46 protein-coding genes and 1 tRNA gene are annotated in these 57,671 nt (G+C 32.2%); 19 read left to right on the forward strand and 28 right to left on the reverse strand.

Annotated elements, in window-relative coordinates; genetic code table 11:
- Window positions 1-3,183 (forward strand): cytochrome c biogenesis protein CcsA (gene ccsA / locus Q4Q47_RS20030; RefSeq protein WP_303308506.1); only part of this gene is annotated, 3,183 nt, incomplete at its 5' end.
- An 8-nt stretch (window positions 3,184-3,191) separates the two neighbouring features.
- Window positions 3,192-3,350 carry a hypothetical protein gene (locus Q4Q47_RS20035; protein ID WP_303308508.1) on the forward strand — a complete coding sequence of 53 codons (159 nt, stop codon included), beginning with the start codon at window positions 3,192-3,194 and terminating at the stop codon, window positions 3,348-3,350.
- On the opposite strand, the gene Q4Q47_RS20040 is transcribed toward Q4Q47_RS20035, so the two are convergent.
- Window positions 3,347-4,012, reverse strand: a complete 666-nt coding sequence (locus tag Q4Q47_RS20040) for an HAD family hydrolase (protein ID WP_303308510.1) — start codon at window positions 4,010-4,012, stop codon at window positions 3,347-3,349. The two genes, Q4Q47_RS20035 and Q4Q47_RS20040, sit on opposite strands and share 4 nt — an antisense overlap.
- Before the next feature lie 198 nt (window positions 4,013-4,210).
- Here Q4Q47_RS20040 and Q4Q47_RS20045 point away from each other — a divergent pair, with 198 nt between their 5' ends.
- The 4 genes from Q4Q47_RS20045 (at window position 4,211) to rlmF (ending at window position 7,577) form a co-directional block, all read left to right on the forward strand.
- Window positions 4,211-5,617: an MATE family efflux transporter gene (locus tag Q4Q47_RS20045; RefSeq protein WP_303308511.1), complete on the forward strand. Its 1,407-nt coding sequence runs from the start codon at window positions 4,211-4,213 to the stop codon at window positions 5,615-5,617.
- A 38-nt stretch (window positions 5,618-5,655) separates the two neighbouring features.
- On the forward strand, window positions 5,656-6,003 hold the full coding sequence (locus tag Q4Q47_RS20050; protein ID WP_303308512.1) for a DUF1801 domain-containing protein: 348 nt from the start codon (window positions 5,656-5,658) through the stop codon (window positions 6,001-6,003).
- A gap of 12 nt (window positions 6,004-6,015) precedes the next feature.
- Window positions 6,016-6,441: a VOC family protein gene (locus Q4Q47_RS20055; protein WP_303308513.1), complete on the forward strand. Its 426-nt coding sequence runs from the start codon at window positions 6,016-6,018 to the stop codon at window positions 6,439-6,441.
- A gap of 200 nt (window positions 6,442-6,641) precedes the next feature.
- Window positions 6,642-7,577 carry a 23S rRNA (adenine(1618)-N(6))-methyltransferase RlmF gene (gene rlmF, locus Q4Q47_RS20060; protein WP_303308514.1) on the forward strand — a complete coding sequence of 312 codons (936 nt, stop codon included), beginning with the start codon at window positions 6,642-6,644 and terminating at the stop codon, window positions 7,575-7,577.
- Between the two features lie 101 nt (window positions 7,578-7,678).
- On the opposite strand, the gene Q4Q47_RS20065 is transcribed toward rlmF, so the two are convergent.
- From Q4Q47_RS20065 to Q4Q47_RS20075, 3 genes are all read right to left on the reverse strand, one after another.
- The gene (locus Q4Q47_RS20065; RefSeq protein ID WP_303308515.1) at window positions 7,679-8,362 is read right to left on the reverse strand and encodes a DUF2490 domain-containing protein; all 684 of its coding nucleotides are present in this window, start codon (window positions 8,360-8,362) and stop codon (window positions 7,679-7,681) included.
- A 219-nt stretch (window positions 8,363-8,581) separates the two neighbouring features.
- Window positions 8,582-10,210 carry a phosphoenolpyruvate carboxykinase (ATP) gene (pckA, locus tag Q4Q47_RS20070; RefSeq protein ID WP_303308516.1) on the reverse strand — a complete coding sequence of 543 codons (1,629 nt, stop codon included), beginning with the start codon at window positions 10,208-10,210 and terminating at the stop codon, window positions 8,582-8,584.
- A 41-nt stretch (window positions 10,211-10,251) separates the two neighbouring features.
- Window positions 10,252-12,093 carry an SLC13 family permease gene (locus Q4Q47_RS20075; RefSeq protein WP_303308517.1) on the reverse strand — a complete coding sequence of 614 codons (1,842 nt, stop codon included), beginning with the start codon at window positions 12,091-12,093 and terminating at the stop codon, window positions 10,252-10,254.
- A 248-nt stretch (window positions 12,094-12,341) separates the two neighbouring features.
- Between Q4Q47_RS20075 and Q4Q47_RS20080 the strand changes: the two genes are divergently transcribed.
- The 3 genes from Q4Q47_RS20080 to Q4Q47_RS20090 all read left to right on the forward strand — a co-directional run bounded on the left by Q4Q47_RS20080 (window position 12,342) and on the right by Q4Q47_RS20090 (window position 14,069).
- Window positions 12,342-13,136, forward strand: coding sequence for a cation transporter (locus tag Q4Q47_RS20080; RefSeq protein ID WP_303308518.1), 795 nt, complete (start codon window positions 12,342-12,344; stop codon window positions 13,134-13,136).
- Window positions 13,137-13,161: 25 nt separating this feature from the next.
- Window positions 13,162-13,878 carry a bacillithiol biosynthesis deacetylase BshB1 gene (gene bshB1, locus Q4Q47_RS20085; RefSeq protein WP_303308519.1) on the forward strand — a complete coding sequence of 239 codons (717 nt, stop codon included), beginning with the start codon at window positions 13,162-13,164 and terminating at the stop codon, window positions 13,876-13,878.
- A gap of 115 nt (window positions 13,879-13,993) precedes the next feature.
- Window positions 13,994-14,069: transfer RNA gene (locus Q4Q47_RS20090), tRNA-His, on the forward strand.
- 202 nt (window positions 14,070-14,271) lie between these two features.
- Here the strand turns inward: Q4Q47_RS20090 and Q4Q47_RS20095 are convergent.
- The 5 genes from Q4Q47_RS20095 to Q4Q47_RS20115 all read right to left on the reverse strand — a co-directional run bounded on the left by Q4Q47_RS20095 (window position 14,272) and on the right by Q4Q47_RS20115 (window position 20,750).
- Window positions 14,272-15,549 (reverse strand): glycosyl hydrolase family 8, encoded by a 1,278-nt coding sequence (locus tag Q4Q47_RS20095; protein WP_303308520.1) that lies wholly within the window; start codon window positions 15,547-15,549, stop codon window positions 14,272-14,274.
- Between the two features lie 365 nt (window positions 15,550-15,914).
- Entirely contained in the window at window positions 15,915-17,702 is a 1,788-nt protein-coding gene (locus Q4Q47_RS20100; protein WP_303308521.1) for a glycoside hydrolase family 9 protein, read from the reverse strand.
- A gap of 18 nt (window positions 17,703-17,720) precedes the next feature.
- Complete coding sequence (locus Q4Q47_RS20105; RefSeq protein ID WP_303308522.1) at window positions 17,721-18,584, reverse strand: ROK family protein; 864 nt, start codon at window positions 18,582-18,584, stop codon at window positions 17,721-17,723.
- 43 nt (window positions 18,585-18,627) lie between these two features.
- Entirely contained in the window at window positions 18,628-19,503 is an 876-nt protein-coding gene (locus Q4Q47_RS20110; protein ID WP_303308523.1) for an ROK family protein, read from the reverse strand.
- A complete protein-coding gene (locus Q4Q47_RS20115) occupies window positions 19,500-20,750 on the reverse strand; it encodes an MFS transporter (protein ID WP_303308524.1) in 1,251 nt (416 codons plus the stop codon). Before Q4Q47_RS20115 ends, Q4Q47_RS20110 begins: the two co-directional genes overlap by 4 nt.
- A 248-nt stretch (window positions 20,751-20,998) precedes the next feature.
- Between Q4Q47_RS20115 and Q4Q47_RS20120 the strand changes: the two genes are divergently transcribed.
- The 3 genes from Q4Q47_RS20120 (at window position 20,999) to Q4Q47_RS20130 (ending at window position 27,271) form a co-directional block, all read left to right on the forward strand.
- Window positions 20,999-24,190, forward strand: a complete 3,192-nt coding sequence (locus tag Q4Q47_RS20120) for a SusC/RagA family TonB-linked outer membrane protein (protein WP_303308525.1) — start codon at window positions 20,999-21,001, stop codon at window positions 24,188-24,190.
- Window positions 24,191-24,234: 44 nt separating this feature from the next.
- Complete coding sequence (locus Q4Q47_RS20125) at window positions 24,235-25,830, forward strand: SusD/RagB family nutrient-binding outer membrane lipoprotein (RefSeq protein ID WP_303308526.1); 1,596 nt, start codon at window positions 24,235-24,237, stop codon at window positions 25,828-25,830.
- Window positions 25,831-25,930: 100 nt separating this feature from the next.
- Window positions 25,931-27,271 carry an aryl-sulfate sulfotransferase gene (locus tag Q4Q47_RS20130; RefSeq protein WP_303308527.1) on the forward strand — a complete coding sequence of 447 codons (1,341 nt, stop codon included), beginning with the start codon at window positions 25,931-25,933 and terminating at the stop codon, window positions 27,269-27,271.
- A gap of 61 nt (window positions 27,272-27,332) precedes the next feature.
- On the opposite strand, the gene Q4Q47_RS20135 is transcribed toward Q4Q47_RS20130, so the two are convergent.
- The 5 genes from Q4Q47_RS20135 to Q4Q47_RS20155 form a co-directional block, all read right to left on the reverse strand.
- Window positions 27,333-28,352, reverse strand: coding sequence for a LacI family DNA-binding transcriptional regulator (locus Q4Q47_RS20135; protein WP_303309171.1), 1,020 nt, complete (start codon window positions 28,350-28,352; stop codon window positions 27,333-27,335).
- Window positions 28,353-28,594: 242 nt separating this feature from the next.
- On the reverse strand, window positions 28,595-29,572 hold the full coding sequence (locus tag Q4Q47_RS20140) for a permease (protein WP_303308529.1): 978 nt from the start codon (window positions 29,570-29,572) through the stop codon (window positions 28,595-28,597).
- 10 nt (window positions 29,573-29,582) lie between these two features.
- Window positions 29,583-29,873, reverse strand: a complete 291-nt coding sequence (locus tag Q4Q47_RS20145) for a thioredoxin family protein (protein WP_303308530.1) — start codon at window positions 29,871-29,873, stop codon at window positions 29,583-29,585.
- Between the two features lie 46 nt (window positions 29,874-29,919).
- Complete coding sequence (locus tag Q4Q47_RS20150) at window positions 29,920-30,225, reverse strand: ArsR/SmtB family transcription factor (protein ID WP_303308531.1); 306 nt, start codon at window positions 30,223-30,225, stop codon at window positions 29,920-29,922.
- Between the two features lie 125 nt (window positions 30,226-30,350).
- Entirely contained in the window at window positions 30,351-31,208 is an 858-nt protein-coding gene (locus Q4Q47_RS20155; RefSeq protein ID WP_303308532.1) for an alpha/beta fold hydrolase, read from the reverse strand.
- A gap of 54 nt (window positions 31,209-31,262) precedes the next feature.
- On the opposite strand from Q4Q47_RS20155, the gene Q4Q47_RS20160 reads away from it, so the two are divergent.
- Entirely contained in the window at window positions 31,263-31,892 is a 630-nt protein-coding gene (locus tag Q4Q47_RS20160) for a TetR/AcrR family transcriptional regulator (RefSeq protein WP_303308533.1), read from the forward strand.
- 71 nt (window positions 31,893-31,963) lie between these two features.
- Here Q4Q47_RS20160 and Q4Q47_RS20165 read toward each other — a convergent pair whose 3' ends face one another.
- Both Q4Q47_RS20165 and Q4Q47_RS20170 read right to left on the reverse strand, forming a co-directional pair.
- Window positions 31,964-32,971: a M28 family metallopeptidase gene (locus Q4Q47_RS20165; protein WP_303308534.1), complete on the reverse strand. Its 1,008-nt coding sequence runs from the start codon at window positions 32,969-32,971 to the stop codon at window positions 31,964-31,966.
- 63 nt (window positions 32,972-33,034) lie between these two features.
- Window positions 33,035-34,087, reverse strand: coding sequence for a M28 family peptidase (locus Q4Q47_RS20170; protein WP_303308535.1), 1,053 nt, complete (start codon window positions 34,085-34,087; stop codon window positions 33,035-33,037).
- Window positions 34,088-34,856: 769 nt separating this feature from the next.
- Here Q4Q47_RS20170 and Q4Q47_RS20175 point away from each other — a divergent pair.
- From Q4Q47_RS20175 to Q4Q47_RS20185, 3 genes are all read left to right on the forward strand, one after another.
- Window positions 34,857-35,696: a universal stress protein gene (locus tag Q4Q47_RS20175; RefSeq protein ID WP_303308536.1), complete on the forward strand. Its 840-nt coding sequence runs from the start codon at window positions 34,857-34,859 to the stop codon at window positions 35,694-35,696.
- A gap of 14 nt (window positions 35,697-35,710) precedes the next feature.
- On the forward strand, window positions 35,711-36,172 hold the full coding sequence (locus Q4Q47_RS20180; protein WP_303308537.1) for a c-type cytochrome: 462 nt from the start codon (window positions 35,711-35,713) through the stop codon (window positions 36,170-36,172).
- Between the two features lie 217 nt (window positions 36,173-36,389).
- Window positions 36,390-39,764 (forward strand): tetratricopeptide repeat protein, encoded by a 3,375-nt coding sequence (locus tag Q4Q47_RS20185; RefSeq protein WP_303308538.1) that lies wholly within the window; start codon window positions 36,390-36,392, stop codon window positions 39,762-39,764.
- A gap of 33 nt (window positions 39,765-39,797) precedes the next feature.
- On the opposite strand, the gene Q4Q47_RS20190 is transcribed toward Q4Q47_RS20185, so the two are convergent.
- From Q4Q47_RS20190 to Q4Q47_RS20205, 4 genes are all read right to left on the reverse strand, one after another.
- On the reverse strand, window positions 39,798-43,295 hold the full coding sequence (locus Q4Q47_RS20190; protein ID WP_303308539.1) for a 4Fe-4S binding protein: 3,498 nt from the start codon (window positions 43,293-43,295) through the stop codon (window positions 39,798-39,800).
- A gap of 75 nt (window positions 43,296-43,370) precedes the next feature.
- Window positions 43,371-43,922 (reverse strand): OsmC family protein, encoded by a 552-nt coding sequence (locus Q4Q47_RS20195; RefSeq protein ID WP_303308540.1) that lies wholly within the window; start codon window positions 43,920-43,922, stop codon window positions 43,371-43,373.
- Window positions 43,923-44,135: 213 nt separating this feature from the next.
- Window positions 44,136-45,194: a proline iminopeptidase-family hydrolase gene (locus Q4Q47_RS20200; RefSeq protein ID WP_303308541.1), complete on the reverse strand. Its 1,059-nt coding sequence runs from the start codon at window positions 45,192-45,194 to the stop codon at window positions 44,136-44,138.
- A gap of 48 nt (window positions 45,195-45,242) precedes the next feature.
- Window positions 45,243-47,075 carry a sigma 54-interacting transcriptional regulator gene (locus tag Q4Q47_RS20205; RefSeq protein WP_303308542.1) on the reverse strand — a complete coding sequence of 611 codons (1,833 nt, stop codon included), beginning with the start codon at window positions 47,073-47,075 and terminating at the stop codon, window positions 45,243-45,245.
- 442 nt (window positions 47,076-47,517) lie between these two features.
- On the opposite strand from Q4Q47_RS20205, the gene Q4Q47_RS20210 reads away from it, so the two are divergent.
- Window positions 47,518-47,856, forward strand: a complete 339-nt coding sequence (locus Q4Q47_RS20210) for a DUF4870 domain-containing protein (protein WP_303308543.1) — start codon at window positions 47,518-47,520, stop codon at window positions 47,854-47,856.
- A 173-nt stretch (window positions 47,857-48,029) separates the two neighbouring features.
- Here Q4Q47_RS20210 and Q4Q47_RS20215 read toward each other — a convergent pair whose 3' ends face one another.
- Entirely contained in the window at window positions 48,030-49,256 is a 1,227-nt protein-coding gene (locus Q4Q47_RS20215; RefSeq protein WP_303308544.1) for a purple acid phosphatase family protein, read from the reverse strand.
- 103 nt (window positions 49,257-49,359) lie between these two features.
- Between Q4Q47_RS20215 and Q4Q47_RS20220 the strand changes: the two genes are divergently transcribed.
- Window positions 49,360-50,229: a hypothetical protein gene (locus Q4Q47_RS20220; RefSeq protein WP_303308545.1), complete on the forward strand. Its 870-nt coding sequence runs from the start codon at window positions 49,360-49,362 to the stop codon at window positions 50,227-50,229.
- A gap of 36 nt (window positions 50,230-50,265) precedes the next feature.
- Here Q4Q47_RS20220 and dnaN read toward each other — a convergent pair whose 3' ends face one another.
- The 7 genes from dnaN to Q4Q47_RS20255 form a co-directional block, all read right to left on the reverse strand.
- Window positions 50,266-51,384, reverse strand: coding sequence for a DNA polymerase III subunit beta (gene dnaN, locus Q4Q47_RS20225; RefSeq protein ID WP_303308546.1), 1,119 nt, complete (start codon window positions 51,382-51,384; stop codon window positions 50,266-50,268).
- Between the two features lie 84 nt (window positions 51,385-51,468).
- On the reverse strand, window positions 51,469-53,139 hold the full coding sequence (gldG, locus tag Q4Q47_RS20230) for a gliding motility-associated ABC transporter substrate-binding protein GldG (protein ID WP_303308547.1): 1,671 nt from the start codon (window positions 53,137-53,139) through the stop codon (window positions 51,469-51,471).
- A complete protein-coding gene (locus Q4Q47_RS20235; protein WP_303308548.1) occupies window positions 53,132-53,617 on the reverse strand; it encodes a hypothetical protein in 486 nt (161 codons plus the stop codon). The genes gldG and Q4Q47_RS20235 overlap by 8 nt, the downstream gene beginning before the upstream one ends.
- Before the next feature lie 181 nt (window positions 53,618-53,798).
- Complete coding sequence (gene gldF / locus Q4Q47_RS20240; protein WP_303308549.1) at window positions 53,799-54,518, reverse strand: gliding motility-associated ABC transporter permease subunit GldF; 720 nt, start codon at window positions 54,516-54,518, stop codon at window positions 53,799-53,801.
- A 149-nt stretch (window positions 54,519-54,667) separates the two neighbouring features.
- Window positions 54,668-55,213 (reverse strand): isochorismatase family protein, encoded by a 546-nt coding sequence (locus Q4Q47_RS20245; protein ID WP_303308550.1) that lies wholly within the window; start codon window positions 55,211-55,213, stop codon window positions 54,668-54,670.
- A gap of 43 nt (window positions 55,214-55,256) precedes the next feature.
- On the reverse strand, window positions 55,257-55,553 hold the full coding sequence (locus Q4Q47_RS20250; protein WP_303308551.1) for a putative quinol monooxygenase: 297 nt from the start codon (window positions 55,551-55,553) through the stop codon (window positions 55,257-55,259).
- Between the two features lie 2 nt (window positions 55,554-55,555).
- The gene (locus Q4Q47_RS20255) at window positions 55,556-56,392 is read right to left on the reverse strand and encodes an SAM hydrolase/SAM-dependent halogenase family protein (protein ID WP_303308552.1); all 837 of its coding nucleotides are present in this window, start codon (window positions 56,390-56,392) and stop codon (window positions 55,556-55,558) included.
- 145 nt (window positions 56,393-56,537) lie between these two features.
- Here Q4Q47_RS20255 and Q4Q47_RS20260 point away from each other — a divergent pair, with 145 nt between their 5' ends.
- Complete coding sequence (locus Q4Q47_RS20260; RefSeq protein ID WP_303308553.1) at window positions 56,538-57,491, forward strand: PhoH family protein; 954 nt, start codon at window positions 56,538-56,540, stop codon at window positions 57,489-57,491.
- Window positions 57,492-57,671 lie beyond the last annotated feature (180 nt).

Genomic DNA, 57,671 nt, shown 5'->3' on the forward strand with positions numbered 1-57,671 from the left:
ATGCAAAATAAACTCGCCAATATTCTCTTCTCAACACGTCTTACTGCCATTTTATTTATTGCTTTTGCAGCAGCTATGGCTACCGGAACATTTTTAGATGCAGGACAAGAAACATCGCCAACGCCATATACCAGAAATTTGATTTATAATGCATGGTGGTTTGAAGCCATTATGGTATTTTTTGTAATAAATTTTACAGGTAATATTTTTAGATTCCGATTGTATAAAAAGGAAAAGTGGGCAACGTTTATTTTACACTTAGCCTTCATTTTTATTTTACTAGGTGCTTTTATTACAAGATATGCGAGTTTTGAAGGGATGATGGCTATTCGGGAAGGCGCTACAGAAAACACATTCTTATCTAGCGAAACTTATGTCATAGGACAAATTGTAGGTGACTATAAAATTAACGGACAGCTACAACAACGTTATTTGGAAAGCAAGGTTGATTTTTCGGGTCGATTGGATAACGATTTTAAAATAGAAACCGATTATAATAAACAACTCGTTACTATTGAATTAGAAAAATTTATAGTTGGAGCAGAAGAAGATATTGTACCAAATGAGAACGGAGAGGAATATTTAAAAATAGTGGAAGCAGGTGGAAGTGGACCACACAATCACTTTTTAAAAGTAGGGCAGGTACAGAGCATTCATAATATTCTATTTGCGTTAAATAAACCTACAGATGGCGCGATAAACATTACTTACAACAAAGAAGGGCTTACCATTCAATCGCCTTTTGAAGGCGAGTACATGACGATGGCAACCAGAGCGCAAGGTAAATTGGTAAAAGATAGTTTACAACCTTTAGTATTACGTTCAAGGTATGTGATTGGCAATATGCAAATGGTGTTTCCTAAACCAGTAGTTAAGGGCGTTTTTGATGTTGTTCAGAAATCACAACTTTTAAGAAATGATGCAGATGGAGCAGTATTCAAAGTCACTGCCAATGGAAAAACAAAGTCTGTTGGATTATTGGGAGGTAAAGGCATTAATGGAAATTATAAACAAGTTGAGGTTGGTGGTTTGGATTTTGCATTAAAATATGGCTCTAAAGTATTGGAGTTACCCTTTAATATAAAATTAAATGATTTTGAGGCGGAGCGTTATCCTGGAACGGAAAAAGGGTACTCGGCATATTCCAGTCAGGTAACCGTTTTAGATGAAAAGGAAGGCGATTTTGATTATAAAATCTTTATGAATAATATCTTAGATCATCGTGGGTATCGTTTCTTTCAATCGAGTTTCGATCCCGATGAAAAGGGCACTATTTTATCTGTAAACCATGATTACTGGGGGACTTTAATAACTTATATTGGTTATTTTCTGCTTTATTTTGGGATGTTGGCTATTTTGTTTGTTAAAGGATCTCGTTTTGGAGATTTAAAAAGACAACTAAATAAAGTAAAAACAAAGAAAGCTAAATTGCTTACTATATTGTTATTATGTTTTGGTTTGAATATGTTTTCACAAGAACATTCGGCTAACGATGGACACGACCATTCTAAGCCAACAAAAGCTCAAATCGATTCTATTTTAGCGGTAAATATAACGCCTAAAGTACAAGCCGATGAATTTGGACATTTAGTAATTCAAGATCTTAGTGGGCGTATGATGCCTGTAAACACCTATGCGTCTGAGATGCTTCGTAAATTAAGTAAGCATGATACATACGAAGATTTTGATGCTAACCAAGTGTTCTTATCTATACAAGAAAGCCCAACACTCTGGTACAATGTGCCTATCATTTATTTAAAATCGAAGAAGGCAGATTCCATTCGGAAAATAATAGGCGTTTCTAAAGAAGATAAATATGCCACTTTAGCAGACTTTTTTACTTTGCGCGGAGAATATAAATTAGCACCTTATTTAGAAGAAGCTTATAAAGCACAGGTGCCTAACGGGTTTCAAAAAGAGTTTAAAGAAGCTGATCAACGTGTTTCGTTATTATACAATACTGTTGAAGGGATGTCTTTAAAAATATTTCCAATTCCTGATGATGAAAATAATAAATGGATTTCTACTTACGATTACAGACATGAAAACCATAAAATAAAAGATTCACTTTACGGAAATTTTATAAAAAATGGATTTAACGTTTATTTATATACATTAAATCAAGCAAAACGAACGGGTGATTTCTCTGAAGCATCAAAACTTTTAGCCGCTTTCAAAAAAACGCAACGCCAATATGGTGCTGAGGTGATGTTAAGTGATGATAAAGTACATACAGAGATTTTATATAACCAATATGATATTTTTAAGAAGTTATTTAGTTGGTATATGTATGCGGGTAGTTTGCTTTTTATATTACTTATTATTCAAATTTTTAAAGATAAAAGCAAATCGATAAATATTGCTGTCACTGTTTTTAAATTTATTATTCTAGGCTTATTTATTTTACATACAGCAGGATTAATTATGCGCTGGTATATATCGGGGCATGCCCCATGGAGTGATGCTTACGAATCGATGATTTATGTTGCCTGGGCAACCATGTTTTTTGGTTTAGCTTTTGGGCGTAAAAGTGATTTAACAATTGCATCTACAGCATTTGTAACCGCAATGCTTTTAATGATAGCCCATTGGAATTGGATGGATCCAGCAATTGCAAATTTACAGCCCGTATTAAATAGTTACTGGCTCATGATTCATGTAGCGGTTATAGTGGCGAGTTATGGACCATTTACTTTAGGAATGATTTTAGGTGTGGTATCATTATTATTGATGATTTTCACTACTAAAGAAAACAAAGAGAAAATGTTTCTCAATATTAAAGAACTTACCATTATAAATGAAATGGCTTTAACTGTTGGATTAGTCATGCTTACCATTGGTAATTTTCTAGGTGGTATGTGGGCAAATGAAAGTTGGGGACGATACTGGGGATGGGACCCTAAAGAAACATGGGCACTTATTAGTATTATGATCTATGCGTTTGTAATCCACATGCGATTGATTCCTGGACTTCGAGGACGCTGGTTTTTCAACCTCATGTCAATCTTTGCTATTTACTTTATTGTATTCACATATTTTGGTGTAAACTTTTATTTGTCAGGATTACATTCATATCAATCTGGACAGGAAGCAAGTTATAGCATTATTCTAGGGAGTGTGGCTTTAGTTGCTTTACTAGGCTTTTTCGCTTATCGAGGACATGTTAAGCATTATAAGAAATAGTTGATGCTATGGCAAAAACAGGTCGTGATAAAAACACAAAAAATAAGGCAAAGCATACCAGATTAATGACTCAGAAGAAAAATAAAAAGAAATCTGAGGAAGCATTAAGAAAAGAGCGTCTAAAGGCGATTATTCAAAAAGCTAATTCACAAAGTAATAAAGATTAACAGGAATGAACTAATGTGTTTATTTTATTAAACGCAATGTCCTTAAAATCTGTTATTATCATATCCGCTGTACTGTAGTCCTGGTTTTTAGAATGGAAACTATCAAAACCTACACAAAAAATATCAGCAGCTTTTGCAGCTTTAATACCGTTAGTAGAATCTTCAATAACGATACATTCATCATTATTAAATCCCGAAGCTTCAGCAGCTTTAATAAAAATTTCAGGATGGGGTTTAGATGCTTTTAAATCACCACCACTTAGCTTGGCAATAAAATATTGATCTAAATCAAAACGTTCAAAGATTTGATTAATACTCGTCATGGCAGCAGACGATGCTAAAACTAAAGTTAATCCGTTACGATGATAATCTTTTATTAAATCTAAAACACCATCAATTAAAGCTAAATCTGAATTGCTGTCAAAAAAACGTTTGTAATGCTTTCGTTTTAGGGCAACTAAGGTTTCTGGAGTTTCAGTGAGATTAAAATGATCGCATAAGCGTTTACAAATATTAATAGTAGATTGTCCTGTAAACGATTGATAAAGGGCATCTGAAACATCGATACCAATTTCATTAAACATATCATGATACGCTTTGTTATGCATGGGTTCACTATCAATAATAACACCATCCATATCAAAAATAACGGCTTTTAGCATGTTAATTTTTTTTTTGCTAAGATATTAGAATGGAAACTAACAGCCTAAAAAAATCATTTTGTAAATTAAAATTAAATGCACATCTTTGTCTTATGATTGTTTAATTCCACTTCCGCAAATGTGTCGAGGTTCTCTCGAGCAAAAACTACTAAGCGCGCTTTATGTGTTTGGTAATTATTTATATTTAATACAATCAAAATGCAATCAAATAAAATTTCTTTAAAACAATTTATTCAATATTTTAAAATAGCTGTAACAGGTAAAGAACAAAACTTTACTTCTGGCAGTATTCGTCGCGCTGTATTTATGCTATCGATTCCCATGATTTTAGAAATGCTCATGGAATCTATTTTTGCCATTGTAGATATCTTATATGTATCTCAGGTTAGTGTAAATGCTGTAGCAACCATTGGTTTAACAGAATCTGTTATTACTTTGGTATATGCAGTTGCCATTGGTTTAAGTATGGCAGCAACTGCTGTAGTAGCAAGACGTGTAGGCGAAAAAGATTTAAAAGGTGCTTCTAATGCTGCGGTTCAGGTTATTTTTCTAGGTGTCTTTGTAGCTGCTATTATTAGTGTGATAGGCATCTTATATCCTAAAGAAATTTTAGGACTTATGGGAGGTGAACCAGATCTAATTGCTGAAGGTTACGGGTATACTCAAGTACTTTTAGGCGGAAACATAACTATTATGTTATTGTTTTTAATCAATGCCATTTTTCGTGGAGCGGGTAATGCATCAGTTGCTATGTGGACACTAATTTTATCAAATGGACTTAATATTATTTTAGATCCCATGTTTATTTTTGGCTTTGGGCCTATTCCTGCTTATGGAGTAGAAGGAGCAGCCATAGCAACAACCATAGGTCGAGGTACCGCTGTTGTATTTCAATTAGCTATTCTATTCCTTGGGTACAGTAAAATTAAAGTAGGTATAAAGGACTTAGTAATCCGTGTTGGAGTTATGTTTAATTTAATAAAAGTATCGCTTGGAGGTATTGGTCAGTTTTTAATAGGGACTTCTTCATGGGTGTTTTTAATGCGAATTATGAGTGAGTTTGGAAGCGAAGTATTAGCTGGTTATACGATCGCAATTCGTGTGATGATGTTTACCATAATGCCCGCTTGGGGTATGAGTAATGCAGCAGCAACTTTAGTTGGACAAAATTTGGGAGCAAAAGAACCAGAGCGTGCTGAGCTGTCTGTTTGGAAAACAGGTAAGTATAGTGCCATTTTTATGGGCTTAGTTTCTATTGTTTACTTAGTATTTGCCCCACAAATAATAGTGCTGTTTAATGCCACTCCGGATGTTGTTAAATACGGAAGTCTGTGCTTAAGAGTTATAGCGGCTGGTTATATTTTTTATGGTTATGGTATGGTGGTGATTAACTCTTTTAATGGGGCAGGAGATACCAAAACACCTACATATATCAACTTTGTATGTTTTTGGTTATTGCAATTACCTTTTGCGTATATCATGGCAATTACTTTAGATTTTGGACCATCAGGTGTATTTTGGGCCATTACTTTAGCAGAAATATTAATAGCGGTTATTGCTATTATTTGGTTTAAAAAAGGGCATTGGAAAACTGTGAAAGTCTAGAATTTAGCTAGTTTGGGCTACTTGGTTTTTTATGAATTATGATAAAGGAGACTGATACATACTATCTAAATATAAACGAGCCAAATAAAAGTACTTTACTCGCGTTAAGAAATATTATTTTAAACCAGGATAAAGAGATTATTGAATTTTTAAAATATAAGATTCCTTGCTTCAAATATAGGAGCAAGGTGTTTTGTTATTTATGGATTGATAAAGAATCTAATGAGCCTTGTCTTCTTATGCAAGATGGAAAACAGCTTAATCATCCAGGTTTAGAAAAAACGAATCATAAACAAATTGAACTTTTTAGAATAAATCCGAATGAAGATTTACCAATAAAAAGGATTATTTCAATTTTAACTAAAGGGTTAGAATTGTTTAAATAAAAAATAAATAATATGGAACAAAGATTAACAATCGTTGGTTTAGGAGTCAACGATTTAAAAGTATCAAATGATTTTTATGAAAATAAATTTGGTTGGAAAAAAATGACATCGAGTAACGACGATATTTCTTTTTTTCAATTAAATGGGCTTTTATTATCACTATACCCAAGAGAAAAATTAGCAGAGGATGCAGGGGTTAGCCATGAAGGAAGTGGATTTAAAGCATTTTCTTTAGCTTTTAATACAAGAACGAAAGAAGAAGTTGATGAATTAATTCTATCATTAGAAACTAAAGGAGTCAACATTGTAAAAAAACCAGAAAGCGTTTTTTGGGGTGGCTATAGTAGCTACATTTCAGATCCTGACGGAAACCTTTGGGAAATTGCTTTTAACCCCTATTTGCTGTTAGATGAAAATGGAAATACAGTTGAAGAATAATAGTCAATTTTAAATAAACCACTCTATGGACTTCCAGTCCATAGGTTCAGTTTGTCAGACTGAAAGTCTGCTTTAAGAAATACCGAAATATAAAATAATAAACATTGTAACACTCAATTAGTGTGAATTCGTGAAATTCGTGTCAAAAGTTTTTAGAAGCTGAAAGCGAAATACATTAAAACGCATAGCTTTAACTACATTTGAGACCAATAAAAATTAAGACCATCAAAACAAACCCAAACTTTCACTCAAACAACAAGCATAAATCTGGATACGATTTAGATACTTTATGTCATTCATATCCAGATTTAAAAGGGTTTATATTTGAAAATAAATATCAGAATAAAACGATCGATTTTGCAAACCCAAAGGCTGTAAAAGCATTAAATACAGCATTGTTGTTTACGTATTATGACATTAAATTCTGGGAATTTCCTGATAGTAATTTATGCCCCCCGGTTCCCGGTCGTGTGGATTATTTACATCATTTAGCAGATCTACTAAAACAATCGCGTGTTCATGAGAATATAAATGTTTTAGATATAGGGACTGGTGCCAGTTGTATTTACCCTATTCTTGGTAATGCAGCGTACCATTGGAATTTTGTTGGGACGGATATTGATAAAAAGTCATTACAACATGCACAAGACATCATTTCAAAAAACGAATTAGACAAATCAATTACATTAAGGCACCAAATTAATAGTTCAAACATTCTTAAAGGTGTTTTAAAAGAATCAGATACATTTTCTGCTGCTATTTGTAATCCACCTTTTTATAAATCGGAAATAGAAGCTTTGGAAGCTACTAAGCGAAAACTAAAAGGTTTAAATAAGGAGGATACTGCTATTGTTAGGAATTTTTCAGGAACTCACAACGAACTGTGGTATAAAGGTGGTGAAAAGGCTTTTATTCACAACTATTTATATGAAAGCTCTTTGTTTAAAGACCGTTGTTTCTGGTTTACGACCTTAGTATCTGCAAAAGATTTGGTAAGAGGGATGCAAGTGTCTTTAAAAAAGTTGGGAGCTACAGAAGTTAAAGTTATTAATATGGGGCAAGGCAATAAAATATCTAGAATTGTGGCATGGACTTTTTTAGATAAAACAGATATATCATTACAAAGAGAGAACTAGTTTGCATTGAGGACAGTTGAAGTGCGACGGTCTATCATAATGATTTTTAGGTTAACAGATTACCATTGCAAATAAAAATTTGCTTCACAATAACTCAACTATTAAGCTTTTTTCTTCCTATGATCCGTTTTAATAAATAATCCTACCTGTAATCTATGTAAGTTTATGTCTTTTTTAAACAGATACCGGTTTAAATACCCTAATTGTAGGTTACAAGATTTGGAAAGGTTTATACCAAGAGCGGTATAAAATCTGTTTGCAGTAGAGAAGTCATCTTCAATAGTGGAAAGCACTTCATTTTTTATACGAATAAAAAACAATTTGTTTAATTTAATTTTTGTTCCCACTCGATACCGTAATCTATGTTTTGTTGAATGTCCTTCTCTAAGATTAAACATACGGTGTTCAATTCTAAATCGATGATCAATAGGTAAGTTACTAAGTTTATGTTTATAAGTAATTTGTTCAGATATTCTATTTTCAAATGTGTGGCTTCCTTCTATAGATTCTATGCTTTTATCAATATCTAAAAAACTATACCCCAGTTCAACTTTTAATTTATTATTTATATGATAGTTTAAACCTACTTTGGCAAGGAATAAATTTAGGTTTGTGGTTGGTTCATAGGCCCAAATTTCTCCACCAGCAACAATGCTTAATTTATTTGAGATTCTATGATTACCAAAATAAGTATACCATGTGCCTAATTTGTCTTCGGGTGAAGTTTGAGAGTAACTTAAAGATATAGTTAGTATAAAAACTAAGGCAGTTATATAGTATTTCATGTGTATTTAATATTTGTTTTTATCGATCACATGTAGCTTCCATTATAATCATTCCCTTGGGTATCGACTGTTCATTATGGAAGTTTCATGATTTTAAATTTTTGGATTTGGGCAATAAAATATCGAGCATTATAATTTTGTGATGCTTTATCTGCTATAAAGATCAATAAGAGAAAAGGAGCTCATTTTGAGCTCCTTTTCCGGTTAAATAAGAACCTATTAAAAGTGTTCGTGTAAATGATGGTGTTCATCAATTAGTGGTCCACCTTCAATAATCTGTTCAGATGCTTGACCTGCAAATTTTTCAAAGTTTAAGTGGAATGAGTGTGCTAACTGAATAGCTTTACCAACATATGCACCCTTTTTTAACCATGTGTTCATAGGGTCTAAAATTTCAGATGGAACCCCTGGACAATATTTAGGCATATATAAGCCGAAAATAAAGTTTTGCTCGTAATCTACATTGTCTAAGTCTCCGTTAAGGATTGCAGTAATCATAGCTCTTGTATATTTTAATTTTATACGAGATCCTACGCCATAAGGCCCTGCACTCCACCCTGTATTAATTAACCATACATTGACACCGGCTTCTTGCATTTTTTTGCTTAACATTTCACCATAAACAGTTGGATGTAACGGCATAAATGGTTCTCCAAAACAAGCAGAGAAAGAAGGTACGGGTTCTGTAATACCAGCTTCTGTTCCTGCAACTTTAGCAGTATAACCAGAGATAAAGTGATAAGCAGCTTGCCCTGGTGTTAATTTTGATACTGGAGGTAACACACCAAAAGCATCACATGTTAAAAAGAATATGTTTTTAGGGTTGTCTGCATAAAGTGTTTCCTGAATATTATCAATGTGATAAATAGGGTAGCTTACACGCGTGTTTTGAGTAATGCTACTGTCTTCATAATCTATGTCTCCATCATCTTTAAATACAACATTTTCTAGTATAGCTCCTGGTTTAACAGCTCTAAAAATGTCTGGTTCTTTTTCTTCAGTTAAGTCAATAACTTTTGCATAACATCCACCTTCAAAGTTAAAAATAGTGTTGTCTGCTGTCCATCCATGCTCATCATCACCAATTAATTTTCTATTTGGATCTGCAGATAATGTTGTTTTTCCTGTCCCAGAAAGTCCAAAGAAAATAGCTGTGTCTCCATACTTTCCAACATTTGCTGAGCAGTGCATTGGTAGTACATTTTTCTCAACAGGTAAAATCATGTTTAATGCTGAGAAAATACCTTTTTTCATTTCACCAGTATATGCAGATCCTCCAACTAAAGCTATTTTTTGAGTAAAGTTTAGAATTGAGAAATTACCTTGACGGATGCCATAAGCTTCCGGGTCTGGACAAACATATCCTGGAGCGCAAAGAATGAGCCAATCTTCTTTAAAGTTTTCTAATTCTTTTTCGCTAGGTCTTAAGAACATATTGTAAACAAATAAGTTAGACCAAGGTAGTTCGGTTACAGTTCTAATATTTGTTCGATATTCCGGTTCTGCACATACATAACCATCTCTTGCATAAATTTCTTTTCCAGAAAGATAGTTTGTTATTTCATTTTTAAGTTTATCGAAATTTTCTGGAGATACTGGTTTATTTGTTTTCCCCCACCAAACTTTATCGGCAGTGTAATCATCTTTTACCAGAAAACGATCTTTAGGAGAACGTCCGGTAAATTTACCTGTATTAACAGCAAGCGTTCCGTTTGCAGTTTCTTTTCCCATACCTTTCTCAACGGTAATTTGTTGAAGCTTCTCTGGAGATAAATTCCAATTCACTTTCACGTCTTTTAAGCCATACTGTTCTAAACCCGTATGCTTAGCTGTTGTTGCATCTTTCATTTTGTTCAATTTTAAGGTTCCTATTAATATTTTTTTAGTTTTTAAAAAGGCCATATTATTGGCACTAGTATTAAGGTTATTATAAAAAATAGAAGTAGCAATGGCGCTCCTACTTTTAGGTAATTCATGAATTTGTATCCACCTGCGGTCATCACCATGGCATTAGTTGTTGTTCCTATTGGTGTTAAAAATGCTGTTGACGCACTTATAGCAACCACTATCATAAAAGGAGCAGGGGAGAGATTTAACGAGTTTGCAGCAAGTATAGCAATAGGTGCCATTAAAACGGCTGTTGCTGAGTTATTAATTACTTGGCTAAACGTTGTTGTTAGTAAAAACACACCACCTAATAATAATACGGGGTGAATAGATCCTAAATAATTTACCAAACCATTGGCTATTACCTGTGCAGTTCCTGTTTTTTGTAGAGCCACTCCCATGGGTATCATAGCTGCAATCATAACAACACTCGTCCAACTGATGCCTTTATAAGCTTTAGAAATTGGAACACAGCCAGTTAGTAAAACAATACCGGCAGAAATTAATGCTGCGATTGAACCTGGGACTATTTTAAAGACCATAAATATAATCATGAGTACTAAAGCGCCTAAAGCGATATAAGATTTTGAGTTTAGACTCTCAATATTTTTAGCCATACCTTCCGGACTACCAATAATTACTAGGTTTTCATGTTGCTTTTTTAAATCGTCTATATGTTCCCAGGTACCTCTTATTATAAAAGCATCACCAGCTTTTACGGTAATTTCTTTTTCTTGTAAGGGGGTATTGTTTCTTGAGGCTGCTAAAAGCTGAATGCCATATCGTTTAAAATATTCACCTAACTTGTATTTTCTACCAACCAACATAGAATTTGGATTTACGATAATTTCGGTCATACCAACCTCCTGATTAATTAGATTGTGTTTTAATTCATCTGTAATAGGCTCAAGAGGTAATAGCCCTAACCTGAAGGTGATCATCAGTTTGTTAATAGCTTCAGTATCTCCTTTTACAGTTACAATGTCATGATAGAATAACTCTGTTTTTGGATTTGGAAATTCTTCAAAAGCAGGGACACCTTTTAAAACATTTGGATGTCTTCTTTTTACACGGATGATGGTAACATTATAATTTTTTTCAAATAGCCAATCTTCAATTTTTGTATTAATTAATGGTGATAATAATCTTATGCGTAATCTATAATAGCCATTATCAATTTTATAAGCTTCTATCCAATTATGTAAGGTTGAATCAATGTTTACAGGTTTATTATTTGTTTTATTTTTTGGTAATAGTCTGTATCCTATATATCTGAAATAAATTAATGCGACTATTAATAAAGGAATACCTATTAACGAAAATTCAAAGAAAGAGAATCCTTCAAAACCAGCATCTAATAAAGCATTACTAGCAATAATATTTGGTGGTGTGCCAGTTAGAGTTAGTAAACCCCCGGTATTAGAACCAAAAGCTACAGGCATTAACATTTTTGATGGAAGGGTGCCAATACTCCAGGCTGATGATATAGTAAGAGGCATTAAAGTTGCTACTGTACCTGTATTACTTACAAATCCAGATAATATACCAGCACCTAATGTTACAATGACTAATAGCTTGGGAACGCTTTTTCCTGCCCATTCTACAAATTTTTTACCAGCTAAAGCTGTCCAACCGGTTTGAGCGATTCCTTCACCTATAATAAAGAGTGCGGCAATCATAATAACTGTTGGATTACTAAATCCACTTAATGTTTCGGTGGGCGTTAAAATTCCTGTTAAGAATAAACTTATCATAGACATGAGAGCTACAATATCTGGTGTAAACTTTCCCCAGACAAAGAGACCAATTGTAATAATTAAAATGAGGAGCATTAAATAAATCATATCTTGTGATTGTTTATTAGTTTTAGTGTCTAATTAATTATAGAGTAAAATTACATCTGATTACCGCTAATAATTATGACGAATGTCATGCTTTTTACGGGTGTGTTATTTTTGGGAAATTGTGAAGATTTTGAACTATTAGGTGTAGAAAATGAATACGAAAACGTGAGAGTAATAATGAGTTTTTAATGATTTCTTATATATTCAATAGATTTAGATTTAAGGATTGTAAATAATTAACAAAATAGATGGAAAAAACAGAATTCAAGATATCTAAAATGGATTGTCCTTCTGAAGAAAATTTAATTCGGATGAAATTAGAAGGCATAGAATCGATTAAAAATTTAGAATTTGATATTCCAAACCGAAAGCTTTTTGTATTTCATACAGGGCAAATAGATGCTATTGAGAAATCTATAGATGAACTGAATTTGGGAAGTACAAAAAGAAGTACAAAACAAACTAATCAAACTGATTTTAAAGAAGAAATTAATCAAAAGAAACAACTTTGGATTGTACTGAGTATTAATTTCTCTTTTTTTATTATCGAAATGACTACAGGTTTAATTTCTAAATCAATGGGACTTGTTGCTGATAGTTTAGATATGCTTGCCGATAGTTTTGTTTATGGTATTAGCCTTTTTGCTGTTGGAGGAACACTAATTAAGAAAAAACGAATTGCGAAACTTGCTGGTTATTTTCAAATCATACTGGCATCTATTGGTTTTATTGAAGTTTTAAGACGATTTTTAAATGAAGAAGTATTGCCTAATTTTTCAACTATGATAATTGTTTCTATTTTTGCGCTTATAGCAAATGGAATTTGTTTATATGTGCTGCAAAAGACTAAAAAAAAGGAAGAAGTACATATGCAAGCGAGTATGATTTTTACATCAAATGATGTGATTATTAACTTCGGAGTTATCATTGCTGGAATTTTAGTGACTTGGTTAAATTCAAACAAACCAGATCTAATTATAGGAACTATTGTTTTTGTTTTAGTGATTCAAGGCGCTTTTAGAATTTTAAAACTCAGCAAATAAAAAATAAATACTAACAAAAAGTATTATGAAATTAGATATACTAGCTATTGGAGCGCATCCTGATGATGTAGAATTAGGATGTGGTGGTACCATAGCGAAAGAAGTTTCCAACGGGAAAAAAGTAGGTATCATAGATTTAACAAGAGGTGAACTAGGAACACGAGGTACAGCTGAAACAAGAGCTATTGAAGCTAATAATGCTGCTAAAATACTAGGTGTAGCCGTTCGAGTTAATATGGGATTTGCGGATGGTTTTTTTGTAAATGATAAAGAACATCAATTAGAAATCATTAAAATGATTCGTAGGTATCAACCAGACATTGTGCTTTGTAATGCATTTGATGACAGGCATATAGATCATGGTAAAGGAAGTAAACTAGTTAGTGATGCTTGTTTTTTAAGCGGATTAATTAAAATTGAAACTAATGATGGGGAAAAGACGCAAAACCCATGGAGACCTAAGCAAGTATATCATTATATACAATGGAAAAATTTAGAGCCAGATTTAACTGTCGATGTGTCTGGTTTTATAGATAAAAAAATGGCATCTGTACAAGCTTATAAAACACAGTTTTATGATGGTAGTAGTAAAGAACCTGAAACACCTATATCTAGTAAGAACTTTACAGATAGTATTGTTTATAGAGCCAGAGATTTAGGAAGACTAGTAAACGTTGAACATGCTGAAGGTTTCACTGTTGAACGTCATGTTGTGGTAGATAGTTTATTCGATATTAAATAGTTAGAATTTTTAAGCATTTTATTTTTGATATCAATACAAAATATTAAAAAAAGTCTTTGTAGAAAAGGTTTAAATCAATTACATTTGCACACGCATTACAAAATGCAAGTTACACGGTGGTTGTAGCTCAGTTGGTTAGAGCATTGGTTTGTGGTACCAAGGGTCGCCGGTTCGAATCCGGTCTTCCACCCAAAAGCAAAAGCCTTTCAATTTATTGAAAGGCTTTTTTTGTTTTTAGACTTAGACTGTTTTAACTGATAAATAAGGTGTTATTGTGTAATACCATTTCTGTTATAATAGGGTTGGTTATCTATCTAATAATACCATACCTTGTTCTTAAAGCGTATAATTTTATTAGCAATTTTTAAAGGTTTTTATGTCATAATATTATCATTAAGAACTGTAGTCTGGTGCCCAATAGTTCCCAGAAATGGTAATCATAGAAAGCAATTTTATCGTGTTTGAATAATAATCTCCATCCACTAAATCATTCTGTGATATTAAATTTTCGTATAAATTATTTAGCCAAGTCTGGTTATTGATATCCGTCATTGCTCCAACAGCAAATGGACCAACGAATGTTACATCATTCCATGTAAATATTTTGGTACCATCCAAATTATAGCCATTGGAAATATTATTTACGTTGCCAGAAGTAGATGTGGCTAACCAGGTATTCAATTTTGTAATTACTGTTTTCGCCCTGTTGTCACCTGTTATTAAATAATCTGTACTTATCCTCCAAGGAAAACGGCAGGCATTATAATAATAGCTCCCATCATATATTCCTTCCAAATAGTTTTGCCCAGCAGGCATTGCAGTGGTATTGGTGTTTATAATAAAGTCAGGTACTAACCCTGTAGTCGTGTTTTGAACTGTAGCGACCAAATCATAGCATTTATCAACAGTTAAATTCCAATTTGAATTGCCAGTAGCCGTTGAAAAAGATTTAAAATGACTCGTAATAAAATCCGAAGATCTTGTTCCGTAGTAAAAACTCGGATTGTTGGATTTGCTCCAATCTCCTAGTTTCACGGTTGAGGTATTGGGGTTGATTTCATCTTGCATTATTGCATTAATAATGGTTTTTGCTTCTTGCAAGTAATTGATGTCTCCCTCGCTCTTCCATTGAGCATGTGCCAGCAAAAGTGAAAACGCAATATCAATATCACCATCACTAGCCGAACCATCTGCAGAACTAGATACATCATTACATGTTATTTGCTGCCAGTCCATCAAATTATGGTTAATATTACTTGGATGGGATTTGTAATATTTGAACATGCCATCAAAATATAATTTGGCATTATTTTCATGACCAGCCATATAACACATGATCAGCATTCCGTAACCGTGCGCTTCGGAAACTGTTTTTGATTCATTGCTATACTGAATATAATATTCATTAATGTTTCCACAATCATTTTTTAGATATTCTGATTTCCACTCATTGTAAAATGTTTTTGTTTGATTATCTAATTCTGTTTGAGTATAATTATTTGGTTTAATATAATCTCCAACGTAAACAGTATGATTGGGAAATGGATAATTTGACACTTGATCACCTATAGATGGATCTTGTTGACTTGTTGGTGGGGTTTGATTATTTGTACACGTAGCTACAAAAAGTAGTATTGCGAAAATCAGGATTACATTTATAAACTTTACCATAATTAAAATTTTATAGCTATTTTGATAATGAACTCATTTAAACTTTTTTAATTGGCTAAAAAATGGCCCTTTTATACCCATTTTTTATCTTTTTTCCTTTCGTAGCTTAGCTATGCAACTCAAAAACGCCTTCAAATGGAAACAAAATTGCTAATTTTCACTACAATCCAAAAGGTTTAAATGAGTTCAATGTGAGTTAATTATATCTACAGTTTAATTCTTCAATATTTATGTCTAAATACGTTTCTATCATAAAATGCGACATATAATTCGTTTGTTTTTCACCATTTCATCATTATAAAACATGTGCTCAGCTGTTGGCAAGTAGCTTCGGGGATGGTTCGTTTCAAGAAACTCTTTATTTACTATTCTTTAATAGAAGTTATAGCGAGCATAAACCAAGAACCGTGAGGCATCCATTGTTCTGCCCAACGCCAATTTTGAGCAGGGTCTTCTTTGTAGTGATCGGGCATATAGGCAATGTCTGTTTCATCTGTAAATCCAGATGTAATACCGTTTGCAACACCTCCTTTAAAATTAAAGTGATCATTTTCAATGAAATAATCTGGATTGTTAAAACCGATACCGTCTACCATACAGATATCATAAGGGTTTAAACCTAATATCCAATTTATGTTATTGGTTGCTAATTGTATTGCTAAGGGTTTTTGTTGTTCTGTTAAATAAGGTTGCACCATATAAAAAGCACTTGCATAAGATGCTAAACGAGAGTTTTCTCCTTGCCACCAATAACCTGTTTCGTTTTGATGTGGTATAAAAAATGCTGCTCGTTTTTTGTTTTCATTAATCGCTTTTACATATTGTCTAGGGTAACCAAAAGGATTATTTACTTCTGAAGTAATTTTTACTTCAAAATCAAAAGATTTTTGAATGGCATTTATAGCCGTATTTCTAAAATTTTCATCAGTTTCGAACTCTAAAAATCGAGCTAATGCAATTAAAGGCAAACCTGCTTCCACTGCATGAAAATATGGGCGATTACCAGTGTCATCTGCTTGCCACCATCCAGAATAGTTTTCATCACTACTCAATCTATTTGTTAATTGAGTCATTCTTTTTCTAGCATAGTCTAGATACGATGATTCTTTAGTTGCTACAAAAAGTTCTGTGGCAGCTATTAATGCGCAATAATCATCAATTATGTTATCGGTACCATCGTCTGTATAAGCGTTGTTGTTTTTTATAAGATGATTAAAACCTTTAATGGCGGCTGTTAAATAATCCTGCCTGCTATATTCTCCTTTAGAGTTTAGTTGTGAAGCTCTTGCTAGAGCAGCAATAGCTATGCCTCCTCCTTCTCTAAAAGCAGCTTTGTATAGATCGCTTCTTATTCCATCTTGAGTTTTATAGGCGCAAATTTCTCTTCTTTCTGGATCTCCAGACCAATTGTCAAAAATTGTTAAATAAAAATAACCTAATTCATCTTGCATGCGCATTAAAAAATCGGCACCATAAGTAGTTTCTTTTAGCATCCGATTTACAAGATTTTTATCTACATTTTCCTTTTGTTTGTATTTTGAAATCGACTCCATTAAATTCCATACAAAAATTGGAGTTTGCTGAGGAGGCATAAAGTTTGAATAACACAAATGACTGAAGTATTTAGACTTGTCTCCTGAAGCATCATACCATCCGCCATGAACATCTACGGTGTCTTTTCTTGCTCCGAAAAAAGTCATTTTACTATCTTTTTTTTCAAAATCAACTTCGGGATGTTGAGACTCAAAACCTTCTATTAGCAGTTCTAAACCTTTGTCAATCATTGTTTTATTGTCGATTTTAAAAAGTCGACTTTTAAACTCTAATCCATCTATACTAGTGCTAATAGTATACTCACCATCTACGTTAAATTTGCTAAAATCACCAACAAAAGCATTGCCTGTGTTCCAATTATCAATTTGCCCTCCTTTTTTAAAGAGGCCTTTGAAAACAGCGGTATTACTTTGGTCAAGAATTTGAAATTGTTCAGGGACGACATTTGCTTTAGTTTGAAATACGACATTTTTAAAATCAGATTTGTTATAACCCGTATGATTTAAAAGTAAAATAGCTTCGAATGATACTTTAGGTTTGTTGCAACCTACTATAATTAGCATAGCAAATAGGTGCCATATAGTAATAGATTTATTCATGATTGATATTTTTAAATATTAATACTTTTTTAACGTGTTATTTTGAGCATCATAAAATAGAGCGGAAGCTCCTAAGACGTCAATATTTTTGTTTTCTGAAACAACTATTTTAAGATTATTAAGAACATGCTTGTACATAAATGTTTTTACAACTCTAAACATTTCTTTTTTAAAGAAAGAAAAAGCATTTGATATTGCTCCTCCAATAACTATAATTTCAGGGTCAGCGACTAAGAGAATAGCCTTGATTAGGTTTCCTAGATCTTGCCCGTACTGTTCAAAAATTGCCAATGCTATTTTATCATCTTGCTTTGCTCTTTTGTAAAGGGTTTTAAAATCTAAATCATACTTTTCTTTAAAATATGAAGTGCTACAATAGTATTCAAAATCATGTTCTTTATATTGTAAATAACCTAATTCCCCAGCTCCACAATTAGTTCCAGAATATAAATGGTTTTTAAAGATAACTCCGGTTCCCACCCCAGAACCTAATATTAACCCAACAATATTTTCGTAGTTTTTAGCTACTCCAAAATATTTTTCGCCAACTGCAAAGCAATTTGCATCGTTGTTAACATAAACTTTTACTTGAAATCGACTTTCTAAAATGTCCTTAATATGTACTTCTTTCCAAGAAGGAATTTTTTGTATTTGATAAATGACTCCTTGATTTAAATCAACCAATCCTGGAACACCAATGCCAATGCCTTCAATTTCTTTATCAAAAACCTCATCAATAGCCGTAATAACTTCTGAAATCACATGTTCTTTAGAGGCTCTATTGTCAATAATCTTTGTGCAGCTTTTAATTATGTTTCCGTCAAGAATCTTACCTACTTTTATGGTTTTTCCTTCAAGAAGTACGCCGATAATTGGTTTCATATTTTGTTTAGATTTAGTTTTTTATTATGAAAATAGGTCATTTTTATATTGGTTTTGAGCATGATTCATAGCCTAATGATGTCGCTCCAAGAAGTGCTATGTCGGAGTTAGTTGAGTATTCAACCTTAAAATTATTGAGTACCTTTTTGTACGCAAAATTAGAAATACTTTTTTTTAATGCTTTATCAAAGAAAATAGCAGACTTTGCAATAGCTCCTCCAATGATTACTTTTTCTGGATTGACAGTGTACATTATTATCTTAATGGCGCTACCTAAATGATGTCCAAATTTCTCAAAAAGAGCCAATGCTTTTTGGTCTCCTTGTGTCGCTTTTTGCATCAATATTTCTCCTGATGAATTATGTTTTTTAAAAAATTTACCACTACAATAATCTTCAATAATTCCGTCTTTGTATGGTATCATTCCAAATTCACCAGCACCTCCATTGGTACCATTTATTAAATGGTTTTCAGAAATAATGCCAGCACCTAACCCTGTTCCTAAAGTGATGCCAACTATGCTTTTGCATCCTTTACCCAAGCCAAAAAAATATTCACCTACTGTAAAGCAATTTGCATCATTATCCATTAGTACGGGAACTTGGTTAAATTCATTTTTTAGAATTGATACTAAATGAACTTCATTCCATGCGGGAATATTTTGAACCTCATGAACAATTCCAAGCTTTTTATCTACAATACTTGGAACTCCAATATAGATACCCTCTATGGTGCTGTCTCTAGCGACTTCTTTTATTAAGTCTATAATTAAGTTAATAACACACCATTCATCGTTATGTATACTTGGGACTTTTGCAGATGTTTTACGTATAATTTTTGCATCTTCTATCAATCCAACATTCACCTTTGTACCACCAAGATCGATACTTATAAGTTTAGCATCATTATATTTAATCATTTATTTTGTTTTAAATTTATTATTTTATTTTTTACGATTGGTTTAGCCCAGAAACCAATACTTAAAATATATACCAATGTTATAAAAACGAATAACATCCCTGTTTTAAGAGAAGTAAAATCGCTAAGAAACCCTATAAATAATTGTACTACGGCTCCTCCTACAATACCTGTCATTAATATTCCGGTAAATGCACCATGATATTCACTAACAGAATTAAGTGCTAAAGACATAATAATTGGATACATTACAGATAAGAACAAGCCACATAACTGAAAAGCATAAAGTGACACGTTGGCATTGCTACTTAATACAGCAAATCCAAAACATACAATTGAGAGACTGGTGAATATTTTTAATACTATTTTACTATCCATAATCTTAAGCAAAATCAATCCAAAAACCCCACCAACGGTCATTAATCCCCAAAAGTTACCTATGGCATTTGCACCTATTGTTTCATAATCAAAATTGTGGTATACATTTAAAAATTTACTCATCCAATAAGAGATCCCTTGTTCGGCACCAACATAGGCAAATATTCCAAAAAAGTAAAGTACTACAAGTTTGTTTTTAAATAAATTGATATAATTCTTTTTTGTTCCTACTTTTTCATCTTGTTTTAATTCAACTTTAGGAAAAGCAATGGTTAGTAAAATAAAGATCATTAGTAAACTAATAATGGCAAAAATCCAATAAATAGATGTCCAGGACATATTAATTGGAATGTATTTTGAGATTATTTCAATGAACCAATTAGAGTTTTTAGTTCCATTTATATTGGTTACAAGCCATGAATATACTTGCGGGCTGACAAAAGATGCTGCTCCAAAAACTAATTGACCTAATACTGATGTAAAAGCATAATTTTCTTCCCCGCCTGTAACTCTTAATAATGGATTAATTACTACTTGCAAGATAGCCATGCCAGAGCCTATAGTAAATAGGGTAAATAAGTACATGCCAAAACTTGGAAAAGAAATGAAGAGCACAGGTGCTATAAAAGCAAGTAAAAAAGCGAGGAGCATTAGTTTCTTCTCTCCATATTTTTCTACTAAAAAACCGGAAGGTATTGACATGACTCCATAAGCAATGAAAAATGTAAACGGCAAAAAACCGGCCATTCCTTCACTTAAATTAAAGCTGTTTGATACACTTGGATTTAGTGCACCTAAAATATTTGTCAAAAACGAAATCACAAAAAATGTGATTAGGATTAATAATACTATGGTGTAATTTTTCTTCATTTAATGATGTTCTTAGTTAATTAAAACATGATACTTATTATGATATTTTGAATCGCAAAATAATATATTATATTTTATAATGCAAAATATTGCATAAATTTATTTGTAATAAAAATGCATATTTCAGGCGTATTTTATCAGCTAATATAAGTTTAATTGAAATAAATATGCAAAATATTGCGTATTTATTTTATTTTATTAAATTTGTATGCAATAAATTGTCATATTTAACTTAAAACATTTTTTTTATGAAAAAAAACAACTTTTTATTATGTCTATTAATGTGCTGCTCGAGTATGTTATTTGCACAAACTATAACTGGAGTCGTATCGAGTAAAGAAGGTCCTTTGCTAGGGGCAACTGTTTTAGTTAAAGGAACTGATAAAGGAGTGGTTACAGATTTTGATGGGAAATACTCATTAAATGATGTAGCTCTTAACGAAACATTGGTGATTAGCTTTTTAGGATATATAACCCAAGAAGTGAATGTCGCAGGTTTATCGGTTGTAAATATTACACTTGTAGAAGGTTTAAACGAGCTAAACGAGGTGGTTGTAACGGCCTTAGGCATAAAACGCAGTAAGAAGGCTTTGGGGTACGCTGTAACCGAAGTTAAATCTGATGAAGTTTCTAAAAATGGAGAAATCAACCCTATTTCTAGTTTGTCCGGGAAAATTGCTGGGGTAAATATTTCTCAAATGGCAACAGGTCCTTCGGGTTCACAAAGAGTAGTTATTAGAGGGATAAGTTCCATACAGGACAATAACCAACCTTTGTATATTGTTGATGGGATTCCTATAAATAGTGCCTCACTAGGACAAGCTGATCAAAATGGAGGTTTCGATTTAGGTGATAGTAGTGCAGATATTAATCCAGAAGACATTGAGTCCATTTCAGTATTAAAAGGAGCCTCTGCATCTGCATTATATGGGAGTAGAGCATTGAATGGTGTCATTTTAATAACGACTAAATCTGGTAAAATTGGAAAGAAAAGTTTAGATATAGATTTTAATTCATCTATAACCATGGATCAAGTATCTACTAAACTAGATGAATACCAAACTATTTATGGACAAGGTATTAACGGCCGCCTACCTAGAGAAGGACAACAAGCCAGTAGTATTACCAGTGCTTGGGGTCCTAAACTAGACCCGTCATTAACAATTCTACAAAGAGATGGCACTGTGCGACCATACGGATTAGTTAAAAATAACATTCAGGATTTTTTTAACACAGGAACAACTTATACAAACAGCATCTCTCTTAATTCCAGTCAGGAAAAAGGAAGTTTTAGATTTTCTTATGCTAATGTTACAAATAAGGATATCATACCTAATGCTGGTTTAGAAAAAAATAGTTTTACTATACGTGCAAAGAATAGATTGAACAACTTTCTAGAAATAGACACTAAAGCCAGTTATATTATTGAGAATGTAAAGAACCGTCCTGCATTAACAGATAATGTTAATAATATTGGTAATGGATTGGTTGGTTTAGCTCCAAATATAGATCAGGCATGGCTGCAAAATTATATAGATCAAGATGGAAACTATATTGATTATACAGGTAACAACTTTAGGGCAAACCCTTATTGGACCATTAATAAAACATTCAATAAAAGCAAAAAGAATCGTTTATTGGGTTTTGTGAACCTAAACTTCAATTTGCATGAAAATCTTAAATTAAGATTAAAGTCAGGCGTAGATAGATATAATTTTAATTTTATTAATTTTATGGACAGGGGTACCCCTACTAGAACGGGCGGATTTTATTCAGAATTAGAATCTACTGTACAAGAGGTTAATCATGAGGCACTTCTAACGTATTCCAAATCAATAAACGATGATTGGCATATAACAACAAGTTTGGGAGCTAATGTTTCGAAGCAGGAATCCAGTATAATCTCAACAACAGCAACAGAAATTGCAGAGCCTGGAATAGCTAATATTTTAAATTTTCAAAGCCCTGTAGTTACTCCGGGCGGTACTAAAAAAGAAATACAAAGTGTTTTTGGTTTAGCGCAAATTAGCTATAAAGATTTTGCGTTTATTGATATTACAGCGAGAAATGATTGGTCTTCCACTTTACCATTACAAAACAACTCATTCTTTTACCCATCTTTTTCAGGAAGCTTTGTGTTTACTGATGCTTTTAATATAAATAAAAACGCTATGACATATGGTAAAATAAGGGCTTCTTGGGCACAAGTTGGGGGTGACACAGACCCTTTTAGTCTTCAACAAACATATGCCATAACAGGCTTGTCATTTGGTGGATTTTCCCAAGGACAAATTGACGGAAATACTATACCCAATTCTAACTTAAAGCCTCAAACAACAACATCTTATGAGTTTGGAACAGATTTAAGGTTTCTTAATAATCGAATAAGTGTTGATTTCACATATTATAACCAAACAACTGATGACCAAATTTTACAAGTTGAAGTACCTACGGCATCAGGATTTAGCAGTGCAAGATTAAATTCTGGAGCTTTAGAAAATAAAGGAATTGAATTGCTATTTACTGTAAAACCGATTAATACCAATAATTTTAAATGGGACGTTACCCTCAATTACTCAAAAATATGGAATAAAGTAATTAGTCTTCATGAAGACATTGATGTTTTCACCGTTGCTAATGCTAGATGGTCTGGCGTTACAATTGTTGCTTTTGCAGGAGAAGAGTTTGGGCAAATTTATGGGCGCGGTTACAAAAGAGACCCTCAAGGGAATATTGTACATGATGCTACTACAGGCTTGCCACTTGCAACTGATGAAAATATGAAAATAGGGAATATTTTACCAGATTGGACAGGTGGTGTAATTAACACATTTAATTATAAAAATTTCAGATTAAAAGCTTCTTTGGGCGTAAGCATTGGAGGTGATATTTATTCAATTACGAACCGTTCTTTGTTAGCTAGAGGAACACATACTGCATCCTTAGAAGGTAGAGAGGCATTTAATGATTGGGCAGCTAGAAATGAGCAAGCACGGTTAGATTTTATTGCTGGTGGAGGTAGTCCAACAGACTACGTACCTCTTACTCTAGATGGAGGTTATGTTGGCCATGGCGTAAAATTGGTTAGTACTGATTCGGAAGGCAATGAAACATACGAAGAAAATGATGTTATTGTAAACCCTCAAAATTACTGGTTAGAAGCTACTAATAAAATACCAGAAACGAATGTTTATGATGCTAGTTATGTAAAACTACGTGAATTAAGTTTGAGTTACTCTTTGCCAAGTAAATATTTATCAAAAAAATATATTAAAGGTTTAACCATTTCAGTAATAGGCAGAAACTTATTTACATTTTACAAGAATGTACCTAATATAGATCCAGAGTCTACCTATAACAATGGTAATGGTCAAGGATTGGAATATGGCTCTTTACCAACTAGACGCAATTATGGTTTAAATTTGAGTTTAAAGTTTTAAGAATTAAATATAATTGATCATACTTAACATTAAAATATATTATAATGAAAGCAATTAAAAATATTATAGCTTTAAGCATTTTTGTAATGCTTTTTGCCCTGTCTTCATGTACTGAAGATTTTGAAGAGATCAATACAAACCCTAATGTATTTAACTCAATAGATCCCGGAAATCAAATTACTAAAATTCAATTAGATTTAGTTGGTGTGCAGTTTACAAGCTGGGCTAATAACTTAGGTATTTGCTCCCCAATGGTTCAGCACTTGGGTGGATCTTGGTGGACGCAACATGGCGGACAATATAGAGTTGTAGAAAGACCGCATTGGTATGCCCTTTGGGAAGGGTCTTATCCGAATGAAGTAAAGAACATCGTTGATTTAGTACATAGAACTAAAGATGTGGAAGAATTTAAAAATACTAGGGCGGCAGCAAGAATTTTAAAAGTTTATATTTTCTCAAAGCTAACAGACTTATACGGTGATATTCCTTATTCTGAAGCTGGAAAAGGGTTTATTGATAAAATTTTACAGCCAAAATATGACAGGCAAGAAGATATTTATACAGACTTTTTTAAAGAACTTGAAGAAGCTGTACAATCATTTGACAGCTCGTCTCAAGATGTTCGAGGAGATTTAATGTTTAACGGAGATATAGAAAAATGGAAAAGGTTCGGAAACTCTTTAAGAATGCGTTTAGGATTCCGTATATCAAAAGTGAATCCTTCAGAATCAGAAAAACAAGTAAGAGCAGCCATAAACGGAGGGGTTATGCAAAGCAACGATGATACCTGTATGGTAACTTATGGCGAATTTAACTTTGGTACAGGAGAAAATAGAGGAAATGCCATATCTCAAGTTTTCCGAGCAACTCCTAATTCTGAAGGTTTTCGTTTAACAAATACGCTTGTAGATTTTATGAAAAACACTCAAGATCCAAGGTTATCAATTTATGGAGGAACGTATCTAAGCGTAAATAGTGGAGAATATGGGCAAGATCTTACCGAGCATTTAAAATTAGGAATTACCTATGGAGCCATGTGGTGGAATGAATGGGCGGATTTTGGTGATTTAGTTGATGGGGGTGGCAATTATGTTGCCTATGTTCCACATGCTCAAAAGCATATGCAACCCAGTAAATATGTAGCAGCATTAAATGCTCCCTTTTTCCACATGACCTATGCTGAAGTAGAATTATTATTAGCAGAAGCATCTATACGTAATTGGGGAGCTTCCGATGCTCAATCTCATTTTGAAAAAGGAATTAGAGCCTCTATGGAATTGGTTTCACAATATCCAGGCGCACCTCCAATTGAGCAAAGTGCTATTGATGATTTTGTTGCTGCTAATCCTTTGCCAGCGACTTTTCCAGATGATATGCGTGTTATTCATGAGCAAATGTGGGTGAATTTCTTTTTAAATGGAGAAGAAGCTTATGCCGATTTTAGACGCTCTGGATACCCTGAATTGGTGCCTTTTACTTCTGTAGAATGGTATAGCAGTGGTACAGGCGGCATTATCCCTCGCAGACATTTTTATCCAGAATTTGAAGCTACTAATAACCCAATAAATTACCAAGAAGCTGTTGATAGGATGGGAGGAACAGACGACTGGCTAAACAGAGTTTGGTGGGATGCTGAATAGAAAATTAGTTAGATTTATTTTAGAACAAGAAGAGGTGTGCGGGAAACTTAACGCCTCTTGCTTGTTAGTAAATTGAAATTATTTTAATAAATACGAAAGCATGATTAGCAAGAGAATCAACAATATAGTATATGCATTAATTTTAGTGTTTTTTACCGCTTGTACTTCTGATGATAGTGTTGAAACCAATAATGCTATTGATGCTCATGTTTTAGTTTTTAATAGTATGCCTTTTAATGCTACTTTAAAAATTAAATCTACTAGTTTTTTAACGGTAAGTATAGATGTTTATAATGAAGATTCATCAGAGCTTATATGGACCTATTCCAATGTCGAGATAAACGATGAACCTAAAAATATAGTTATTGGAAATTTAAGAGAACTAAAGTCTTACCACTATAAGATTAGACATGATCAAGAAGTACTTTTTAAAGGAAATTTTACGATGTTAGAATCACCTGGATGGATTGCAGATTCATCGTCATTTAATGTTTCTGGTGAATTAATTTTGGATGGTAAATCTATGCTCTTTAATAAAATGAGCATGCCGTCTGGAGTTTTTGTAGTAGATGAAAATGGAAAGACGCTATGGGCCAGATCATCTGATAATTTTATAAAAATGGTGAAGCTTACTCATAGAGAAACAATTCTTACCTTAGAAGATAATACAGGAAATCAATTAGGTAGCGGTAATATTATTTTAGAAACCACTTTTTCTGGAGACACATTAACATATTTAAAACAAGGGGTGAATGATTTTAAACACATGGCACATCATGATGTTTTACTAAATAATCAAGGGAACTTTGCTTATATTAATGATATACCTAAAGACAATAATTATGTGGTAGATGGAGTTTCTGTTTTGAACCCAAACGGACAAAAAATATGGGAATGGGAAACAACTCCATATATTTCTATTCCAACTTTAAATAATAATGAATTTGTTCAGCCTTGGGGGAATTCTTTAACAATAGATGAAAGTGATGATAATTATATTGTAAGTTTTCGTAACCTAAATCAGATTTGGAAAGTTCATTCTTTAACAGGTGATGTTATTTGGAGTATTGGAAAAGAAGGTACAATACTTTTAGAAGGCAATGATGCTTTTATGTTTCAGCATCATGCTCAAATGGTGAGTGACAACAAATTATTGCTATTTGATAATGGAAGTCTTGAAGACAGGTCTTATAGTAGAATTGTGGTTTACACTATTGATTTTGACAATAATGAAGCGAGTTTAACGACCAACATAAAACTCTCCAACACTTTATTCTCTCCTTTTATGGGAGCAGTTCAATTATTACCTAACGGCTTTCTTGTTACAAGCTCTATGACAGGGAAAATAGCTAGATTGAATAATAATGGTGAGGTTCTTGGTCAATTAGATTTTAGTGATAGAATATTTAGAGCAAGTATTATTGAAAATTACTTTGAATAAAATTCATATTAAGACGTATGTTATTTTAAAATCTAAATAAATATGGTAATATTATTGTTCTTTATCCTTTAGTTGAAGAAGAACCTCTAATCACTAATTTTAAAGGTTCAACAAACAATTTATTATTTAATGATTTTTCTTCACCCTCGTTTATAATTTTAACTAATTGTTGGGCTATCGTTTTTCCCATATTTTTCGAAGAGTATTCTACAGTAGAAATTCCTGGGTTTAAGTAATTTATATAAGATTCGTTTCCAAAACTAACAATCATTGTATCTTTTGGAATACGAATATTTTTTGATTTTAAAAAAGAAACTAATTGACAGGCTACTAAATTATCGCAACAAACAAAACCATCTACAAAGGGTTTTATGTTCATAAATTCTTCAAATAGATATATTAAATTCCTATGATCTAATTTTGTTTTTGCAATTTGATGCGTTACATAATTATTATCAGCAAGTGTTGATGCAAAACCTTGTTCTATATCATTATTAATTTGTGAATTACAATCATCAATAATTAGCACTATATGTTTTACGCTTTGGTTGAGTAAATGATTGGTAGCAATTTGCACTCCATTATAAAAATCAGGTAAAACGCTTAAAGTAGCTATAGAGGAGCTAGATTGATTAACTGTAGTTAAATGAATGTTTTTTTCTTTAAAATAAGGGTATACATTTTTTGTTAAAATGGTATCTGACAGTAAGCTTATAACCCAAGTTAATTTTGTGGTTTCTAAAACTTCTATAAGATCTTTTTCTGTTTCTATAAGTTGAATAAATACTTCTATATTATTTTTCAAAAGGTGCTTTTGAGTTGTAGAAATAAATTCGTGATTAGATTTCTTATTAAGATTATCTACAAAAAAAAACAATTGATTTTTTTGATTTTTCATGTATTCAGGTAAATTAGGAAAATACCCCATTGCTTTAGCAATATCCCAAACTTTTTCTTTAGTTTTTTTACTTATACTTGGATTATTGTTTAATGCTCTTGATACAGTAGATGCAGAAATATTGATTGATTTTGCAATATCGTGTATCGTTATATTATGTTTTTTTTTCAAAGTATTTATGATTTTTTTTTGAAGTCTTTAATAAGCTGATAATTGGAGCTGTAACAAAAAAAAGACAAGTATTTATATTAACAAAGATAGCATATCTAATAGAGATTTTAAGAGGCTGTTTATCTGTTTTTTTATAATTCATATATCTAAAGAATTCTTCGAGACTCTGCCTTAAACCCGTATGACTGTTATCGATTTCAGTATTTTGAATATTAATTCCCAAAAAACAGATTGAGATTCAGTGATTAGATGATTTATAATATGCTATTAAATACGTAACCCGAAATAATGATACAAAGTGTCACGACTCCAAAAAAAATGGCAATAAGTTTTAAGGTCATTACTTTTTTAAGCAACATAGCTTCTGGTAAAGATAAGCCAACAACTCCCATCATAAAGGCAATTGCAGTACCTAATGGAATACCTTTGCTTACTAATACCTGAACGACAGGTAAAACACCTGAAGCATTCATATACATTGGAACTGCCGTGATAGTTGCTAATGGAACAGCAAAATGATTGTCTTTGGCCATATATTTTTCAAAAAAACCTTCTGGAATGTAACCATGCATTAAACCACCAATAGCAATACCAACCAAAACATAAGGAATGATGCCTTTAAGAATTTTAAGCATTTCATTCCATATTATAGGTAAACGATTTAAAAAAGAAGTTTTTTCAGCTTTAAAAACAGCTTCTTCTTGTTGCGCATTTACTAATACTTCTTTTGCCCAAGGTGTTAAAAAATGTTCTAAGTTTAATTTTTGAAGAATGATGCCAGAGATGGTTCCTAGCAAAACGCCGCTAATGACATAAATGATTGTTGTTTTTAAACCGAATAAAGCTATAAACAAACCAATAGCAACTTCATTTACTAAAGGAGATGTAATTAAAAAAGCAAATGTTACACCTAAAGGAATACCACCTTTTACAAACCCAATGAATAATGGAACAGATGAACAGGAACAAAATGGTGTAACAACTCCAAAAAGACTTGACATAAGGTATTCTAAACCATACAATTTATTTCTTGATAAGTAGTTTTTAACTTTATCTATCGGGAAGTAACTGTTTACTATGCCCATTAAAAAGATAACTACAAAAAGAAGTATTAAAATCTTTGTTGTATCGTAAATAAAAAAGTTTAAAGCTTCAGACAAATGCTCTCCTTTTTTCATTTTCAATACTTCAAAGACCAACCAATCTGCTATATGTAGAATCCAGTCGAACATAAAGAAATGATTAGCAGCAGTTATCTTGAGAACAGGAACTTTTGGATGTACTGTTGTTTTCTGGTTTTAATAAAGATAAAACTTCATCTTTAGAGGGAACTCTACCCTTAATTGTGATTTCATTATCTATTACCAAAGCAGGAGTAGTCATTATGTTAAACGTCATTATTTCCATAATGTCTTCTACTTTCTCGATAGTTGCATCAATATTGTTTTCTGAAACGATCTCTTGAACCAGCCTTGTCATTGATTTACATTTTGGGCATCCTGTTCCTAATACTTTAATTACTTTAGTCATCATTATTAATTTGTTTATCGTAAATAAACGATATTGTAATCAAAAAATATCAATCAAAAAATTGTTGAAATAGTGTTTTCGCTATTTTCCAGTTTTCCTGATCGATACAATATTTTATTTTGGGCGGGTTTAATTCCCCTTGAATTAAACCTGCATTTTTTAATTCTTTTAGATGTTGAGAAATTGTTGATTGTGCTAATGGAAATACATGAACCAAATCTCCTGTATAACAACAAGATTGCTTATCTAGATGTTTGAGTATAGCAATACGTGTAGGGTGAGATAAAGCTTTTGCAAAAATTGCCAATGCTTCTGTACCTTCTTTGTAATCAATTTGTTCTAAGCTTCTCTTCACTTTTATATTTTATATCGTAAATATACGATTAGTGTTTTTAATTGTACAATTTTTTATTTTAATTTTTTTCAGGCATTGGTAAGTAGGCTAGAAATAGTATAAATTATTCACTTTGTTATTACATGTTATTCTTTTAATATCAACTTTTCTATTTTACTATTATCGGTTCTATTTTGGACGTGTTTCGAGCTTTCTAGTAAAACAGTATTTTTTAAGGAAGGAAAAATTTTGTTTGTGCGTTTAATCATTTTGATTCCTGGAAACATGATATCCTTTTTTGCAGCAACTATGGTTATTGGAGTCTTAATTAATTTTGCCTCCTCTTTCTTTATTATTGGAACTGGAGTAAAATCCATTTTAAAATGCAAAAACACTTTAGATAAGTATTTAAGAGCAAATGCATCTTTTTCCGTAAAAAGTACTTTCAAGAACTTTTCAAGATATTTATTGTTTTGTGTTTTTATATACAGCTTCATAGGAATAAATATCTTAAATAGTGCAACAAGGGGATTTCCATTTACAATAAATGCAGGAGCTGATAAAAACACTTCTTTGATATTGTTTTCATTCTGAATCAAAGTTTTGAGAATTATTAATCCACCGAATGAGAAACCAGCCATAGTTACTTTTTTTAATTTTAACTGATCTATGAGATCGTTTATCCATAAACCATAACTATTATCTTTCATGCTTAATCTAGTTTCGGAACTTTTATTTGGTTGTGCTAGCACATCAATAGCATATACTTGAAATTTTTTGGAAAGGGTAGGGTAAGTTTCTAAAGCAATCGGAGCGCACCCATTTGACCCGTGAATTAATATTAATGGTGGTTTTGTTGAATCTCCTACTATAATAATGTTGGTTTTTCCAAAATGAGTATCAATGAGTTTGAGTTCATATTTTATTTTTAATTCATTTAATTTTTGATTATAAAGATTTAGTATTTCTTTTTTTCCAAATTCTGATTTGTATAATGATTTCATTTTGTAATTTTAGGACAAATTTACTAATAATATATATTTAGGACAAGTTTACTAATGGGTAAGAAAAAGAAATTGATTTTAGATGCAGCCAGAACTTTGTTTAATGAAAAAGGCTATAACCAAGTTACTATAAGAATGATTGCTTTAAAGCTGAATATGAGTTCGGGAAATCTAAATTATCATTATAAAAAGCGTGAGGACATTTTTGAAAATTTATATTTTGAGATGGTTTCAGAATTTGATGAAAGAATAAAAAACTTAACTACTATTGAAGTATCAATAGCTCAAATTAGAAGAGATATAGAGCAAAGTATGAGAAGAATGATTGATTATAAGTTTTTCTGGACAGATCTATATAATCTTTTGGCTGTAAGTGACAAAGTAAAGAAGCATTTTCAAGAGGTCTATAAAAATAGAATATCTGGTTGTTTTTTGTTGTTTGAAAAAATGAAAAAACAAAATTTGATGAGAGATTCATCTTTTGAATTGGAATATGATTTTCTGGCAGAGAGAATGATTAATTATGGAAATACGTGGTTATATTCCACCGGGCTATATTTGAATAAATTCACACCCAACGGTATAGATAATCAAGTAAATATGATTTTAAGTATGCTATATCCTTTTTTTACTCCTCAAGGTCAAAAAGAATTTAAAAATTTATTACCAGAGTTTTTTGATTAATACGTTACAGCTTATTTCTGCAAACACTTTTATTCTTGATATCCATCTATTTAGGATCGCTAAGAATAATTTTAATCCACTTTTACGCGCTCATTCCTATTAGCTAATTCCCAAGCCGTATGAAAAATTAAACGTGCTCGTGTTTCTAATAAATCGTATTGAATTTTATCTGGAGTATCCGAAGGTCTATGATAATCAGCATGTGTGCCATTAAAATAGAAAATAACCGGGATGTTATTCTTAGCAAAGTTGTAGTGGTCTGAACGATAATAAAAACGATTTGGATCATTATCATCATTAAAAGTATAATCAAACTCCATATTAATATATTTCTTGTTCACTGCTTCAGAAATATTGTGTAATTCCTTACTTAATTTATCCGATCCTATTAAGTATACATAGTTTCTATTGTCCTTATGTTTTGGGTCTACACGACCAATCATATCTATATTTAAATTGGCTACGGTATTTTCTAAAGGTAATACAGGGTCTACGTCTGTGTAGTATCGAGAACCAAATAAACCTATTTCTTCGCCTGTAACATGTAAAAACAATATAGAACGTTTTGGACCATGCCCTCTATCTGAAGCAGCTTTAAAGGCTTCAGCAATTTCTAAAATAGCAACAGTGCCAGATCCATCATCATCTGCACCATTATTAATATCACCATTTCTAGAAATACCAATATGATCTAAGTGGGCCGAAATTATAATGACTTCATCCGGTTTTTCAGTACCTTTTATATATGCTAAAACATTTTCAGAGGCCTTTATATTATTAGTAAAATATGATGCAGGAATTTCTTGAAAATAATCGCCTTCAGCAATAGGGGAAGGGATGCCTGCAGATACATAATGATTTTTAATAAATTCAACAGCTTTCTTTTGTCCGGGTTCCCCCGTTTTTCTGCCTTCATATTCATCTGAAGCATAAATATAAAGGGCTTCTTTTAATTCGTCTGCGGTAATCGTTTTTGCAAAATCTATTACAACGTCGGTATTTTTTAAAGTTTTTTTATTTTGAGAAGAACTACATGCAACTGATAAAGTAGCGCATAGAAGAATTACTAATTTTTTCATTTTTATAAAAATATATTTGGTACGATATTACAAAAATGAATTAATAGAATAACTATTTTCAATCTAATTTAACAATTCATTGTTTTTATCAAGAACTATTCGGTGTTTTTGATTGGCAATTTGCCACGCAGTACTAAATATAAGTTTTGTACGTCTTTGTAACAGATTGTAATCTATTTTATCAGGAGTATCTGTAGGTTTATGATAATCACTATGTTCTCCATTAAAATAAAAAATAACCGGGATTCCTTTTATTGCAAAATTATAGTGGTCAGAGCGTGAGTAGTATTGATTCCTTTCACCTTTTACATTATATCTGTAATCTATATTTATATTGAAATAAGTATTATTTACTTTTTCAGAGAGATAATGGAGTTCTTTGCTGTGCCTATCAGAACCTATTAAATATATATAGTCTTTATCGTTTTTATGTTTTTCGTCAACCCTTCCTATCATATCAATATTTAAGTTGGCAATGGTATTCTGTAAAGGAAATACAGGATGCTGTGTATAGAATTCAGATCCTTGTTTTCCTATTTCTTCTGCGGTTAAATGCAAAAACAAAATACTCCGTTTGGGACCATGACCTTCTTTTTTTGCTAAGTTAAAAGCTTGTGCCATTTCCATGATGGCAACAGTACCGGAGCCATCATCGTCTGCACCATGATTTATTTGTCCGTTATCAGAAATACCAAGATGATCCAGATGCGCTGAGATTATAATAACTTCATTGGGTTTTTCACTCCCTTCTATATAAGCTAAAACATTTTCTGAACTATTGATGCCTTCTGAAAAGAAGCCTTTAGGAATAACTTGATAATAATTATCGTCTCCAAAAGGAGATGCTATCTTTTCATTTATATAGTATGATTTTAAAAATTCTGCAGCCAATTTTTGCCCTTTTTCACCAACTTTCCTGCCTTCGAACTCATCTGAAGAAAACTTATATAAGTGTTTTTTTAACTCTTTAACGGTGATGGTATTTGCATAATTAATGGTGTAAGTACTATCTACTATCTGAATATTATTTTTAATGTTTTGGATTCTTGTAGTGTACTTTGGTGTCGAGCAGGTACCTACTAATGCAAATGCCGATAGAATATAAAGGGATTTCATACGTTTATCAATTCAGATTTTACTATGTAACTTACAGTCAAATCATTTTCAAGGGCGAGAAAACTTTTGGTATGTGCTAGTCAAGCTTTAAAAGACTAAGATAAATAAAAAAAGGAGAAATTACTTACTGGGAAGGGGTAAATCTACATTAAGAACTTCTATAGTTTTTAATTTTTCTTTGTCTTTCCTATTTAATTTTTGTCTCTGTAATTTCTAATTAATTAGTGCTTAATGCATTAGCTTTAGTGAAGATTGATTTGTATGTCGTTATTACTAATACTATAGTCGTTTATAAGAATGTAAATTTGGATTACTTTTTTTACGTGGTCACTTTTTTTGACAAATAAAATGCTGCTAACCCAAATGTTAATCCTATAACACTGGGTATAATTGCTAAATTATAAATTAAAAGCCCTAATAATATTATTGCTAATATTAAAGCTATAATTGTTAAAAAAACAAAAACTTTTTTCATCTACATTATATATCTTTTATCCTTTAAATCAGTTACCAATTTAATTTTTCACCAAGACCAATAACGTTATTTTTTCATGGGGGCTAATTGTTATTGCTAAAACAATTAAAGTTATTAACACATGATTTCAAGGTCTTATGTGCTAGCACACATTTATTGTGCCGAAAACGTAATATTTTATATTATTTGTTAAATTTTATTTTAACCGTAAGTAATTAATTACAACTGACATTTGTCATAGTTTTTTCCAGGCATTGATAATATATTTACTAACAATCCTATTTCTGTACTTCAATGAAAACGATATTGTTACCTACCGATTTTTCTATAAATTCTATGAATTCTATTGATTTTGCCGTAACATTATTTAAAGATGTTGAATGTGATTTTTATTTACTTAACGTACAGAAAACGTCATCATTTATTTCTGATGATATCATGGCGGTTACGTCATCAACGACCATTTATAAAACTATAATTGATGCTGCTAAAAAATCCTTAACAAATATTATTTCTAAAGTGAAGGAGCGTTATAAAAATGATAAACACCGTTTTCATCCAATGGTTGATTATGATAATTTTATTGATTCTATTGATCAGGTTTCTGAGAAAAACCAGATTCATTTGATTATTATGGGAACCAAAGGAGCTTCTGGATTACAAAAAGTGATCTTTGGAAGCAATACCGTTCGGGTTATACAGCGTTGTAAAGCCCCAGTGCTTGCAATTCCAGATAATTGTGTTTTTTCAAATTTAAGTAAGGTTGTATTTGTTACTAATAGTACCGCGTCATTTAGTATTAATGATCTAAGGCCTCTCATTGATTTAGTAGCATTAAGTGATTCCAAATTGCATGTTTTACATATTGCAGACGAAAATCATTTAGCGCAGAAGCAAAGGAAGAATGTTGACTTCTTTAATTCGAATTTTGTGAACCCTATTCACGATTATATCGATATAAAAACTAAAGATATGTACGATATTGTACATAAATATATTATTAGGAATGATATAAAAATGCTATGTATGATTGGAGAGAAGCATTCTTTTTTAGAACGCTTATTTAACAAACATTTGGTCGAAACTTTTGCTTTTAACATAGACGTCCCCTTTCTGGTAATGAAAAATAGTTAACTAAAATATGTGTAATGAAAGTATTAATATTTTTAATAGGATTCATTTTTATTTTTACAAGTTGTAAAAATTCTAAAGATGAAAACAAAAAAACTTTAACCGAATCTTATAGCAAAACTCATCAGGAACATCCAGGAAAAAAACTTATGGAAATGCATTGTTATTTATGTCATGATGCTACTAGAACTGAAGATGAAAGGCTGGGACCTCCAATGATTGCCATTAAAAAGCGTTATATATTTAAGGACACATCAAAAGAAGAGTTTATAAATGATATGCAGAGCTGGATTAAAAACCCTAATGAGAAAGACGCAAAAATGTTTGGGGCTGTAAGACGATTTGGAGTCATGCAAAAATTACCTTATTCCGAAGATGATGTAGAACTAATAGCGGACTATATGTTTGATAACGAAATTGAAGAACCCGAATGGTTTGAAGAACATTATAAACAAATGAGAGGGAATATGAAAAGGTGATTTATGGTTGTTTATAGAATAATCAATTTCTATATTATATAAAAAAAGAACCCAATACTCAAAGGTATTGGGTTCTTTTTTTAGAGTATTTATTGAGCACGTTATGGGTTGTAACTATAAGTATAACAGCTAATTATTTTATGTGAATTTGTTCAGTTTAAAATTTTACACTTAACTTTATAAAATAGTTAATCCAACCAAAACTCTCAACTTTAAAATGAAATACAAGATTTGTATATTATTTTTAGTCAATTTCTATTGCTTTATTTCTTTTTGTCAAACGACCAAAATTGACAGTTTAAAAAGTGCTTTTTTAAATCAAAAATCAACAGATTCTCTTAGGTTCGATGCTGGGCGTGATGCTTTTATGCTTTTGTTTAGACAAGACCTTGACTCGGCAAGGGGCTTTGGAAATAGCGTATTGAAATTTGCTAAATTAAAGAATAACAAAGAATGGGAAGCGACCTTACTCCGTTATCTTGGAAACTCTTATGCGGTTCAAGGTAATTTTCAAGAAGCCTTAAAATATTTTATTAGCAGCCATGTTATTCTAACTGAATTGTCGGACGAAAAAGGAATGACTACAACTTATAATAATATTGGAACTGTGCATTATGAATTAGGAAATTTTCCTATGGCATTAGATAATTTATTAAAAGGATTAAAAATTGCAGAAACGCTAGATGATAAGGCTAATTTGGCAAGACTTACGAATAATTTGGGAAATGTATTCATAAGACAAAAAAATCAAGAAAAAGCTTTAGAATATTACCAATACAGCCTTAAATTAAAAAAAGAAATAGGTAATAAAAGAACCTTGCCTTATGCTTATAATAATGTTGGATTGGTGTATACCAATATAAAAAAGTTCGATCTGGCATTAAATAATTTATTGAAAAGTGCAGAACTTTCTGAAGAAATTAATGATAAAAGATCGCTAACAAGAGCCTATAATAATATTGGTGCATTGTATAATTTACAAAGTCAGTTTTTAAAAGCTCAAGAATATTTAAATAAAAGTATTAAGATAAAGAATGATATTGGAGATAGAGAAGGTTTGGTTTCTGCGTATTTGTATAGAGGAAGCTCTTATTTAAAAACCAAAGACTATTTAAAAGCAAAAGAAGATTGCAAGAAAAGCTATGACTTGGCAACAGAAATGGGGGTTTTGATTGCTAAAAAACAGTCTTGTGAATGTTTGAGTACTGTTTGGGAAAAACTTGGTAATCTAAATAAAGCATTAGACTATTATAAGCAATCTATCAGGGTAAAAGATTCATTATTTAATAAAGAAAAGACACAAGAGATTACACGGCAAGATATGCAGTACCAATTTGAAAAACAGCAATTAGCCGATAGTATTGCATTTAATAATCAAAAAGCTGCACAAGAATTACAATTCGCAAACGACATAAATAAGCAACGAAATAAATTAAATCTTATAGTTTTTGGAGGTTTAGGTTTGTTAATAATAGGAGTTGTTTATTGGCGTTCAAGACAAAAAAGTATAAAATTGATTCAAGAACGCAATGTTATAAATAAATTAAAGCAGGTAGACCAACTCAAAGATCAGTTTCTGGCAAATACATCACACGAATTGCGCACTCCTTTGAATGGAATTATTGGCTTGTCCGAATCTCTTAAAGACGGTGTAGCAGGACAATTATCGTCTAAGGCCATTGAAAATTTAGATATGATTGTGAATAGTGGCAAACGCTTATCCAATTTGGTTAATGATATTCTTGATTTTTCTAAATTAAAAAATAAAGACTTAGAACTTTCGCTTCGACCCACGGATGTGCATTCGGCTACCGATTTAGTTTTAAAAGTTTCCGAATTTTTAACTACGGGTAAAGAATTACGTTTAATTAATTTGATACCCAAGGATGTTCCATTAGTTGAAGCAGATGAAAATCGATTAGAACAAATTTTGTATAACCTTATTGGAAATGCTATTAAATTTACTGAAACTGGTAAAGTCGAAATAAACGCATTAGAGAGCAATGATATGCTTTCAATTTCGATTTCGGATACGGGCATTGGGATTCCTGAAGAAAAATTTGAAACGATCTTTCAATCATTTGAGCAAGCCGATGGTTCTACAGCCAGAGAATATGGCGGAACGGGATTAGGGCTTTCGGTTACAAAACAATTGGTTGAATTACATGGAGGTACCATAGCAGTGAATTCTGAAATTAATAAAGGTTCGACTTTTATATTTACTTTACCAATAAGTAAAGAGGATAGAAAAACATTTAATAAATCTATAGTAAGGGAATCGTCTCAAAGCATTCAAAAAATTGATAACACAAATGATAATATTCAGGAGACTACCTCCAAAGTAAATAATGTTAATATCCGTATTCTTATTGTGGATGATATGGTCGTTAATAGGCGGGTTTTGGAAAACCATTTAACCTTGGCAGGGTATCATGTTGTTGAAGCTAGTAGTGGAAAAGAAGCTTTAAAGCTTATAGATGAATCAAGTTTTGATTTGGTTCTTTTAGATATCATGATGCCTAATATGTCTGGTTATGAGGTTTGTGAAAAAATAAGAGAACAGTATTTAACAAGTGAATTACCTGTTGTTTTATTAACTGCTAAAAACAGGGTAAACGATTTGGTTACTGGTTTTAATGTTGGAGCGAACGATTATTTGACTAAACCATTTTCGAAAAATGAATTGCTAAGCAGAATCAAAACACATTTAAACCTCAATGGTATTCACAAAGCAACCAGCCGGTTTGTACCATCTGAATTCTTAAAGTCTGTCGGAAGAGAGGCCATAACAGATGTGGTTTTAGGAGATCATATTCAAAAGAAAGTGACCGTTTTATTTACTGATATAAGAGATTATACAAACCTGTCTGAATCGATGACACCAGAGCAAAACTTTAAGTTTGTAAATGCTTATGTGGGGAGAATGGGCCCTATTATTCAAGACAATGAGGGATTTGTTAATCAATATTTAGGAGATGGTATTATGGCGTTGTTTCCTCACCATGCCAATTATGCATTAAAAGCTTCAATAGAAATGCAGAAGGCAATACAAGATTATAATATGAAGCGCATAGAAGAAGGATACAGACCAATTTATGTTGGTATGGGATTGCATACCGGTGATCTGGTCATGGGAATCATAGGAGATGTTTATAGGAACGATACAGCTATTATTGCAGATACAGTGAATACAGCCTCAAGAATGGAAGGTGTCACTAAATATTATGGAGCCAATATTATTGTTAGTGCCGATAGTTTGAATACTATAGAAAACAGACAAGATTATAATTTTAGATATTTAGGAAAAGTAAAGGTAAAAGGAAAAAATAATAGTATTGCTATTTATGAATGTTTTGACGGTGATCATACCGAAAGCATTATTTTGAAAACAAAAACATTGAAACATTTTGAAAAAGGGCTAAGTCATTTTTATAATAAAGAGTTTCCTAAGGCATCCGCAGCTTTTGATACGGTGTTAACTAAAAATCCTAACGATCATGTTGCTAAATATTTTGTTACCAAATCTGCTGAATACACTATTTCTGGCACACCTAAAGATTGGGATATGGTAAATAAGATGGAAACTAAATAATCTTTTTAATTGTTGAAAGTATAATAGCCATTTTCATTTTTTATAAGTTAACTGTTGTTTTACTTTATTGTTTTGTAGCAATTTTGTTCTGCTAATATGATGAGCAGAGGCCATTTCTAAGTATTTATCAAATCGTTTGTCTACTCGTTTCTGTATATCTCGCATCAAAAGATTGCATTGTTCTTTGTCTTTTTTAAATAGCTTTGAGAAACGAGTTTCAAGTTTTAAATAGTCTTGAATTGGTATGGATGGCACTTCAGAATCAAGTTGTAGGGTATTCAGCCTCTTTTCTTCACGTCTTGGATCGTTTCTGTATAATATCCACTGACCAGAATTTACAGCAGCTTGATGATACCTACTAGGATGTTTCATGTCAATGCCATGTGAATCGCTATGAGAGTAAGCAATAATTATAGAAGGACCATCAAAACTTTCAGCTTCATTAAAAACTTTTAGGGTTTGTTCCTGATTGGCTCCAATAGCTACGGAGGCTACATAAACATGATCGTAATTCATAGCTAAAAAGCCCAAATCTTTTTTCTGTTTTTGTTTACCATTAAAAGCAAATTTAGCTTCAGCCCCAATGGGTGTTGCTTTAGATGCTTGTCCACCAGTATTATCATAAACCTCGTTATCTAAAACTAAAATATTCACATTTTTACCAGATGCCATGACATGATCTAATCCGCCATAACCAATATCGTATGCCCACCCATCGCCTCCTACAATCCAAACACTTTTTTTAACCAAGCTATCTGCTATATTCAGAAGTTGTTTAGCTTCGGTAGACGCTATGGTTTTAAGTTGTTCTTTAAGTGTTTCAACTCTAACTCGTTGTTGGTTAATTTCAGTTTCTGTTGTTTGTTTTGCTTTTATAATATCATAAACCAAATCAAAGTCTAGTTGTGCTATTAGTTTTGTCAGTAATGTTTTAGCTTGTTTTTCTTGCTGGTTTATTGATAAACGATATCCCAAACCAAATTCAGCATTATCTTCAAATAATGAATTAGACCACGCAGGGCCTTGTCCCTTTTTGTTTTTACTCCAAGGTGTGGTTGGCAAAGCACCACCAAATATAGAACTAGCGCCAGTTGCATTCGCAACTAAAAGTCTATCCCCGAACAATTGCGACATAAGTTTTAAATAGGGAGCCTCACCACAACCTTCAACACCAGTTGAATATTTAAATAAAGGTTCTTGTAGTTGTTGTTGACTCACTTTTGTAGGATCAATTTTTTCTCTGTCGAATTCGGGAATACTTTCAAAATGTTCCCAATTTTGTTTTTCAGATTCGATAACTGGCAATTTATCAATCATTGTTAATGCTTTTACAGAGCAAGCATCTACACAATTATGGCATCCGTTACACTGTTTCGGATTTATTTGAATAGTATAATTTAATAGATCAATTTCCCAATCGGTTTCAACAGATTTTACAGATTTAAAATTCGAAGGAGCGCTTTTTAAGTAAGAATCTTCATAGGCCTTAATTCTAAGAGCACCTTGTGGGCAAGCCATACTGCAAGCGCCACATTGCGTGCATAAATCTTGATGCCATTCAGGTAAGAACTCACTTTGTTGAATAGGGGTAAATCTTGCTGTATCACTAGGATATGTTCCATCCGACGGAAGCAAGCTTACGGGAACATCATTGCCTTTATTGGCAAGTAATTTTCCCAGGAGTGTATTATTGAAACCATCATCAAAATTAAAAAATACTTCTTCATTTTGATATGTTTCAGATGTGTCGACCTGATATATAAAATCGTTTAAATCTGTTATGGAGTCAGAAAAGATCAAACCTTTTTTAAGTGCTAAAAAGCAAGCATGTAATTCAGATAATGTGCTGTTTTTTAAAATGTTTAATTGTACTAACTCGTTACTGTCTACTATTAGTAAATTAATTTTTTTCTCTATTAGTCGCTGTTGTGTTTTAGTCGATAATGACTGCCAGAATGCTTTAGACTTTAATGAAGTATTGACCAAAAGTGTCCCCTCAGATTTTATATGATCTATAACATTGTCGTTTTGCGTGAAGTTAGCATTCCGGCATCCTATAAAATCGGCTTGCTCTATTAAATAAGGAGCTTTTATAGCTGTTTCATTTATACGTAAGTGAGCAATATTATAAGCGTTGGATTTTTTATAGTCACATTGTGTATACCCTTGTATATAAGTGTTTTTTTTCTTTCCAATACTATTTAGCATATTGGCAAAGCTTTGTGTTTCTTCTTTGTTTTTTTCTTGATAAAAAATAGCTTCGTAAGCTTTGTTTTTTATTTGAATGGTTTCTGAAAAGTCCAGGCTCAAATTTTTCACATCATCGTTAATACCTATTGTAAAATTGTTTTTTGGTCGTTCTTGTTTTAGATTGTTGAAGATAGCCTGAACCATGATTGGAGTGAACTCTTTTGAAGATAATCCATAACGTCCTCCAACTATTTTTGGGAACGCTGTTATTTTGTTATTTTGAAATGCTTCTGAAATAGATTGTACAATGTCTAAATATAGTGGCTCACCAGTCGAACCAGGTTCTTTAGTTCTATCTAAAACTGCAATTGATTTTACTGATTTCGGTAAGGCTTTAACTAAATGTTTTGTGCTAAAAGGTCTAAATAGTCTAACTTTTATTAATCCAAGTTTTCCGCCGTTTTTATTTAAATGCGTGATGGTTTCTTCTATTGTTTCGGTTGAAGATGCCATAGAAATAATGATATGCTCTGCCTCTAAGTGCCCAACATAATCAAATAACTTATAAGCTCTTCCTGTTAGTAAAGCAAAAGTGTCCATGTGTTTTTGAACGATATCTGGACAAGCATCGTAAAAAGGGTTGATGGCTTCTCTACTTTGAAAAAAAACATCTGCATTTTGAGCTGTTCCCCTAATCACAGGATTATTTGGGTTTAAAGCACGATTTTTATGTTCTTCTATATCTTTTAAATCCATCATTAATTGGATGGTTTCATCTTGAACAGTTTCTATTTTGTTTATTTCATGAGAGGTTCTAAACCCATCAAAAAAGTGAATAAAAGGAATGCGAGAATCTAAGGTGGCGGCTTGGGCTATTAATGCAAAATCCTGAGCTTCTTGTACAGAAGCGCTGCCTAGTATCGCGTAACCGGATTGACGTACTGCCATAATATCACTATGATCTCCAAAAACAGATAAAGCATGTGTTGCTATACTTCTGGTAGCTACATGAATAACATTAGGAGTTAATTCGCCAGCAATTTTATACATATTTGGTAGCATTAAAAGTAACCCTTGAGAAGCTGTGAAAGTTGTTGATAAAGCCCCTGTTTGTAAGGCACCATGCATAGATCCGGCAACGCCGGCTTCACTTTGCATTTGAAAAACAGAAGGTATATTTCCAAAAGTATTTTGTTTTTTTTCTGAACACCATTGCTCTACCAATTCACTCATTTCTGAAGATGGAGTAATAGGGTAAATAGGGAAGACCTCATTTGTTTTGTAAGCTATGTGTGCTACAGCTTGATTGGCGTTCAATATGCTATGTGTTGAAGTTTTCATTGGTGGTGCTTAATTGGTTGGTAAAAAAAAATGACTACTCCTATTATTTTCGAGTAGTCATTTTTTTGTTTGTTACTACTTTACAATTTCTATTGAAACAGGAGTAGGGTTTGTAATCATATCGAATACAGGAGAGAATTTAGCTAAATTTTCCAATTGCTCGGTTGATGCATCAGATTTTACTTTAAGGACCACTTTGATACCGTCAAAACCGTTACGTACTTCAGGATCTAGTCCTAAAAATCCGTGTAGATCAACACCACCTGCTAAAGTCGATTCAGCACTTTCAATGTCAATACCGTTTGCAGCTGCATGGTATGTCATCGCAGCAGTTAAGCAAGAACCTAAAGCGTGTAACACAACTTCTGGTGGGGTAGCGGCTTTATCTTTTCCTAATAATACATTTGGATGATCGCATTCCATTGTAAAAGTTTCTTGACGAGATGCATCCTCTTGTCCTACACCGTAAAAACTTTTGATATTTGATACACAATGTCCGCCTTCTATCCAATCGTTTTTAGATCTGAATTCGAATTTTGCTAAATCTGGATTTTGTTGAACTGCTCCAATAGTTTCTACTAATTGGTCTACGTTTACACCGTTTTTTACATTTGCTGTTGTAATCATTTTTTCTAATTTTTAAATTGTTAAACATTATTGTTTGGTTAGTATAAAGCTAACAGTATGCCAAACAGTTTAAAGTGCTGACAATAAGTATGTTGTATGAAATTTAGCTACAAAGAAAACTAACGATATTTCAAAAAATTACGAAATATCGTTAGCTTTGTTATGAGATGTCGTGAATTTATATGTTAGATATGGAATTCTTTCTTGAAGAAATTAAAAACTACCATTATCTACATCTTTAATAAAACTTATAAGTCCTTTAAAAAAGTTTTCTTGGTCATCATATTGTGATAAATGGCTTCCGTTAGGGCAATGTAAGTATCTACCGTTTTGTACCTCGGTAGCTATCCATTCCATCTGTTTTGGATCCATAGTATCATATTCTGCACCTATACTAAGTGTGGGAACAGAAATATTTTTAAGCTTATCTTTTACATTCCAATGTTTTAGTGTAGCATCACCTTTTATCCCAAATTCACTAGGACCTTGCATAGTAACATAAACATCTGGGTTTAAATGATGAAAAGCTCTATTTATTGAATTTGGCCATTTTTCAACAGGCATTCTAATAATATGCTTTGTATAATAATTTTGAACAATAAGATCTAAATAGCGTTCGTTACTATAATCTTCTTTATTTTCATAAGCCATAATTTCTTCTAAAACCTCTGGAGGTAATTGAGGTGCCAATACTTCATCAGAGTATTTTTGGTATTCAGGTATTGATGCTACCATATTAGAAATAACAAGTCCTTTTAGATTTTGTTGATACTTTAAGGCATATTCCATAGCTAAAATACCACCCCAAGATTGCCCATATAAGTAAAAATTGTCTTTATTTAAACCAAGAGCACCCCTAACTTGCTCAACCTCTTCTACAAAACGTGGCAAATCCCATAAGGATAAATCTTTAGGTTGATCGCTGTAATAGGAACCCAATTGGTCGTAGTAATAAAACTCAATGCCTTCTTGTGGAAAATAACCATTAAAACATTCATATATTTCATGTGTCATACCAGGTCCGCCATGTAGCAATAATACTTTTATTTTTGGGTTATTCCCCATGCGCTTAGTCCAAACTTTAAATTCACCTTTAGGCGTTTCTATAGGAATCATTTTAATTCCACCAGTAAACTGGTCATCACGCCCAGTGTTGTCATGATACATTTTAATAGAAATATTTGCATCAGAATCAGAAATAGGTTCTTTTTTTTGCTGATTGTTACAACCAATAAATAGTAATATTGAGCAAAATAGAATAATGTTTTTCATTGATAATGAGTTTAGTAGATTACTAATTTAATGAAAAAAGAGCAATATCTAAACAGGCCTTTCAATGCCTAAAGCTTTTATTCTTGAAGCAAGTGTAGTAGAGGGGAGCTGTAACAAAGCAGCGGCTCCATTGTTACCAGAAATCTTCCATCTGGTTTGCTTTAAAGCTTTTAGTATGTTTTCTTTTTCTAAAATGACTAATTCTTTAGAAGTAAGAATTTTTTCTTTTGCAGGTTCTTGAGTTATATTTTTTGGGTCTTGATCTCTTGGTATAATTGAATGCCAATTTATAATACCGTTTTGTGAAACGATCACAGCGCGTTCAATTAAATTCTGTAGTTCTCGAACATTTCCTGGCCATTTATAAGAAGTAAGTAATGATTTATCAGTTTCTGATAACTTAACAATAGGTTTATTCAATTTTTTAGAAAACTGAGTGATCATTTCATCAGCAATTAGACAAACATCATTTCCCCTGCTTCTAAGGGCAGGAACTTCGATAGGGAAAACGTTAAGCCTATAGTACAGATCTTCTCTGAATTTACCTTCTTTGGAAAATTCAAAAAGGTTTCTATGCGTGGCTGCTATAATTCTAACATCAACCTTAATGGTTTCTGAGCTTCCAACAGGATCGAACTCACCTTCTTGAATGATGCGCAATAATTTAGGCTGTAATTCTAATGGCATTTCTCCAATTTCATCTAAAAAAATGGTGCCTTTATCTGCTAATAAAAAGCGCCCCTTTCTACTAACAGTAGCACCTGTAAAAGCACCTTTTTCATGTCCGAATAATTCACTTTCAATAAGGTTAGCAGGTATGGCACCACAATTAATGCGAATTAAAGGCTTGTCGTTTCTGTTGCTTTCTTTATGAATAGCTCTGGCAACTAATTCCTTGCCTGTTCCCGTTTCACCATTTATTAAAACAGTAGCGTTTGTTTTTGCTACTTGATGAATAAGGTTTAAAGCGTCTTTCATGCTTTTATCCTCAGCAATTATACCATAACTGCTGGTAAGTTCTTGAATTTCTTCAGCTAAATATTGTGTTTGTTTCGTTAGTAAATTTATTTTGTCTTCTGCGACTAAACGCTCTTCAATATTTCTAAGAATAAGGGTGTAAAAGGTTTTAGTATCTGTACCATATTTGCTTATGGTGCCTTCATTTAAAGTTTCAGTATTGTTCGATCCTATTACTTTTACAATATTTGAAAGATATTTGTTTATTGATTTTTTATCGTCTTCGGCTTTAACAATCGATTCGATTAAACTAGCACTGCTTTCATCAAAGAAAAATAAGACGTTACGTTGAAGCGAGTCGTCATTTTCTAATAAAGTGTTTGCCGAAGGATTTGTAAGCACAATTCTAAAGTCGTCGTTAAACATAATAATAGCGTCCATAGCGCCATCAATAAGACCACTCATTTTACTATTTGCTATTTCAATGTCTAGCTTGGAAGATGCTAACCGCTCTTGGATGGTATCTAATTCACGGTGACGCTTTATCATGACTGATAAAATACCCTGAGCAAATCCACTATCATTTTTAATTAAATCTAAAAAGTCTTCACGTTCAATTTTTAAAACTTTAGTACTTTCTATAGCAGTAACTGATGCAGAGCGCGTTTCGTTATCTATTAAAGCATATTCGCCAAAGCAATCGCCCATACTTAATGTATCATAAATATGGTTTTTATCATGAATTTTTACCGAACCATCCAAAACAACATACATGGAATTTCCAATGGTGTCTTTTTCAAAAACAACTTCATTTTTTATATAGGTTTCTTCGGTAATATTATCACATAAGTGCTGAAGAGATTCCTGAGAAACTTCAGAAAAAAAAGAAATGTCTGATAAAAAATTTATGAGGGTTTTAGTCACTTTTACTAATATATGATTGTTAAAGATATTAATTATTATAATAGCTTTTATAACTTGATATTTTAAATGAAGTGGTTTAAGCTACCCCGTCAAGCTGAGCACATGTTTTTTGATTGAAGCGAGAAACAGCTAATTTTTGTTCATTTTACAGGTTTTTTGCGGTTCATAGTAGCGCTACAAAGTAATAAAAAGACAAAAAAGGAACGAAAAGGAGCATTTTATAGTCAATTGAAAAAAGTTTAAATCACTTTAATGTCTTACTCATAGGAGTAAACTTATATCTTGAAATAATTTTCTAACATCTTGTAACATTTTAAAAAATGATGCGTCATATAAGTATCAATCAAAAATCATCATCATGAAATACTTAAAACAATAGTTAATTGTTAACTTTAAATTTAAGAGTATTACATCTGACCGATTTTTAAAAATAATATTTCAGATGAAACAGGATAATCAACTTTTAGTCATTACCCATTTAAGTCAGCTAATAACTTTATTTACAGGTTTTGGTAGCTTGTTACTACCATTAGTGTTGTGGCTTACACAAAAAGAAAAAATATATCAAATGGATGCACACGGTAAAAATATTATAAACTTTCAGTTGAGTTTAATAGTTTACTGCTTAATATGTATTCCTTTAATATTATTATTTGGCTTAGGTTTATTAGGCTTTTTAATCCTAGGCGTTATTTCTATCGTATTTCCTATTGTAAATGCCATTAAAGCGAGTAGAGGCGAAATACCGACTTATCCTTTGTCTTTTAATTTTGTCAATTAAAATTTATAAAAAAAGAAAATATAAAGAGAGCAAATAATTGCTCATTCAAAATACCCTTTATCTCTAGATCTTTATTAGTTAGTTAAGTTAGCAAGAGATAAATAAAACGCTCACTTTTTGGTGGGCGTTTTTTATTCATTAATACTGCTTAGTATTTTAATGAATGCTATTTATTAATTGTCAATTTTTACAACAGAACCATTTGAAGGGTTCCATATTTCCAAATTCTCGGGTATTTCAAAAGGATTATCATTAGAAAGTTCAGAAACGTTAGCAGCACTATCAGTTTTTATAGTTCGGCATACTATGTTCTTTTTGGATACGAAGATCCACTTGAATTGGTTGAACATTCCAGAATTTCTGGTCCAACTTTTTGAATCGTTATTTTTACGAATTGGAGCTCCCCAACAGCCTTCCCCAACATAAACAGTACCATTTTTGTCGTCTCTAATGAACCCTTCTTCACTACCAGAATGTGTTGAAGGTTTTATGGGCCAAGTGGTTTTTACGGTATGTGCATCACATTCTACAACCAATTGTACTCTATGCTTGTAAAATAAATTAGCCCAATTGGAATATTGATAATGACCTTCTTTTTTACCAGCCACATGAGGACGCATAGGTTTGTGATATTGAGCTATTCTCCATTTTACTTTTTTACTTACTGATAGGTCGTTTTTTAACCAATTTGTTTGACCACCTGCTATTGAGATTTCTGTGTTAAGTGTGAATACTTTTAAAAAGTTATTGCCAAAACTGATGCTATAATAATTTTTATCAGATGGCGTGTCAAACAAATTATGAATGGAGTTGTTCTCCTTTTCATGATTACCTCTTGCAGCTATAATAGGAAACATTCTGTTATCAGAAGCTATAGTAAGCTGCCAGTCGTTCATCCAGTTGATCCATTGTTCATTATTGTCAGATGCAGTCATGTCACCTCCAAATAAAATGGCATGTGGTTTTAATTTAGCAACTAACGAATTAGCATTTTGTCTGCTTTTTCGTTTATTTCTTGAATCACCACCAGAGATCAATGATAGTTTTTCTTTATTCTTTGGAGCAGTTTTAAACCAAAAGCGTTCACTAACACCTTCACTATCTTTAATAACGAAAAAATAAGCAGTATTTGGCTTTAAGTTTTTTAAACGAGCGAAATGATTGTTCATTCCTCTAAATTTCACAACTCTTTCGGGAGTATGACTCTTTGCATATTTTAAATGATCAGTACCAAAATCTGTAGTGCCATAGTACACAGTAGGTGAATCACCTGATATTTGATCCCAACCAATTACAATGGTAGTTGCGGGATTGTCTCTTAGCATTAAACGGTATTTATCGTTTGAAGCAAAAAGAGAAGTGTACCCAATTAAGAAAATAAGGACTATTAGATTTTTCATAATTTTTTATGTAATGTTAAACTTTAATTTGCTATTTGATTCATCGAAATGTAAATATATGCCCTATTTTTGATTTGAGTTTAATAACTTGAATGAAATATAAATGGATTTTAAATTAAAAAGAAATAATAAGGTACATGTTACTTCTTTAACAATTTTAAAACTTTCTGTTTTTTTTGTTTTTCTTGGTAGAGCGTATCAGTATCTGTTCTGGGATGCTCCTTTTAGAGCCTTTTTTTGGGATGAACAATTGCTAAAGTTTTTTGTAGAAAGCATTTTAAAGATAGAATGGGATGACTATGCTACAAGTATTTCTGTAGACAACCTCATTCAAGGTCTGATTCTTTTTTTTGGAGCAGTATATGCTGTAGCTGCTATCATAGCATTGATTTTTCGTTATAATAAGCGAGTACATAAAGTTATTATACTTATAGGGGCTGTAGGCCTGTTTATACTGGCATATTTATTAATGAAAGAGCAGTTTTATCGTTTTAGCCAATTTTTCGAGTACAGTTTGCAGTTTAGTATACCTGTACTTTTAGTTTACTATAAGAGATCTTTTGTGAAAAAACATCTAGATCTAATCCTTAAGATTTTGATAGCCGCTGTTTTTGGTGCGCATGCTTTGTATGCGATTGGTTATTACCCAGTATCAGGACACTTTTTAGACATGACAATTAGTATTACAGGCTTTTCTGAAGAAGTTGCAAAAACATTTTTATTAGTAGCTGGGGTTTTAGATATTTTAGTGGCTATCTTTATTTTTTTTCCTAGAGTAGCTAAGTATACATTGATATATGCTATGGTATGGGGGCTACTAACATCGTTTGCCAGAATAGTATCAGGGTTTTATTTTGATTTCTTTTGGGAATCAATACATTCTAGTCTGTATCAAGTAATTTATAGACTGCCTCACGGTCTCATTCCCTTAATGGTACTATTTAGAATGAAAGAAAAAACCACGGTTATTTAACCGTGGTCTATATAGATTTTGTGATCTTTTAAATTATTAGCTATTCAACATAACCGGCATAACTAGCATGGTTATATGTTCTCCTTCATCAAGCCCATCAATCGGTGTTAAAATACCAGCTCTATTAGGCATACTCATTTCTAATTGTACTTCGTCTGAACTTAGGTTATTAAGCATTTCGGTTAAAAAGCGAGAGTTAAAACCAATTTGCATATCGTCACCTTGGTAATCACAAGTTAAACGTTCTTCTGCTTTGTTGCTGTAATCTATATCTTCTGCCGAAATATTAAGTTCTGCACCAGCAATTTTTAAACGTATTTGATGTGTGGTTTTATTTGAAAATATGCTCACACGTCTTACAGAGTTTAAAAACTGTGTTCTGTCTATAACTAATTTATTAGGGTTTTCTTTTGGTATTACCGCTTCATAGTTAGGATATTTCCCATCAATTAAGCGACAAATTAATTCAGAGTTTTCAAATGTGAATTTTGCATTTGATTCGTTATACTCAATAGTCACATCGTCTTCACTGGCAGCCAGAATACCTTTTAAAAGATTTAAAGGTTTTTTAGGCATGATGAATTCTGCAACTTGGTTCGCTTTAATATCTTCACGCGTATATTTTACTAATTTATGCGCATCAGTAGCAACAAAGGTTAAACCTTCTGTTGAGAATTGAAAAAATACACCACTCATTACAGGGCGTAAATCGTCATTTCCAGCTGCAAAAATAGTTTTACTAACTGCTGTAGCCAATACATCTCCAGAAACAACTGTTTTACTTGGGTCTTCAAGAGCTACTGCTTTAGGGAACTCATTACCATCAGCGTAAGCCAAGGCATATTTACCATGATTAGAGCTAATCTCAACGATATTATTGTCTTCTACAACAAATGTGAGCGGTTGCTCAGGAAATGTTTTTAAAGTATCTAATAGTAAACGAGCAGGAATTGCAACACTACCTTTACTATCACTTTCAACATCAAGAGACGATGCCATAGTGGTTTCTAAATCACTCGCCGAAACTGTAAGTTTGGTATGGTCTAATTCAAATAAAAAATTATCTAAAATCGGTAATGTGTTAGAGCTATTAATGACACCCCCTAAAACTTGTAATTGTTTTAACAGATAGGTGCTGGATACTATAAATTTCATGTATTTATACTGGGTTTAAGTTTAATAAAGCTACTTACAAATATATTCGATACAGACTAGAATTGGAAAGAAACTTATTAACATTTAAGAAGTGTACTTTTTCTTTCTGTAGTAATTAAATCCTAATCCAAAGATGGCTAATAAGGTCAGTGGTAATGCGATATTTATAAGCTGCCACTTGTTTTTTTGTGCTGCTATTTTTTGCTGATCAAGAAACGCTACGGCAATTTCTTTAGATCGAATGTTTATAAGTCCATCATCGTCCAATAAATAATTAACAGCATTTAGTAAAAATTCCTTGTTGCCGTAAGTTTTACCTGTCCAACGATCAAAACCTAATTCTTGTGGATTATTTTTTATAACGTCATTTTTAATAACATCTCCATCGGCAATAACAATCATTTTGGTAGATGATGGACTTTTATTTTTTTCTTCTTGAAGTTGAAAGGGTTTTATACGATTGTTATAAATAGAAGTAAATTCGCCTTCTAATAAAACGGCTAGTGTTTGAGTCCCTTTATTGAAAACTGCAGGATCTGCTTTTTGAGTCACCAAATCTAAACTTATTTCTCTTGGAGTACCCTCTAGTTTTGTTAAAGGGGCTGTTTCTAAAAGAATTGTTTTATTAATGTCGTTTTTAAGAGTGTCTATTTGGTTTGCAAAATCGAATTTGACTAAATTCAAATTATTAACAATGGGGTGGCTGCTGTTAGAGGATGCTAATGGTGAATATGGCCATCTTAAAGGTTGAAATTGTGATTCACTACCTTCTCCAATAGCCAATGTAATAGGAGCAGAGTAGAGTGTGCTTACTATTACTGGATTGATGCGAACACCATATTTAAAAAAGAAATCGGTTAAATTTAAATCTCTGGTTACTGCAAAATTTTTACCTGTATCATTGTATAAACTATCTTTTTCCATAGCTACAGCATCGATAAGCCATAAGCTTTTGCCTCCATTCATGGTAAATTGATCTAAAACCAATTTTTCCTTTTCAGTAAAAGCCTCGGTAGGTTTAGCTGAAATGATTAAATCATAAGCTTTTATGTCTTTAAGCGTTTTTCGTGGATTATTTGCAACGCTATCTAAAGTAAAAGGTGCAATAAAATAATGCTCTCCAAGCTTTTTGGCAAAGTCTGCAATATATTTATCCTCTAATTGATTATTACCCTTTAAAAAAGCAATTTTTCTGCGTTTAGGCTTTGTTAATTTGTTAAAACCATCTGCGAAGGCATATTCTAAATGCTGTATTGAATTACTAGCTAATTCTTGTTGGGATGCGCCTATTTTATTTTTGATTAAAGGGATAATAACCGTTTGATCATTATAACTTGCTAAAGCCCAAGGAAAGATGACTTCCTGAGTTGCTTTACCGCTTTCTTGTACGCTTAATTGCATAGGAGTTAACCCCCGTTGAGCAAGTTGCTGTATGTTGCGTTCTCGAGTAGATTCGTCTTCTAACGGATTAATAAAATTAAAAATAATATGATCGTTTTCTGCTGAGAACTCTTCAAGTAATTGTTTGGTTTCTTTTTGAAGACGTCTAAATTCCGAAGGAAAATCATCACCACTTAAAAATACGTCTACTATAATAGGGGATTCAACGTCTTTTATAATATTTATGGCAGATGCACTTAGCGTATAACGGCTATCTACGGTTAAATCAAAACGTTTGAAAATTTTATTGCTTAAAACATTAATCGCAATTATAGCAACTAAGAGTATGGTTATATGTTTAATATTTTTATTCAAAGGCTTTCTCTAATTGATATTGTTTAATACTTTCAACTGTATTGTTATTGAATATAAGTTCTATGCATTCCTGCATATTATTAAAAGCACCTGGTTTAAAACCTAAATTGTAATTCCATTTATTAGGTGAGGTTGTTTTTAGACTATCATCCCAGCTAAACCATTCACTTTTTCCTAAAACAGTTTCTACGTCTTTTTTACTTTTGCTAAGAAACAACTTTTTATCAAGTATTTCTTTACTCATTTCATAGCGTAAAGCTGGTTTATCTTTCCATGCTTCTGCATCGAAATGCTTTTGATGATGGTAACTGCTAAAAATGTTTAGTATGGGATAAAATATATAAAAATAGGCTACAGGTGTTAATACCAAGCTTATTAATAAACTAACCCATTTGCGTTTGTCTATGGTATTTGTAAATAACCAAACTAATGCAAAAACAAGTACTAAAAAAACAACAAACAAAGGTGTTAAAATCATTTTTTTTCTTTGAAGTGGTTTAAACTACCCAGTCAAGCTGAGCACATGTTTTATAATTGGCTGCAAAATGTTCTTTCATCCCCACATTTTGTCTTTTTATTACTCCGTAGCGATGCTATGCAGTTCAAAAAAGTCTTTATTTGGGAATAAAATTACTATTTTTCGCTTCAATCAAAAAAGTTTAAACCACTTCTTTGTTAATATTTATTTTGGTTAACATTAAAAAGAAAATAGCAACACTTAAAAAATATAAAATATCGCGCGTATCAAGCACACCACGACTCATACTCTTGTAATGCACGCTCATTCCTAATTGTTCTATAAAATTACTTGAAACGAAATCTGCAATACCTTCAAAACCTATATAAAATAGAAAGCAAATAAAAACTGCTATAATAAAGGATACGATTTGATTGTCTGAAAGAGAAGAAGCATAAACACCTATAGCGGTATAAGCTGCTATTAAAAATAATAATCCGAAATAAGAACCAAGTGTACTGCCCATATCTAAATTACCGATCGGATTTCCCAATTGGTAAACAGTATAAACATAAAGTAAGGTTGGTAAAAGTGCGATTAAGATTAAAATAAAAGCGCCAAAGTATTTCCCTAAAATAATGTTTATATGTGCTATTGGTTTTGTGAGTAAGAGCTCAAGCGTGCCTTGTTTTTTTTCATCAGAAAAACTACGCATGGTAACAGCTGGAATTAAGAATATTAAAATCCAAGGTGCTAATAGAAAGAAAGATGATAAATCTGCAAATCCAGAATCCAGAATATTAAATTCACCTTTAAATAACCATAAGAATAAACCATTTAAAACCAGAAAAATGGCAATGACTAAATAACCAATAGGGGATGCGAAAAATGAGTTTATTTCTTTTTTTAGTATAGCTAACATTTCTTTTATTTTGTGTGTTACTTTCGTCAGCCGTTTAAGACCGTCTAAAGTCACGCGCTAATCTATAAAATTATATTTTTTTATTTGAAAGATCGCCATAACAAATTTATCAATTTGTATCACAAAGACATTTTATTATTGAATAAATTTTATAAAGCGCTTGCTATGGTTTCAAAACGCTCAACTTTAATGGCCCCTTTTGTAGGGATCATATTTTGCCAAACCCAATTATAATGCTCAATGACTTTTTCTGCATTAAGATGCGGTCTATTTCCTGTTGTATGCGCATCTTTTACAACGGTAATATTATAATCTTTTGCTAAAGCAGATTGTACCGTAGCTTCTACACAAAAATCGGTTGCGCAACCGGAAATATACAATTCATTAATGCCATGAGCTTCTAATTCAGGTTTAAGATTTGAATTATAAAATACATCATTGGCATATTTACTAATTAAAACATCTTCTTCGGATATCTTTAATTCTGATAATATTTCCCATGCTTCTGTATTAGGAATAAAATCATTGTGCTTAGTGCCATCATGCTGAATATAAAAGACCTGATTTCCTGAAGCCCTAAACCTATCGGCTAAAAAATTAATTCTGTTTACAACACCATGTGTATCATATCGGGGAGTTTCTGGAGTAAAGGATCCCTTTTGCATATCGATTATAAGTAGTGCTTTTTTGCTCATATCCCCTCTGTTTTTTAGACATCTCTCCCTTTGGGAGAGAAATTCAAATTAAAGTTTCTAATTTATCAACACTCCATGCCATTGGCGGCATATTAAATAAAGGCTTGGTTTTAGCCCAAACGTTTTTAAAGACATCAGATTGTCTGTAATTTTCTAAATCGTCTTCAGCTTCCCAATAACTGTATGTGAAAAATATGGCTGGGTCATTTTTATCTCTATAAAGTTCTAATAATTGACAGCCTTTAAAACTTCTGATTTTTTCTTTATTAGCTTCAAAATTAGTAAGGAAAGTTTCGATATTTTGTTCGTGAAATCCCATTTTTACAATTCTAACAAACATCCTTATGTTTTTATAAAATTAATACTAACAGTATCCATTAAGCCAAGTCCCATTAGTGTAGATGCACTACCAACTGTGGCACTATTACTTTTGTAAACGGCAATTTCTAAAAAATCACCAGAATTAAAAACCACCAATCCGCGGCCTTCATCATTACGTTTGTTTTCTTCTATTTCGAAATTAACAAGATCACTGTATTTCTTATAAATGGTCTTAAATTTATTGTTTCTTGCCGAAATCTCAAAAGCACGTCCTTTTTGTATCGTTTCAAAAAAGTTTCTTTTAATGTTTGTAATGACGTTACCATAGTTGTCAATATAAATAACACTGCCAATAATTTGCGTTTTATCGTCATTTACGTAAGGCACAATATTCTTAATAGGCTTTATTTCATCAATGGTTTTTCCAATAACTTCTAATGTACCGCCTCGTGCAATATGACATGCTGCTTTTACAAACACATCTAAAACAGGGAAGCTTGTTTGTATTTTGTCGTGGATATTGATTTCTACAATTTTTTCGGGAGAAATTTCAGTACAAATCATACTCATAATGCCATTATTTGCACAGATAAAAAAATGATCGTCTAGCTTTACGGCAATGTGTTTGTTTTCCGGATTTATCTCAGAATCAATTCCAATGATATGTATCGTGCCTTTAGGGAAACTACTGTATGCATTTTTAATGATGTATGCAGCTTCAGGAATGCTAAAAGGTGATATAGAATGAGAGATATCAACAATTCTAACATCATGAAGTTCGCTGTAAATAGCTCCTTTTGTCGCGCCAGCAAAGTGATCTTTTTCACCAAAATCGGTAGTTAGTGTTATTATCGCCATTGGCAAAATTGTTGATATGTTTTTAGCGTTTGGTCACCCAAATTTATGTATTTTTGAGTTTTAACAAAACTAGTAAAATCATTTCATCGATTAAATATTATTTTCATTTAAAATCTGATGAAATACAAAAATAAAATCCACGCCTTTGAACGAAATTGTAATCGAACTTGAAGAAATTACTCCAAAAGAGTTTTTTGGAGCACAAAACGCCAATATTGCACTTCTAAAAAAGTATTTTCCTAAACTTAAAATTGTCGCAAGGGGTAATAAAATTAAAGCCTTTGGTGATGAGGAATTATTAGAAGAATTCGATCGTAGAATCACGATGCTTTTAAAGCACTTTGCAAAATATAATAAGTTAGATGAGAATGTTATTGAGCGTGTTTTAACAAGCCAAAGTAGCGACGATTATACTACTTCAAAACAAAGTGGAGAAGTTATTGTACATGGTGTTGGTGGTAAACTTATTAAAGCACAAACGGCAAACCAACGTAAAATGGTAGAGCTCATGCATAAAAATGATATGGTTTTTGCCATAGGTCCTGCAGGTACGGGTAAAACCTATACAGGTGTTGCATTGGCAGTTCAAGCTCTAAAGAACAAAGAGGTTAAGCGTATTATTTTAACACGTCCGGCTGTAGAAGCGGGAGAGAATTTGGGATTTCTACCAGGTGATTTAAAGGAGAAATTGGATCCATATATGCAGCCATTATATGATGCATTACGTGATATGATTGCTCCCGAAAAGTTGACAAGTTATATAGAAAAAGGAACCATTCAGATAGCGCCATTGGCATTTATGCGCGGGCGTACACTTGATAATGCTTTTGTGATTTTAGATGAAGGTCAAAATACGACACATGCACAAATGAAAATGTTTTTAACCCGTATGGGTAAGAACGCCAAGTTTCTACTAACTGGTGACCCCGGACAAATAGATTTACCACGTCGTACCATTTCGGGTTTAAAAGAAGCGCTTTTGATTTTGAAGAACGTAGATGGTGTGGGGATGATATTTTTAGATGATAAAGATGTGATTCGTCATAAACTGGTTAAAAAGGTGATTGAGGCATATGAAGGGATAGAGAATAGATCTTGATTCAGTGTTCAGTTGCAGTGCGCAGTTGAGTTCGTAGGTAAAAATTAAAATAGTATGTCACACTGAGCTTGTCGAAGTGTCTCATCAAAAGTAAGTATGAATCCATAAACAAAAATTCTCGATACATCCCGATTTCAAATCGGGATACTCGAACTTAGAAAATTAGTGGATTACAATAGC

Origin of the sequence: Flavivirga spongiicola, from assembly GCF_030540825.1 — a bacterium.
GTDB classification, from domain to species: Bacteria; Bacteroidota; Bacteroidia; order Flavobacteriales; family Flavobacteriaceae; genus Flavivirga; species Flavivirga spongiicola.

Excerpts from the sequence above, each read along its gene's own strand:
- dnaN (WP_303308546.1), bottom strand. The coding sequence starts at position 51,384 with ATGAAATTTATAGTATCCAGCACCTATCTGTTAAAACAATTACAAGTT.
- Q4Q47_RS20235 (WP_303308548.1), bottom strand. The coding sequence starts at position 53,617 with ATGATTTTAACACCTTTGTTTGTTGTTTTTTTAGTACTTGTTTTTGCA.
- Q4Q47_RS20160 (WP_303308533.1), top strand. The coding sequence starts at position 31,263 with ATGGGTAAGAAAAAGAAATTGATTTTAGATGCAGCCAGAACTTTGTTT.
- Q4Q47_RS20140 (WP_303308529.1), bottom strand. The coding sequence starts at position 29,572 with ATGTTCGACTGGATTCTACATATAGCAGATTGGTTGGTCTTTGAAGTA.
- Q4Q47_RS20035 (WP_303308508.1), top strand. The coding sequence starts at position 3,192 with ATGGCAAAAACAGGTCGTGATAAAAACACAAAAAATAAGGCAAAGCAT.
- pckA (WP_303308516.1), bottom strand. The coding sequence starts at position 10,210 with ATGAAAGATGCAACAACAGCTAAGCATACGGGTTTAGAACAGTATGGC.
- Q4Q47_RS20045 (WP_303308511.1), top strand. The coding sequence starts at position 4,211 with ATGCAATCAAATAAAATTTCTTTAAAACAATTTATTCAATATTTTAAA.
- Q4Q47_RS20220 (WP_303308545.1), top strand. The coding sequence starts at position 49,360 with ATGGATTTTAAATTAAAAAGAAATAATAAGGTACATGTTACTTCTTTA.
- Q4Q47_RS20210 (WP_303308543.1), top strand. The coding sequence starts at position 47,518 with ATGAAACAGGATAATCAACTTTTAGTCATTACCCATTTAAGTCAGCTA.
- Q4Q47_RS20215 (WP_303308544.1), bottom strand. The coding sequence starts at position 49,256 with ATGAAAAATCTAATAGTCCTTATTTTCTTAATTGGGTACACTTCTCTT.
- Q4Q47_RS20165 (WP_303308534.1), bottom strand. The coding sequence starts at position 32,971 with ATGAAAAAATTAGTAATTCTTCTATGCGCTACTTTATCAGTTGCATGT.
- Q4Q47_RS20055 (WP_303308513.1), top strand. The coding sequence starts at position 6,016 with ATGGAACAAAGATTAACAATCGTTGGTTTAGGAGTCAACGATTTAAAA.
- Q4Q47_RS20170 (WP_303308535.1), bottom strand. The coding sequence starts at position 34,087 with ATGAAATCCCTTTATATTCTATCGGCATTTGCATTAGTAGGTACCTGC.
- Q4Q47_RS20190 (WP_303308539.1), bottom strand. The coding sequence starts at position 43,295 with ATGAAAACTTCAACACATAGCATATTGAACGCCAATCAAGCTGTAGCA.
- Q4Q47_RS20155 (WP_303308532.1), bottom strand. The coding sequence starts at position 31,208 with ATGAAATCATTATACAAATCAGAATTTGGAAAAAAAGAAATACTAAAT.
- Q4Q47_RS20255 (WP_303308552.1), bottom strand. The coding sequence starts at position 56,392 with ATGGCGATAATAACACTAACTACCGATTTTGGTGAAAAAGATCACTTT.
- Q4Q47_RS20065 (WP_303308515.1), bottom strand. The coding sequence starts at position 8,362 with ATGAAATACTATATAACTGCCTTAGTTTTTATACTAACTATATCTTTA.
- Q4Q47_RS20130 (WP_303308527.1), top strand. The coding sequence starts at position 25,931 with ATGATTAGCAAGAGAATCAACAATATAGTATATGCATTAATTTTAGTG.
- Q4Q47_RS20115 (WP_303308524.1), bottom strand. The coding sequence starts at position 20,750 with ATGAAGAAAAATTACACCATAGTATTATTAATCCTAATCACATTTTTT.
- Q4Q47_RS20175 (WP_303308536.1), top strand. The coding sequence starts at position 34,857 with ATGAAAACGATATTGTTACCTACCGATTTTTCTATAAATTCTATGAAT.
- Q4Q47_RS20200 (WP_303308541.1), bottom strand. The coding sequence starts at position 45,194 with ATGAAAAACATTATTCTATTTTGCTCAATATTACTATTTATTGGTTGT.
- Q4Q47_RS20110 (WP_303308523.1), bottom strand. The coding sequence starts at position 19,503 with ATGATTAAATATAATGATGCTAAACTTATAAGTATCGATCTTGGTGGT.
- gldF (WP_303308549.1), bottom strand. The coding sequence starts at position 54,518 with ATGTTAGCTATACTAAAAAAAGAAATAAACTCATTTTTCGCATCCCCT.
- Q4Q47_RS20100 (WP_303308521.1), bottom strand. The coding sequence starts at position 17,702 with ATGAATAAATCTATTACTATATGGCACCTATTTGCTATGCTAATTATA.
- Q4Q47_RS20075 (WP_303308517.1), bottom strand. The coding sequence starts at position 12,093 with ATGATTTATTTAATGCTCCTCATTTTAATTATTACAATTGGTCTCTTT.
- Q4Q47_RS20180 (WP_303308537.1), top strand. The coding sequence starts at position 35,711 with ATGAAAGTATTAATATTTTTAATAGGATTCATTTTTATTTTTACAAGT.
- Q4Q47_RS20125 (WP_303308526.1), top strand. The coding sequence starts at position 24,235 with ATGAAAGCAATTAAAAATATTATAGCTTTAAGCATTTTTGTAATGCTT.
- Q4Q47_RS20095 (WP_303308520.1), bottom strand. The coding sequence starts at position 15,549 with ATGGTAAAGTTTATAAATGTAATCCTGATTTTCGCAATACTACTTTTT.
- Q4Q47_RS20185 (WP_303308538.1), top strand. The coding sequence starts at position 36,390 with ATGAAATACAAGATTTGTATATTATTTTTAGTCAATTTCTATTGCTTT.
- Q4Q47_RS20040 (WP_303308510.1), bottom strand. The coding sequence starts at position 4,012 with ATGCTAAAAGCCGTTATTTTTGATATGGATGGTGTTATTATTGATAGT.
- Q4Q47_RS20120 (WP_303308525.1), top strand. The coding sequence starts at position 20,999 with ATGAAAAAAAACAACTTTTTATTATGTCTATTAATGTGCTGCTCGAGT.
- Q4Q47_RS20250 (WP_303308551.1), bottom strand. The coding sequence starts at position 55,553 with ATGTTTGTTAGAATTGTAAAAATGGGATTTCACGAACAAAATATCGAA.
- Q4Q47_RS20050 (WP_303308512.1), top strand. The coding sequence starts at position 5,656 with ATGATAAAGGAGACTGATACATACTATCTAAATATAAACGAGCCAAAT.
- Q4Q47_RS20105 (WP_303308522.1), bottom strand. The coding sequence starts at position 18,584 with ATGAAACCAATTATCGGCGTACTTCTTGAAGGAAAAACCATAAAAGTA.
- Q4Q47_RS20245 (WP_303308550.1), bottom strand. The coding sequence starts at position 55,213 with ATGAGCAAAAAAGCACTACTTATAATCGATATGCAAAAGGGATCCTTT.
- Q4Q47_RS20080 (WP_303308518.1), top strand. The coding sequence starts at position 12,342 with ATGGAAAAAACAGAATTCAAGATATCTAAAATGGATTGTCCTTCTGAA.
- bshB1 (WP_303308519.1), top strand. The coding sequence starts at position 13,162 with ATGAAATTAGATATACTAGCTATTGGAGCGCATCCTGATGATGTAGAA.
- Q4Q47_RS20145 (WP_303308530.1), bottom strand. The coding sequence starts at position 29,873 with ATGATGACTAAAGTAATTAAAGTATTAGGAACAGGATGCCCAAAATGT.
- Q4Q47_RS20195 (WP_303308540.1), bottom strand. The coding sequence starts at position 43,922 with ATGATTACAACAGCAAATGTAAAAAACGGTGTAAACGTAGACCAATTA.